The sequence below is a fragment of the Mycobacterium sp. NGS45 genome (assembly GCF_059812645.1).
Map to the genome: position 1 here is coordinate 1 of NZ_JCALDB010000028.1, position 43,602 is coordinate 43,602.

Annotated in this window: 40 protein-coding genes and 2 pseudogenes; 11 read left to right on the plus strand and 31 right to left on the minus strand. The window is 67.7% G+C overall.

Annotation, left to right across the window (positions count from 1 at the left end):
• Complete coding sequence (gene htpG / locus AC5Y3P_RS20220; protein ID WP_500047724.1) at nucleotides 1-1,932, minus strand: molecular chaperone HtpG; 1,932 nt, start codon at nucleotides 1,930-1,932, stop codon at nucleotides 1-3.
• Between the two features lie 305 nt (nucleotides 1,933-2,237).
• Between htpG and pks2 the strand changes: the two genes are divergently transcribed.
• Nucleotides 2,238-8,567, plus strand: coding sequence for a sulfolipid-1 biosynthesis phthioceranic/hydroxyphthioceranic acid synthase (pks2, locus tag AC5Y3P_RS20225; protein WP_500047725.1), 6,330 nt, complete (start codon nucleotides 2,238-2,240; stop codon nucleotides 8,565-8,567).
• A gap of 68 nt (nucleotides 8,568-8,635) precedes the next feature.
• Nucleotides 8,636-9,193, plus strand: coding sequence for a hypothetical protein (locus tag AC5Y3P_RS20230; RefSeq protein ID WP_500047726.1), 558 nt, complete (start codon nucleotides 8,636-8,638; stop codon nucleotides 9,191-9,193).
• A 10-nt stretch (nucleotides 9,194-9,203) separates the two neighbouring features.
• Here AC5Y3P_RS20230 and hisS read toward each other — a convergent pair whose 3' ends face one another.
• Nucleotides 9,204-10,463, minus strand: coding sequence for a histidine--tRNA ligase (hisS, locus tag AC5Y3P_RS20235; RefSeq protein ID WP_500047727.1), 1,260 nt, complete (start codon nucleotides 10,461-10,463; stop codon nucleotides 9,204-9,206).
• The gene (locus AC5Y3P_RS20240; protein WP_500047728.1) at nucleotides 10,456-11,070 is read right to left on the minus strand and encodes an MBL fold metallo-hydrolase; all 615 of its coding nucleotides are present in this window, start codon (nucleotides 11,068-11,070) and stop codon (nucleotides 10,456-10,458) included. Before AC5Y3P_RS20240 ends, hisS begins: the two co-directional genes overlap by 8 nt.
• A gap of 124 nt (nucleotides 11,071-11,194) precedes the next feature.
• Here AC5Y3P_RS20240 and AC5Y3P_RS20245 point away from each other — a divergent pair, with 124 nt between their 5' ends.
• The 3 genes from AC5Y3P_RS20245 (at nucleotide 11,195) to AC5Y3P_RS20255 (ending at nucleotide 14,629) form a co-directional block, all read left to right on the plus strand.
• Nucleotides 11,195-12,130 carry a peptidylprolyl isomerase gene (locus AC5Y3P_RS20245; protein ID WP_500047729.1) on the plus strand — a complete coding sequence of 312 codons (936 nt, stop codon included), beginning with the start codon at nucleotides 11,195-11,197 and terminating at the stop codon, nucleotides 12,128-12,130.
• Between the two features lie 438 nt (nucleotides 12,131-12,568).
• Nucleotides 12,569-13,570, plus strand: coding sequence for a SecDF P1 head subdomain-containing protein (locus tag AC5Y3P_RS20250; protein WP_500047730.1), 1,002 nt, complete (start codon nucleotides 12,569-12,571; stop codon nucleotides 13,568-13,570).
• Between the two features lie 114 nt (nucleotides 13,571-13,684).
• A complete protein-coding gene (locus AC5Y3P_RS20255) occupies nucleotides 13,685-14,629 on the plus strand; it encodes a hypothetical protein (protein WP_500047731.1) in 945 nt (314 codons plus the stop codon).
• A gap of 136 nt (nucleotides 14,630-14,765) precedes the next feature.
• Here the strand turns inward: AC5Y3P_RS20255 and AC5Y3P_RS20260 are convergent, their stop codons facing one another.
• The 6 genes from AC5Y3P_RS20260 to yajC all read right to left on the minus strand — a co-directional run bounded on the left by AC5Y3P_RS20260 (nucleotide 14,766) and on the right by yajC (nucleotide 22,906).
• Complete coding sequence (locus tag AC5Y3P_RS20260) at nucleotides 14,766-17,117, minus strand: RelA/SpoT family protein (RefSeq protein WP_500047732.1); 2,352 nt, start codon at nucleotides 17,115-17,117, stop codon at nucleotides 14,766-14,768.
• Nucleotides 17,118-17,180: 63 nt separating this feature from the next.
• Nucleotides 17,181-17,726, minus strand: a complete 546-nt coding sequence (locus AC5Y3P_RS20265) for an adenine phosphoribosyltransferase (protein WP_500047733.1) — start codon at nucleotides 17,724-17,726, stop codon at nucleotides 17,181-17,183.
• Nucleotides 17,723-19,387, minus strand: coding sequence for an ABC transporter substrate-binding protein (locus AC5Y3P_RS20270; protein WP_500047734.1), 1,665 nt, complete (start codon nucleotides 19,385-19,387; stop codon nucleotides 17,723-17,725). Before AC5Y3P_RS20270 ends, AC5Y3P_RS20265 begins: the two co-directional genes overlap by 4 nt.
• 4 nt (nucleotides 19,388-19,391) lie before the next feature.
• On the minus strand, nucleotides 19,392-20,675 hold the full coding sequence (gene secF, locus AC5Y3P_RS20275; protein ID WP_500047735.1) for a protein translocase subunit SecF: 1,284 nt from the start codon (nucleotides 20,673-20,675) through the stop codon (nucleotides 19,392-19,394).
• 3 nt (nucleotides 20,676-20,678) lie between these two features.
• Nucleotides 20,679-22,487: a protein translocase subunit SecD gene (gene secD / locus AC5Y3P_RS20280; RefSeq protein ID WP_500047736.1), complete on the minus strand. Its 1,809-nt coding sequence runs from the start codon at nucleotides 22,485-22,487 to the stop codon at nucleotides 20,679-20,681.
• A gap of 92 nt (nucleotides 22,488-22,579) precedes the next feature.
• On the minus strand, nucleotides 22,580-22,906 hold the full coding sequence (gene yajC / locus AC5Y3P_RS20285; protein ID WP_500047737.1) for a preprotein translocase subunit YajC: 327 nt from the start codon (nucleotides 22,904-22,906) through the stop codon (nucleotides 22,580-22,582).
• A 452-nt stretch (nucleotides 22,907-23,358) separates the two neighbouring features.
• Here yajC and AC5Y3P_RS20290 point away from each other — a divergent pair, with 452 nt between their 5' ends.
• Nucleotides 23,359-23,730, plus strand: a complete 372-nt coding sequence (locus AC5Y3P_RS20290; protein WP_500047738.1) for a hypothetical protein — start codon at nucleotides 23,359-23,361, stop codon at nucleotides 23,728-23,730.
• Between the two features lie 27 nt (nucleotides 23,731-23,757).
• Here AC5Y3P_RS20290 and AC5Y3P_RS20295 read toward each other — a convergent pair.
• Nucleotides 23,758-23,910: pseudogene (locus AC5Y3P_RS20295) on the minus strand (DUF1304 domain-containing protein); the annotation flags it as partial.
• A gap of 112 nt (nucleotides 23,911-24,022) precedes the next feature.
• On the opposite strand from AC5Y3P_RS20295, the gene AC5Y3P_RS20300 reads away from it, so the two are divergent.
• A complete protein-coding gene (locus tag AC5Y3P_RS20300) occupies nucleotides 24,023-24,661 on the plus strand; it encodes an MmpS family transport accessory protein (RefSeq protein WP_500047739.1) in 639 nt (212 codons plus the stop codon).
• Nucleotides 24,662-24,753: 92 nt separating this feature from the next.
• On the opposite strand, the gene ruvB is transcribed toward AC5Y3P_RS20300, so the two are convergent.
• The 8 genes from ruvB to AC5Y3P_RS20340 all read right to left on the minus strand — a co-directional run bounded on the left by ruvB (nucleotide 24,754) and on the right by AC5Y3P_RS20340 (nucleotide 29,390).
• Entirely contained in the window at nucleotides 24,754-25,815 is a 1,062-nt protein-coding gene (ruvB, locus tag AC5Y3P_RS20305) for a Holliday junction branch migration DNA helicase RuvB (RefSeq protein WP_500047740.1), read from the minus strand.
• A complete protein-coding gene (ruvA, locus tag AC5Y3P_RS20310; protein WP_500047741.1) occupies nucleotides 25,812-26,408 on the minus strand; it encodes a Holliday junction branch migration protein RuvA in 597 nt (198 codons plus the stop codon). Before ruvA ends, ruvB begins: the two co-directional genes overlap by 4 nt.
• Nucleotides 26,405-26,971: a crossover junction endodeoxyribonuclease RuvC gene (gene ruvC, locus AC5Y3P_RS20315; protein ID WP_500047742.1), complete on the minus strand. Its 567-nt coding sequence runs from the start codon at nucleotides 26,969-26,971 to the stop codon at nucleotides 26,405-26,407. The genes ruvA and ruvC overlap by 4 nt, the downstream gene beginning before the upstream one ends.
• 89 nt (nucleotides 26,972-27,060) lie before the next feature.
• Complete coding sequence (locus AC5Y3P_RS20320; RefSeq protein WP_500047743.1) at nucleotides 27,061-27,549, minus strand: SRPBCC family protein; 489 nt, start codon at nucleotides 27,547-27,549, stop codon at nucleotides 27,061-27,063.
• 3 nt (nucleotides 27,550-27,552) lie between these two features.
• Nucleotides 27,553-27,897 (minus strand): ArsR/SmtB family transcription factor, encoded by a 345-nt coding sequence (locus AC5Y3P_RS20325; protein WP_500047744.1) that lies wholly within the window; start codon nucleotides 27,895-27,897, stop codon nucleotides 27,553-27,555.
• A gap of 51 nt (nucleotides 27,898-27,948) precedes the next feature.
• Complete coding sequence (locus tag AC5Y3P_RS20330; protein ID WP_500047745.1) at nucleotides 27,949-28,704, minus strand: YebC/PmpR family DNA-binding transcriptional regulator; 756 nt, start codon at nucleotides 28,702-28,704, stop codon at nucleotides 27,949-27,951.
• Nucleotides 28,705-28,779: 75 nt separating this feature from the next.
• Nucleotides 28,780-28,920, minus strand: a complete 141-nt coding sequence (locus AC5Y3P_RS20335; RefSeq protein ID WP_500047746.1) for a hypothetical protein — start codon at nucleotides 28,918-28,920, stop codon at nucleotides 28,780-28,782.
• A gap of 26 nt (nucleotides 28,921-28,946) precedes the next feature.
• Nucleotides 28,947-29,390, minus strand: coding sequence for a hypothetical protein (locus AC5Y3P_RS20340; RefSeq protein WP_500047747.1), 444 nt, complete (start codon nucleotides 29,388-29,390; stop codon nucleotides 28,947-28,949).
• A 160-nt stretch (nucleotides 29,391-29,550) separates the two neighbouring features.
• Between AC5Y3P_RS20340 and AC5Y3P_RS20345 the strand changes: the two genes are divergently transcribed.
• From AC5Y3P_RS20345 to AC5Y3P_RS20355, 3 genes are read left to right on the plus strand one after another with little or no spacing between them, the layout of a single operon-like run.
• The gene (locus AC5Y3P_RS20345; protein ID WP_500047748.1) at nucleotides 29,551-29,952 is read left to right on the plus strand and encodes a carboxymuconolactone decarboxylase family protein; all 402 of its coding nucleotides are present in this window, start codon (nucleotides 29,551-29,553) and stop codon (nucleotides 29,950-29,952) included.
• Nucleotides 29,949-30,860: an NAD(P)-dependent oxidoreductase gene (locus tag AC5Y3P_RS20350; RefSeq protein WP_500047749.1), complete on the plus strand. Its 912-nt coding sequence runs from the start codon at nucleotides 29,949-29,951 to the stop codon at nucleotides 30,858-30,860. The genes AC5Y3P_RS20345 and AC5Y3P_RS20350 overlap by 4 nt, the downstream gene beginning before the upstream one ends.
• Complete coding sequence (locus tag AC5Y3P_RS20355) at nucleotides 30,857-31,756, plus strand: SDR family NAD(P)-dependent oxidoreductase (RefSeq protein ID WP_500047750.1); 900 nt, start codon at nucleotides 30,857-30,859, stop codon at nucleotides 31,754-31,756. The genes AC5Y3P_RS20350 and AC5Y3P_RS20355 overlap by 4 nt, the downstream gene beginning before the upstream one ends.
• A 63-nt stretch (nucleotides 31,757-31,819) precedes the next feature.
• On the opposite strand, the gene AC5Y3P_RS20360 is transcribed toward AC5Y3P_RS20355, so the two are convergent.
• The 13 genes and pseudogenes from AC5Y3P_RS20360 to AC5Y3P_RS20420 all read right to left on the minus strand — a co-directional run bounded on the left by AC5Y3P_RS20360 (nucleotide 31,820) and on the right by AC5Y3P_RS20420 (nucleotide 42,636).
• Nucleotides 31,820-32,239: a PIN domain-containing protein gene (locus AC5Y3P_RS20360; protein WP_500047751.1), complete on the minus strand. Its 420-nt coding sequence runs from the start codon at nucleotides 32,237-32,239 to the stop codon at nucleotides 31,820-31,822.
• A 65-nt stretch (nucleotides 32,240-32,304) separates the two neighbouring features.
• Nucleotides 32,305-32,457, minus strand: a pseudogene (locus AC5Y3P_RS20365) (type II toxin-antitoxin system VapB family antitoxin); the annotation flags it as partial.
• A gap of 94 nt (nucleotides 32,458-32,551) precedes the next feature.
• Complete coding sequence (pdxT, locus tag AC5Y3P_RS20370; protein WP_500047752.1) at nucleotides 32,552-33,136, minus strand: pyridoxal 5'-phosphate synthase glutaminase subunit PdxT; 585 nt, start codon at nucleotides 33,134-33,136, stop codon at nucleotides 32,552-32,554.
• Nucleotides 33,133-33,993 (minus strand): acyl-CoA thioesterase II, encoded by an 861-nt coding sequence (gene tesB, locus AC5Y3P_RS20375; protein WP_500047753.1) that lies wholly within the window; start codon nucleotides 33,991-33,993, stop codon nucleotides 33,133-33,135. The genes pdxT and tesB overlap by 4 nt, the downstream gene beginning before the upstream one ends.
• 22 nt (nucleotides 33,994-34,015) lie before the next feature.
• A complete protein-coding gene (pdxS, locus tag AC5Y3P_RS20380; protein ID WP_500047754.1) occupies nucleotides 34,016-34,948 on the minus strand; it encodes a pyridoxal 5'-phosphate synthase lyase subunit PdxS in 933 nt (310 codons plus the stop codon).
• A 61-nt stretch (nucleotides 34,949-35,009) separates the two neighbouring features.
• Nucleotides 35,010-36,041 carry an NUDIX hydrolase gene (locus tag AC5Y3P_RS20385; RefSeq protein ID WP_500047755.1) on the minus strand — a complete coding sequence of 344 codons (1,032 nt, stop codon included), beginning with the start codon at nucleotides 36,039-36,041 and terminating at the stop codon, nucleotides 35,010-35,012.
• The gene (locus AC5Y3P_RS20390; RefSeq protein WP_500047756.1) at nucleotides 36,041-37,201 is read right to left on the minus strand and encodes a glycosyltransferase family 4 protein; all 1,161 of its coding nucleotides are present in this window, start codon (nucleotides 37,199-37,201) and stop codon (nucleotides 36,041-36,043) included. Before AC5Y3P_RS20390 ends, AC5Y3P_RS20385 begins: the two co-directional genes overlap by 1 nt.
• Before the next feature lie 2 nt (nucleotides 37,202-37,203).
• On the minus strand, nucleotides 37,204-38,109 hold the full coding sequence (locus AC5Y3P_RS20395) for a phosphatidylinositol mannoside acyltransferase (RefSeq protein WP_500047763.1): 906 nt from the start codon (nucleotides 38,107-38,109) through the stop codon (nucleotides 37,204-37,206).
• A gap of 56 nt (nucleotides 38,110-38,165) precedes the next feature.
• Nucleotides 38,166-38,882 carry a phosphatidylinositol phosphate synthase gene (gene pgsA, locus AC5Y3P_RS20400; protein ID WP_500047757.1) on the minus strand — a complete coding sequence of 239 codons (717 nt, stop codon included), beginning with the start codon at nucleotides 38,880-38,882 and terminating at the stop codon, nucleotides 38,166-38,168.
• Nucleotides 38,879-39,460: an ATP adenylyltransferase gene (locus tag AC5Y3P_RS20405; RefSeq protein WP_500047758.1), complete on the minus strand. Its 582-nt coding sequence runs from the start codon at nucleotides 39,458-39,460 to the stop codon at nucleotides 38,879-38,881. The genes pgsA and AC5Y3P_RS20405 overlap by 4 nt, the downstream gene beginning before the upstream one ends.
• Nucleotides 39,457-41,520 carry a threonine--tRNA ligase gene (gene thrS, locus AC5Y3P_RS20410; protein WP_500047759.1) on the minus strand — a complete coding sequence of 688 codons (2,064 nt, stop codon included), beginning with the start codon at nucleotides 41,518-41,520 and terminating at the stop codon, nucleotides 39,457-39,459. Before thrS ends, AC5Y3P_RS20405 begins: the two co-directional genes overlap by 4 nt.
• Before the next feature lie 73 nt (nucleotides 41,521-41,593).
• On the minus strand, nucleotides 41,594-42,010 hold the full coding sequence (locus AC5Y3P_RS20415) for a TIGR02611 family protein (RefSeq protein WP_500047760.1): 417 nt from the start codon (nucleotides 42,008-42,010) through the stop codon (nucleotides 41,594-41,596).
• Nucleotides 42,007-42,636 carry a PaaI family thioesterase gene (locus AC5Y3P_RS20420; RefSeq protein WP_500047761.1) on the minus strand — a complete coding sequence of 210 codons (630 nt, stop codon included), beginning with the start codon at nucleotides 42,634-42,636 and terminating at the stop codon, nucleotides 42,007-42,009. Before AC5Y3P_RS20420 ends, AC5Y3P_RS20415 begins: the two co-directional genes overlap by 4 nt.
• Before the next feature lie 87 nt (nucleotides 42,637-42,723).
• On the opposite strand from AC5Y3P_RS20420, the gene AC5Y3P_RS20425 reads away from it, so the two are divergent.
• On the plus strand, nucleotides 42,724-43,602 hold an 879-nt coding region (locus tag AC5Y3P_RS20425), incomplete at its 3' end, for a hypothetical protein (protein ID WP_500047762.1).

Sequence of the window (43,602 nt, forward strand, 5' to 3'; positions counted from 1 at the left end):
CTAGACCGTCCGAGTCAACCGATCGGCCAGCAGACCGGCGAACCGGGCCGGATCGTCGGGTATGTCACCCTCGGCAAGAAGCGCTGTGCCATAGATCAATTCGGCGGTCTCGTCCAACCCGGCGTCATCCCCCGGCCGGTCGACCCGGGCCTGTTGCAAACCGACGATCAGCGGATGCTTCGGGTTGAGTTCGAGAATGCGCTTGCCCATCGGCACCTGCTGCCCCGACGCGCGGTACATCCGGGCCAAGGCCGGGGTGATTCCGAAGTCGTCGGTGATCAGGCAGGCCGGCGAATCGGTCAGCCGGGTGGACAACCGCACTTCCTTGACCTGGTCGGCCAGGGCCTCCTTCAGCCAGCTCAGTAGGTCGGCGAATTCGCGTTCCTGGTCCTGCCGTTCGGCCTCGTGCGCAGCCTTCTCTTCCTCGGAATCGAGGTCCACTTCGCCCTTGGCCACCGATTGCAGCGGTTTGCCGTCGAATTCGGACACCGATCCGGTCCACACTTCGTCGACCGGGTCGGTCAGCAGCAGCACTTCGTAGCCCTTGGCCTGGAACGCCTCCAGATGCGGCGACTTCAGCAGCTGCTCGCGGGACTGGCCGGTGGCGTAGAAGATCTGTTCCTGGCCCTCCTTCATCCGAGCCACGTAGTCGGCCAAGGTGGTCGACTCGTCGTCGTGGGTGGACCCGAACGACGAGATACCCAGCAGCGCTTCCTGGTTGTCGGCATCGGAGATCAGCCCCTCTTTGAGCACCCCGCCGAAGTGGCTCCACAGCGTGCGGTAGTCGTCGGGCCGCTCGGACTGCAGGGTCTTGATGGTCGACAGCACCTTCTTGGTCAACCGCCGCCGGATCGCGCTGAGTTGTCGATCCTGCTGCAGGATTTCACGAGAGACGTTGAGCGACAGGTCCTCTGCATCCACCACGCCCTTGACGAAACGCAGGTAACGAGGCACCAGTTGGTCGCAGTCGGCCATCACGAAAACCCGTTTGACATACAACTGCACACCGGAGGCGGCGTCCCGGGTGAACAGGTCGAAGGGTGCCAGCGACGGGATGAACAGCAGCGCCTGGTAGGCGAAAGTGCCCTCGGCCTGCATCGTGATGACTTCGAGCGGGTCATCCCAGGCATGCGCGATGTGCTTGTAGAACTCCTTGTACTCCTCGTCGGAGACGTCGGCGCGGGAGCGGGCCCACAGCGCTTTCATCGAGTTCAGCGTCGCGGTCTCGACGACGGTTGCCGGTTCCTCGTCGTCTTCGCCGGCCGGGCCGGGGCGCTCGACCTGCATCCGGATCGGCCAGGCGATGAAGTCGGAGTACTTCTTCACCAGGTCGCGCAACTTCCACTCCGAGGTGTAGTCGTGCAGTTGGTCCTCGGCGTCCTCGGGCTTGAGGTGCAACGTGACCGAGGTGCCCTGCGGCGCGGTCTCGACCTCTTCGACGGTGTAGGTCCCGTCGCCGCTGGAGACCCACTTGGTGGCGCTGCTGTGGCCCGCCTTGCGGGTCAGCAACTGGACTTCGTCGGCCACCATGAAGGTCGAGTAGAACCCGACGCCGAACTGCCCGATCAGCTCCTCGGAGGCGCCGGCCCGTTGGGCTTCGCGCAGCTTCTGGCGCAGTTCGGCGGTGCCCGACTTGGCCAGCGTCCCGATCAGGTTCACCACCTCGTCACGGGTCATGCCGATGCCATTGTCGCGCACGGTCAAGGTGCGGGCGTCCCGGTCCACCTCGAGTTCGATGTGCAGATCCGAGGTGTCGACGTCCAGATCCTTGTCCCGCAACGACTCCAGCCGGAGCTTGTCCAATGCGTCGGAGGCATTCGAGATCAGCTCGCGCAGAAAGGAGTCCTTGTTGGAGTACACCGAATGGACCATCAGGTCCAAGAGCTGGCGAGCTTCGGCCTGGAACTCCAGTCGCTCGGCGGATGCCGTCATGTCTTCCTCCTGTGTCACGCGCTGCCTGTTCGACGAGTCAAGCGATTGCAGCCAGCCCCGAAAATAACACCGCGTGCGCGACCCGGAAACGGCCCCCTGCCAGCGGTCCAGCCGGCCCCGGCCGGGCGTCAATTGGCCCGATCCCGAGACAACCCGGGCACACCCAATTAACGTGGCGAGCAGCCCAACGTCGCTGGCAGATCGGATCCACGACGGATGCATCCGTGCTCGGTATCCGAGGCGAGACCAGTTGGGCACAGCGGGCTGCCGCCGGGGGGTGCAGCATTTTCGCAAGGGGGAGCGCCATGGCATCCGGCACAGTCACGCACAGTTCAGCAGCCGGGCCAGAGCCCGCCCGAACCGGCCTCGAGCACGGCAGCGCGCCGGTCACCGCGGTGGCCGTGATCGGCATGGCCTGTCGACTGCCCGGTGGGATCGATTCCCCGGAGCAACTGTGGGAAGCGCTGCTGCGGGGCGCCAACCTGGTCACCGAGATCCCGCCCGACCGCTGGGACGCCGACGACTACTACGATCCCGAACCCGGTGTGCCCGGGCGGTCGGTCTCCAAGTGGGGCGCCTTCCTCGACGATGTCGCCGGATTCGACGCCGAGTTCTTCGGCATGGGCGAGCGCGAAGCCACGCTGAGCGATCCGCAGCACCGGTTGTTGCTGGAGACCTCCTGGGAGGCCATGGAGCATGCCGGGCTGGACCGCGGCCATCTGACCGACACCCGGACCGGGGTGTTTCTGGGGTTGACGCACAACGACTACCAACTGCTCGCTGCGGATGCCGGTGCGGTGGACAAACCGTACGGCTTCATCGCGAACAACTTCAGCATGGCGTCCGGGCGGATCGCCTACGCACTCGGGCTGCACGGTCCGGCGCTGACGGTGGACACCGCGTGCTCGTCGGGCTTGGTGTCGGTGCACCTGGCCTGCCGCAGCCTGCATGAAGGAGAAAGCGATCTCGCGCTGGCCGGGGGTGTCACCCTGGCCCTGGACCCACGCAAGTGGGCAGCCGGATCGGCCGAGGGCATGCTGTCGCCGACCGGTGCATGCCACGCCTTCGACGCCGCTGCCGACGGGTTCGTGGCCGGCGAAGGCTGTGCGGTCGTGATGCTCAAACGACTCGCCGACGCCCAGCGGGACGGCGACCGGGTGCTGGCCGTCATCCGCGGCACCGCATCCAACCAGGACGGCCGCACCGTAAACATCGCCACGCCATCGCAATCGGCACAGACTGCCGCGTACCGGGATGCGTTGGCGGCGGCCCGCATCGAGCCCGCCACGGTAGGCATGGTGGAAGCCCACGGCACCGGCACGCCGACCGGCGATCCGATCGAATACGCCAGTCTGGCTGCGGTTTACGGCATCGACGGGCCCTGCGCGCTGACCTCCTCGAAGACCAACTTCGGGCATCTGCAGTCGGCTTCCGGTGCACTCGGGTTGGTCAAGGCGGTGCTCTCGGTGCAACGCGGCCTGGTGCCACCGAACCTGCACTTCAATCAGCTGCCGGAGTCGATGGCACAGATCGAGACCAACCTGTTCATCCCCACCGAGACCGCGTCCTGGCCGACCAATGGCAACGCCCCGCGCCGGGCAGCGGTGTCCGCGTACGGAGTGTCCGGCACCAATGTGCACGCCATCTTGGAGCAGGCGCCCGGCGACAGTGCGGACCCGGCTGCCCAGGGTGCCGCTACCGACACCGCGCTGTTGTTCCCGTTGACCTCGACCTCGCCCGATGAATTGCGGCGCACCGCAGGGCGGTTGGCGAACTGGCTGAACCAGCACGAGGACGTCTCGCTACCGGATCTGGCCTACACCCTGGCGCGCCGACGCGCACATCGCCCGGTGCGCACCAGCGTGATCTCGAGCAGCCGCGACGAACTCGTCGACGCGCTGCGGGAGGTCGCCGAGGGTGATACGCCGTATCAGCCCGCCGTCGGCCGTGACGATCGCGGACCAGTCTGGGTGTTCTCCGGTCAGGGCTCCCAGTGGGCCGGAATGGGTAGCGAACTGCTGACCAACGAGCCGGTGTTCGCCGCGACGGTGGCCCGAGTCGAGCCGGTGATCGCGCAGGAATCCGGCTTCTCGGTCACCGAAGCCGTGACGGGCGCCGAAACCGTCACCGGCCAAGCCAGGGTGCAGCCGACGCTGTTCACCATGCAGGTGGCGTTGGCCGCCACCCTGCAGTCCTACGGCGTGCAACCGGCCGCGGTGATCGGGCATTCGCTCGGCGAAGCCGCCGCCGCCGTCGTCGCCGGTGCCTTGTCGCCGGAAGACGGTGCCCGGGTGGTGTGCCGGCGCTCGAGGCTGATGTCGAAGGTGGCCGGCAACGGTGCCACCGCATCGGTCGAACTGCCGGCCCAGCAGGTCCTTTCCGAGTTGATGGCGCGCGGCATCAAAGACGTCGTCGTGGCCGTGGTGGCATCGCCGTCGTCGACCGTGATCGCCGGCACCGCCGACGCGGTGCGCGAGATGGTAGCGCTCTGGGAAGAACGCGATGTGCTGGCCCGCGAGGTACCCACCGACGTCGCCTTCCATTCCCCGCAAGTCGATCCGATTCTCGGCGAATTGGCCGAGGCGCTGCAGGATCTGGAGCCGATGGTTCCGACGATTCCGTTCTACTCGGCAACCTCATTCGACCCGCGCGAGCTGCAGTCGTTCGGCCCGCGCTACTGGGCCGACAACTGCCGCCGGATGGTGCGCTTCGCAACTGCCGTACAGGCCGCCCTGGAGGACGGCCACCGGGTCTTCGCCGAGTTGGCGCCGCATCCGCTGCTGGTGCGGGCACTCGATCAGACCGCCCAGAGCGTCGACGTGCCGATGACCGCACTGGCCGGTATGCGGCGCGGCCAGGAACTGCCGCATGGCCTGCGCCCGTTCGTCGGTGCCATGCACGATGCCGGTGCCGCAGTGGACTTTTCGGTGCTCTATCCGAGCGGAACCCTGCTGGACGCGCCGTTGCCCACCTGGACACACACCCGGCATTGGCTGAGCCGGACCCAGGATTCGCCGACCTACGGCGCCAGCAGTGTCATGGTGCATCCGCTGCTGGGCGAGCACGTACGACTGGCCGAAGAACCGGAACGACACGTCTGGCAAGGCGAAGTCGGCACCGGCGCACTGCCCTGGCTGGCTGATCACCAGGTGCGCAATGTGGCCGTACTGCCCGGCGCGGCATACTGCGAAATGGCTTTGGCTGCCGCACACAAGGTGCTCGGCGAGCACGTCGAGGTGCGTGACATCCGGTTCGAGGCCGCGCTGCTGATGGCCGAGCAGACCACGATCGGCGCTTCCGCGACGCTGGCCGGTCCAACTGCGGCACACTTCGTGGTCGAGACCAGCGCGGCGGGCGAGTCCATTCGGCAGGCGGTGGCGAGTTTGGTCGCCACCGATGCCGAACGACCGATCGACTACGACCTCGCCGAACTGCGTGCGGCGCACCCGGGCAGCGAGGCCGGTGACGACATCCGGGCTCGGATGGATGCCCGCGGAATGCAGTACGGGCCGGCATTCGGCGGGCTCGGTCAGGTGCATCTCGGCGACGCGGCGGCCGACACCGTCCTGGCCGAGGTGGCACTACCTCGCCAGATCCGCTCACAGCAAGACGCCTACCGGATCCACCCGGCGCTGCTCGACGCCTGTTTCCAGGCTGTGGAAGCCCACCCGAGGGTCCGAGCCCTGGGCGACGGGGCGCTCGGCCTGCCGCTGGGGATCTCGCGATTGCGCAGCTTCGGGCTGGCCCGCAACGTGCACTACTGCCTGGCCCGGGTGACGCGGGCCGACTTGTCCGGGGTGGAAGCCGACCTCGAGTTGCTCGACGAGAACGGGACGGTCTCGTTCACCGTGACCGGTCTGCGGTTGGGCGCCGGGGTGTCCGAGGACGGCCGGCAGGAGAAGGTACTCGCCGAACGCTTGTTGACCATTCAGTGGCGACCCCGCGAGTTGGCCGAGGTGGAATACGCCGAGGGTGGCAAGTGGCTGGTGATGAACACCACGCCGAGCGCCGAACCCCTGGCCGCCGACCTGGTGGCTTCGTTGAATGATCGTGGTGCACAGTGCACTTCGATGCCGTGGCCCGAACACGGCGACTTCGTCCGGATCGGTGGCGAACTCGAAGACCAACTGCGCAGCGGAGGTTTCACCGGCCTGGTGGTGTGCATGGGCCCGAAGGACGGCGATGCCACCGACCGCTCCCCGTCACTGGGCCGCGAATATGTCCAGCGGATGGTCCGGATCAGCCGCGGCCTGCCCGAGGTGGCCAACGAGCCGCCCCGGCTGTATCTGCTCACCACGGCCGCCGAGGCGGTGCTGCCCGGTGATCAGCCCAATCTGGAACAGGCCGGACTGCGCGGCCTGATGCGCGTCGTCGGCATCGAGCATCCGCACCTGCGGGCCACCCAGATCGACATCGACCACGCGACCGATACCGACCTGCTGGCCCGGCAATTGCTCAGCGGCTCGGAGGAAGACGAAACCGCGTGGCGCGACGGCCAGTGGTACGTGGCCCGGCTGGCACCCACTCCCCTGCTTCCCGAGGAACGCCGGGTCGTCACCGCCGATTTCGATCAGGCCGGAATGCGTCTGCAGATCCGTACCCCCGGCGATCTGGAGTCGCTGGAACTCGATGCCTGCGACCGGGTTCCGCCGGGGCCGGGTGAAATCGAAGTCAAGGTGAACGCGTCGAGCATCAACTTCGCCGACGTGCTGGTGGCCTTCGGCCGCTACCCCGCCTTCGACGGACGGTTGCCGCAGTTGGGTATCGACTTCGCCGGCGTGGTCACCGCGGTAGGGCCGGGGGTGACCGATCACCGGGTCGGTGACCGCGTCGGTGGCCTGTCGGCGAACGGCTGCTGGGGCAGCTATCTCACGGCCGCGGCCAACCTGGCCGCCCCGCTGCCCGATGGCCTCGACGATGCGGCGGCGGCTGCGCTCACCATCGCGACGGCGACCGCCTGGTACGGACTCACCGACATGGCGCGGATCGGGGCCGGCGACAAGGTACTGATCCACTCCGGAACCGGCGGCGTCGGACAAGCCGCGATCGCCATTGCCCGCGCGGCCGGCGCCGAAATATTCGCCACGGCCGGCAGTGCGGATCGTCGACAGATCCTGCGCGACATGGGAATCGAACATGTCTATGACTCCCGCAGCACCGAGTTCGCCGATCAGATCCGCGCCGACACCGACGGTTACGGTGTCGACATCGTGCTCAACTCGGTGCCCGGAGCGGCACAGCGGGCCGGCCTGGAGTTGCTGACCTTCGGAGGCCGCTTCGTCGAGATCGGCAAGCGCGACATCTACGGCGACACCAAACTCGGACTGTTCCCGTTCCGGCGCAACCTGTCGTTCTACGCGGTGGACCTGGCGCTCATGTCGGTCAGCCATCCGCAGAAGATCCGGGAGTTGTTGAACACGGTGTACCGGCTCACCGCGCAGGGACTACTGCCGATGCCGGACTTCACCCGTTACCCACTATCGGAGGCGGCCACCGCAATTCGGGTGATGAGCGCAGCGCAACACACCGGCAAGTTGGTGCTCGAGATTCCGCACACCGGTGCGGGCCGGGTCGTGGTGCCGCCGGCGCAGGTCCCGGTCTTCCGCGGTGACGGCTCCTACATCATCACCGGCGGTCTCGGCGGACTCGGCTTGTTCCTGGCCGAGAAGATGGCCGCGGCCGGCTGCGGCCGAATCGTGCTGTCGTCGCGGAAGACGCCGACGCCGGCGGCGTTGCAGACCATCGAGCACATCCGGTCGTTCGGTAGCGACGTGGTGGTGGAATCCGGTGACATCGTGGACCCCGCCACAGCCCGCCGGTTGGTGGCCACCGCGACCAGGACCGGCCTGCCGGTGCGCGGAGTGCTGCACGCCGCGGCAGTGATCGAGGATGCCACGCTGGGAAACATCACCGAGGAGCTGCTCGATCACGACTGGGCGCCCAAGGTGGAGGGCGCGTGGAACCTGCACAGTGCAACCCTGGAGCAGCCGCTGGACTGGTTCTGTTCGTTCTCCTCGGCCTCCGCGCTGGTGGGTTCGCCGGGGCAGGGCGCCTACGCGGCGGCCAACAGCTGGCTGGACGCGTTCACACTGTGGCGGCATTCGCAGGGCCTGCCGGCCACCGCGATCGCGTGGGGAGCGTGGGGCCAGATCGGCCGGGGCACCGCGTTGACCGAACACACCGGAGTGCAGATCACGCCCGACGAAGGCGCCTACGCCTTCGAGGCGCTGCTGCGCTACGACCGCGCCTACACCGGTTACGCGCCGATCACCGGCGCTTCCTGGTTGACCGCGTTCGCCGCGCACAGCCCGTTTGCCGAGGCATTCCGCTCCGCCGGCCAAAGCGGTTCGGGCACCAGCAAATTGCGTGCCGAGTTGGATGAGCTGCCCCGCGAAGAATGGCCGGCGCGATTGCGCCGGTTGATCGCCGATCAGGTCAACTTGATCCTGCGGCGCAGCGTCGATCCGGACCGGGCATTGGCCGAATACGGGATGGATTCGCTCGGCGCACTCGAATTGCGCACCCGCATCGAAGCCGAGACCGGAGTCCGGGTCAGCCCGAAGGACATGACCACGACCGTGCGAGATCTGGCCGCCATGGTGTGTGACGAGTTGATGCCGGCGGACGCTGCTTGAGTTGTGCTCGCCACCAGAATCTGGCCGGAACCGCCCGTTGCCGACCGTCGGGATGAAAGGCTGCGGGCATGACAAGCCAACCGCAAGCGTCCGAACAACGGATTCTGGCCGACGGCGGCGGCCTGACGGTCGTCGAGGACGGCGACCGGGTCATCGTGTTCGACCGGGGCACCGGCACACCCACCACGTGTGCGTTCGTGCTGGGAGTACTCGCGGTGCTGCTCGGCGGATTCGGGCTGGTCATGCTGATCACCGGTTCCGCTGCGCTGCCGACCTGGGCGGCCGCGGTGTTCGTCGCGCTCGGACTGGCGCTGGCAGCGCTGGTGGTGCTGCTGGTGCGCACGATCGGGCGCCGACGTCGTCAACCATTGCCGGAGCACCGCTCGGTCGCGGTACTCGATCGCAAACGCGGCCTCTTCAGCGTCGCCGGCGGCGGCCTGATCCAACTCGATCAGGTGCGGTTCGCACGTAAGTTCCAGGCCACCTCGAGCGCCCCGAAACTGGTGGCGATCACTCCGGGCGGCACCAAGGTGCTCAAACGCGGCAACCCGTTCGAGGGCAGTTTCGGTGACGTCGACGAGATCCTGAACGCCGTCGTCCAGCGCAGCGGAGTTCAGCGCAGCTGATCGGCTGCGGTCAGGCCAACCGCGAGATCACGTCGGAGACCACCGAGCCCAGCGCGACGTCCACCTGCTCGCCGGCCGCCAGGTCCTTGACGCCGATCGTGCCGGCTTCGATGTCGCGATCGCCGGCCACCAACGCCAGCGCGGCACCCGAGCGGTCGGCCGCGCGCATCGCGCCCTTGAGGCCACGGTCGCCGTAAGCCATGTCGACCCGCACCCCGGCGGCCCGCAGTTTGGCTGCCAGCGGCACCAACGCGGCCCTGGCCTGCTGACCCAGCGGAACGCAGAACACGTCGACCCGGGAACCGGAACCGGCGGTCTTGCCCTCGGCCTGCAACGCCAACAGCGTGCGATCCACCCCCAACCCAAAGCCGATGCCGGACAGGTCTTGTCCGCCGAGCTGACGCATCAACCCGTCGTAGCGACCACCGCCGCCGATCCCGGATTGAGCGCCGAGCCCGTCGTGCACGAACTCGAACGTGGTCTTGGTGTAGTAATCCAGCCCGCGCACCATCCGCGGGTTGATCACATACGGCACATCCAGCGCGTCCAGATAGCCCAGAACCGCCTCGAAGTGCTCCTTGGCCGCATCCGAGAGATGATCGAGCATCACCGGCGCGTCAGCGGTCATCGCCTTGACCTCGGGCCGCTTGTCGTCGAGCACGCGCAACGGGTTGAGCTCGGCGCGCTGGCGGGTGGGCTCGTCGAGATCGAGTTTGAACAGGAACTCCTGCAACAACTCTCGATACGGGCCACGGCAGGTGTCATCGCCCAGCGAGGTGATCTCCAACCGGAAGCCGGTCAGCCCGAGCGAGCGGAAGCCGGCATCGGCCACCGCGATCACCTCGGCATCCAGCGCCGGATCGTCGACGCCGATCGCTTCGACGCCGACCTGCTGCAGCTGCCGGTAGCGCCCGGCCTGCGGACGCTCGTAGCGGAAGAACGGACCGGCGTAGCAGAGCTTGACCGGCAGCGCGCCGCGGTCCAACCCGTGCTCGATGACCGCGCGCATCGCGCCGGCGGTGCCCTCCGGGCGCAGCGTCACCGAGCGGTCACCCCGGTCGGCGAAGGTGTACATCTCCTTGGACACCACATCGGTGGACTCCCCCACGCCGCGCGCGAACAGCGCGGTGTCCTCGAAGATCGGCAGCTCGATGTCGCCGTATCCGGCGCGCCGCGCGGCCGTCAGCAGACCGTCGCGAACCGCCACGAACTGCGCCGAATCCGGCGGCAGGTAGTCCGGCACGCCCTTGGGCGCCTTGAAGTCACTCACTGGGTCGAATCCTCGGGTTGAAGCGGCGTTCGTCGCCGATCGTGGTCGACGGACCGTGGCCCGGTAATACCACGACGACGTCGTCGAGCACCATTAGTTTGTCTCGCACCGAATGCAGCGCTCGGACCGGGTCGGCGTCGTGCCCGGGCCGGCCCACCGTCCGGGCACCCAGCGCATCGCCGGTGAAGACCACCTCGACGGGCCCTTCGTCGGTGTCGGCACTGACCCGGTAGGCCACCGACCCGGCGGTGTGCCCGGGTACATGGTGCAGGTGCACATCGAGACCGCCGACCTGCAGGACGCCGCCGTCGTCGCCCGGTGCCTCGATGCGTTCCGGCGGATCTGTGAGCAGATCGTGGTCGGCCGGGTGCAGGTAGGCCGGGATCTCCCAGCCCTCGCACACGTCGTAGGCCGACGCCGCATGGCCGGGATGACCGTGCGTGAGCAGCACCGCGGCCGGCGTCAGATCATTGCTCGCAAAGTAGTACTCCAGCGTGGCGACGGCGTCCTCAGCTGGGTCGATGACGATCGCCGGGCCGCCGGCGCGGGCCGCCACCAAATAGCAGTTCACGTCGCGCGGCCCGACGGAAAACCCAGCGATCAGCACACCGGACAGTGTCTCAGGTAGCGGGCGGCCCCCAGGTCAGGGCACCTGTGGCCGAGATCGTCGGGCTGAACTGGCACACTCGATGCCGGAGATTTCACCGGTTCGAACACGGAGGACAGCCCCAGTGCCGACGAACGAACAGCGACGCGCGAACGCCAAGCGCAAACTGGAACGGCAACTGCAGCGCCAGGAGGCCACCGCGCGGCGCAACCGCATCATCGCGATCAGCGCGGCCGCCGTCGTCGCGGTGCTGGTCATCACGGGGGTCCTGATCGGCGTCGTGCTCAAGAGCGGCGATTCCGACGACACCGCCGCTGCGCCGGACCAGACGACGACGTCGGCGCCGGCTGACCCCACCTCGGCGGCTCCGGCTGAGTCCACCTCGAAGGCTCCGGGGCCGACCAGCGCACCGCCACGCAACGGCGAGTTGCCGCCGTTCGTCCCCTCGGCCGACCTGGGGGCGAACTGCCAATACCCCTCCGACGGCTCACCGGCCTCCAAGGAGAACACCCCGCCCCGCACCGGCCGAGTGCCCACCGATCCAGCCCTGGTCAGTGCCAGCATGTCGACCAACATGGGCAACCTGGGTCTGCAACTCGACAACGGCAAATCGCCGTGCACGGTGAACAGCTTCGCCAGCCTGGCCCAACAGGGCTACTTCAACGACACCGTCTGCCACCGGCTGACCAACTCACCGAGTCTGAATGTGCTGCAGTGCGGTGATCCGACTGGGACCGGCACCGGTGGGCCCGGCTACGGGTTCGTCAACGAGTACCCCACCGACCAGTACCCCGAGGGTGATGCCGGTCTGAAGATGCCGGTGCGGTACCCGCGCGGCACGCTGGCGATGGCCAACACCGGCCAGCCCGGCTCCAATGGCAGCCAGTTCTTCCTGGTGTACGCCGACAGTTACTTGCCGCCGAACTACACGGTGTTCGGCACCATCGACGAGCTCGGCTTGGCCACCTTGGACCGGATCGCGGAGACCGGTACCAAGGACGGCCAACCCGACGGCGAGCCCAAGGACGAGGTCCGGATCACTGCGCTCGGACTCGATTAAGCTTGCGCCCGGCCGTTCAGGCTTTTTCGAGTGGGGGTAGGGATGAGCGATGAGTCCACCGGTCCCGTGCGGCCGCCGGACCCAAGCCCGCAGTACGACTTTCCACCGGGTGCATCGACCCGACACGGTGGGCCAGCGGGTGCGCCGCCCCAGTTCGGCGGGCCGGCGGGTGCACCACCCCAGTTCGACGGGGCGGCGGGTACAGCACCGCAGTTCGTCGGGCCGGCCGATGCACCACCGCAGCCCGGCTGGCCAGCGGGTGCACCGCCCCAGTTCGGTTGGCCAGCGGGTGCACCGCCCCAGTTCGGCGGGCCAGCGGGTGCACCACCGCAGTTCGGCGGGCCAGCCGGTGCACCGCCCCAGTTCGGTTGGCAGCCACCGCAACCCGCGCCTTCCGGCGACAAAGGGTTGCGCGTCGCGTTAGCGGTACTGGCAGTCGTGCTGGTCGCCGTCTACGCCGTCATGGGTCTGCTCACCAAAGACTTCTGGGCCGGCGGGCCGCCACGAGACGGCGTCCGGGTCACCTTGTCCGCGCAGACGTCCGACGGCGCCGAACCGACGGCGGACGAGCTGGCCCAGACCCAGCAGATCTTGGCTCACCGGTTACGTGCAGCCGGAGCCGGTGGCGCCGAAATCACCGTGCAGGACACCGATCTGATTGTCGAGGTGCCCGGCGATGCCGATGGCCTGGATGCGCTGATCCAGCCCGGCCAACTGCATTTCCGTCCGGTCGTGCGGGCCATCCCACTGGCCAACCTTCCGTCACCCGAAGACCAAGCCTCGCAGACGGATCCGCCGCGCGATCCCGCCGAACGCCTGAAGCTCGAAAAAACCATGCGGCAGAGCGGCAACGAGATCGGGCAGATCCTCGGCCTGCAGTACATGACCCAACGGTGCGACGAAGAGGACGTGCTGGTCGGTCACGACGACCCGAGCCTGCCGTTGATCACCTGCTCGACCGACGGCGAGACCGTCTACCTGCTGGACAGATCGGTCCTGAGCGGAGAGCAGATCGCCGACGCCACCTCTGGTCTGAACTCACAGACCGGTCAGAACGTCATCGACCTGCAATTCGACGACGAGGGCGCCAAGATCTGGTCGGACTTCACGTCCGCCAACGTCGGCGCCCAGACCGCCTTCACCGTCGATGCCCGCGTGGTCAGCGCACCGGTGATAAACGAACCGATCCCCAGCGGGAACACCCAGATCACCGGTCAGTTCACGGTCGATGAGGCAGAGGACTTGGCGGCCAAGCTGAGCGCCCCGGGTCTGCCGGTCATCTTGACGATCCACGACAGCACACCGGTCCCCGTTGCCGGCACACCACCGTCGACCTCGATGCGGGTGCTGATGCTGGCCCTCGGTGCATCGGTGGCACTGGTCGTGATCGGCGTGCTGACCTACTTTGCTCTGCGCCGAGGCGGGTCGGCCGCTCGCTGACGGCCTCGCGCTCTTCCGTCTACCGGTCTGGACCGGGATTCCGTGTCACGGACCTTCTCTGCACAATCGGAAAGTTTGGTGGAACCGTCGCCAGACCTGGCGCGTCAAAGGGGTATGAACTACTACCCCGCCGACGAGTTCGGCCTCATCCGTAGGAGTACCGCAATCAAGTCTGGATTCACGGACAGCGAGATCACTGCCGCGGTTCGCGCGCGGACACTGCTGCGCGTGTACCCAGGCGTGTACGTCCCAGCCGATCGCTCATTCGATGGGCCTGACGGTGCGCAGCGGCTCCACCGAATGCAGGCGATTGCGGTCGCAACCTCCGAATTACGGCATGCAGAGCATGCACCGTTGAGCCATGCGTCGGCCGCCGCACTGCTCGGCGTACCGCTCCTCAAGCCCAACATTTCGCGCGTACACGTAATAACCGGAAAGCGCTCCGGGGGTTCGATAGATCGCTACCGGCACCGTCATCCCGCCGAAGTGAATGCCAGCGAGATCACCATCGTCGATGGCATCGCAGTTACCACGCTGGAGCGAACCGCGGTTGACGTCGCCGCCACCGGCACCTTCGCCCAGGCGCTTACCGTCTTCGACCAAGCATTGCGCGCCGGGGCGTCGCGTCAGTTGATGGGCGAGATCCTGACCAGCCGACGGCGCCGCGGCGGAGGGCATGCACGACGCGCGCTACCAGTGGCCACCGCGCTCGCTGAAAGCGTTGGCGAATCATGGAGCCGCGCCCAGATGCTCGAAGCAGGACTTCCGGCCCCACGTCTGCAACACGAACTTCAGTGCGCCGCAAATAGTTACCGAACAGATTTCGATTGGTCCGGTGAACTGATCGGTGAGTTCGATGGATTGCACAAGTATGGACGCCTACGCCAGGCCGGAGAGAGCGAAGCCGACGCCGTCATCCGGGAGAAGCTACGGGAAGACGATCTGCGTGCTACCGGCGCGATGGTGCTGCGCTGGACCTGGGCGGAGTTAGAAGCACGACTCCTGGTGGATAAGCTGAAGCCATGGCTGGCCCGATTAGGGTTGCTCAGCACCGGCTAGTGAGACTGAACATATTGCCGCTCAGCGGTTTTGGTGCCGCTAATAGAATTCAATAAGCGCGAACGAAACGGTTGAGCGGGAGCAACTTCGGTCGGCGGGAGCAACTGCGGTCAGCGGGGGCACGGGCGGCAACCAGTCAGGCTGCTGAGGTCACCCGGTACACGTCGTAGACGCCTTCGACGTTGCGCACCACATTGAGCACATGCCCGAGATGTTTCGGGTCGCCCATCTCGAAGGTGAACCGGCTCACCGCAACTCGGTCATCCGACGTGGTCACCTGCGCCGAGAGGATGTTCACTTTTTCATCGGCCAGCACCCGCGTCACGTCGGAGAGCAGTCGATGCCGATCCAGCGCCTCGACCTGGATGGCCACCAGGAACACCGACGACGGCCCGGGCGCCCACTGGACCTCGATGATGCGTTCGGACTGTTCTTGCAGCGAAGCGGCATTGGTGCAGTCGGTGCGGTGCACACTGACCCCGCCGCCGCGGGTGACGAAGCCCATGATCACGTCGCCGGGCACCGGCGTGCAGCACTTGGCCAGCTTGGTCAAGGTACCGGGCGCCCCCGGCACCGCCACGCCGACGTCTTCGTTACTACGTTGGCGCACCGGCACACTGGACGGGGTGAGCCGCTCGGCGATCTCGTCCTCGGCGTCGTCTTCACCGCCGAATTGTGCGATCAGTTGCTGCACCACGTGCCGCGCCGAGATGCGCCCCTCGCCGATCGCGGTATACAGAGCAGACACGTCGGTGTACCGGAGCTCGCGGGCCAGCGCAGCCATCGACTCGCCAGTCATCAAGCGCTGCAACGGGAGTCCTCCGCGACGCACCTCACGGGCGATCGCGTCCTTGCCGGACTCCAGGGCCTCCTCGCGACGTTCTTTGGCGAACCACTGCCGGATCTTGGCCTTCGCCCGCGGCGAACCGACGAAGGTCTGCCAATCCCGCGACGGCCCGGCGTTGAGCGCCTTGGAGGTGAACACCTCGACCACTTCGCCGTTTTCCAGCTTGCGTTCCAGCGCCACCAACCGGCCGTTGACCCGCGCGCCGATACAGCGATGCCCCACCTCGGTGTGCACCGCGTAGGCGAAGTCCACCGGCGTGGAACCGGCCGGCAGCGTGACCACATCCCCCTTCGGGGTGAACACGAAGATCTCCTGCACCGCCAGGTCATAGCGCAGCGACTCCAGGAACTCGCCTGGGTCGGCGGCTTCCCGCTGCCAGTCCAGCAGTTGCCGCATCCAGGCCATGTCGTCGACCTCGGCGGCGGCATGGTTGGCCGGAACACCGTTGCGGCCCTTGGATTCTTTGTACCGCCAGTGCGCAGCGATACCGTACTCGGCGGTGCGGTGCATGTCGCGGGTGCGGATCTGCACCTCGAGCGGCTTGCCCTCCGGGCCGACCACCGTGGTGTGCAAAGACTGGTACACGCCGTAGCGCGGTTGGGCGATGTAGTCCTTGAATCGGCCCGCCATCGGCTGCCACAGCGAGTGCACCACGCCGACGGCGGCATAGCAGTCCCGGATCTCATCGCACAGGATCCGCACCCCGACCAGGTCGTGGATGTCGTCGAAGTCGCGGCCCTTGACGATCATCTTCTGGTAGATGGACCAATAGTGCTTGGGCCGGCCTTCGACCGCGGCGTTGATCCGTGAAGCAGTCAAGGTGGCGATGATCTCCGCGCGCACCTTGGCCAGATAGGTATCCCGTGACGGCGCCCGGTCGGCCACCAGGCGCACGATCTCCTCGTACTTCTTGGGGTGCAGGATCGCGAACGACAGGTCTTCGAGCTCCCACTTGACCGTGGCCATGCCGAGTCGATGCGCCAGCGGGGCAATGACTTCCAGCGTCTCGCGGGCCTTGCGGGCCTGCTTCTCCGGCGGCAGGAAGCGCATGGTGCGCATGTTGTGCAACCGGTCGGCGACCTTGATCACCAGCACCCGCGGATCGCGCGCCATCGCGATGATCATCTTGCGGATGGTCTCGGCTTCGGCGGCGGTACCGAGCACCACCCGATCCAGTTTGGTGACCCCGTCGACCAGGTGACCCACTTCGTCACCGAACTCGGCGGTCAGCGCCTCGAGTGTGTATCCGGTGTCCTCGACGGTGTCGTGCAACAACGCAGCAACCAGCGTCGTGGTGTCCATGCCGAGCTCGGCCAGGATGTTCGCGACGGCCAGTGGATGGGTGATGTACGGGTCGCCGGACTTGCGCAGCTGGGTGGCGTGCCGCTCCTCGGCGATCGCGTAGGCCCGCTGCAGCACCGACAGGTCGGCCTTGGGGTAGATCTCGCGATGGACCGCGACCAGCGGCTCGAGCACCGGGTTGATGCCGGCGCGCTGCGAGGTCATCCGCCGCGCCAGCCGGGCCCGAACCCGCCGCGAGGCGCTGCTGGGCGCCTTGGGGGTCTCCGGCGCAGGGTCGGCCGCGCGCCCTTCGGCACGGCGGTCCGACGCAGCTGGCAGCGTGGTCTGCTCCTCAGCCATGGCCGTCACCTCCCAATCAGCTAACGCGTCACGGTTCCCAGGGTATCGCCGAAACCGTCCAGATCAGACTCGATGCAGGCTGGTCACGTCCAGCGCGCCGAGGTTGGCCCGCCCGCCCAGGTCGGTGAGTTCCAGAACGACGCCGGCGCCGGTGACCAGCGCACCGGAATCGGTCAGCAGCCGACAGGCCGCGACGATCGTTCCGCCGGTGGCCAAAACGTCGTCGACGACGAACACCCGCCGGCCGGAAAGCTCGATGCCCTCGGCCGGAATCTCCAGCGTCGCCGAACCGTACTCCAGGTCGTAGCGTTCGCTGCGCACCGGCGGCGGCAGTTTGCCGCCCTTGCGCACCGCCAGCACACCGGTGCCGAGCCGGGTCGCCACCGCAGCGCCGAGCAGGAACCCGCGCGCATCGATACCGGCGATCAGGTCGGCGCCGCCGGCCAGGGCGGCCAGCCCATCGGTGACCGCGGCCAGCCCGTCCCGATCGGCCAGCAGCGGGGTGAGGTCCTTGAACGCCACCCCAGGTTCGGGGAAATCGGCCACTTCCCGCAGTCTGGCGCCGATCAGCGCCGACAGCGCACCGGCATCCAGCGAGCCCGAGGTCATGACCGGATCACCCAGCGGTCCATGTTCCACCCGGCTCCCCACCGGGTCGGATTGGCACTGACCGCGTACGCCCGCTTGGTGGTGATCAGGGTGCGCTGCTGGCGGAACAGCGGCAGCGTCGGCATGTCGTTCCACAGCACCGGCGCGCCCTCCCCGATCAGCCGGCTCTGTTCCTTGGGATCGACGGTGACCGCCAGCGCCGAGATGACACCGTCGATCTGGCCGTTGCCGTACCCGGACAGGTTGTTGCCGTTGCCGGTGAACAGCGTGTAGGCATCCATCGCCGAGGACCCGGTCGAGCCGGCTCCGGTCGCCCCGCCGGTGCTGGCGATCAGGACGTCGATCTGACCGTCGAGCAGCGCCCGCGGCCCGACGGTTTCCGACGACGCGTCGGTGACGGTGATTCCGGCCGCCGCACACGAGTTGGCGATCGCACCGACGGTCGCGGCCAACCGCGCGTTGGGGGTCTGATAGCCGATCCGCACGGTCAGCGGTTCGCCGTCGAGCTCCGCGCGCGCCGCCTCCGGGTTGGCCACCATGAACTGGCCGGCCTCGGCGCGGGCCTCGGCGGCCGCCAGCGCGTCATCGCGGGCGGTGTTGAGCCGCACGTTGCTGACCGGCAGCTCGACGCTGGCGGCGATCTGGTCGCGCGGCGTGCAGAACGCCAGCGCACGCCGCGCCGGGATCGCCGCCATCGGTCCCTGCCGGGAGAAGATCAGGCTTTCGATACCGGCCGCCGGGGTCTCGGTGCGGTCGTACCCGTCCGGCCCGTCCGGGATGGTCAGTGTGCCCGAGGATCCAGTGGCGATGTCGACGACGTCGAAGCTGCCGTCGTTGATCCGGTCCTGCACCTCGGTGCTGCGCGGCCACACCGTGATCCGCTCGGTGACCGGCTTGGTGGCCCACCACTTGTCGTTGGCGACCAGCACCACGGCGCCGTCGTCGCGCACGGATTCGATCTTGTACGGACCTGAGGATGGGAAGCGTTTCAGGTCGAGGTCGGGCGTGAGTTCCCAGATGGTGTTCCAGGCCTGCGCGACGCGGTCGATCTGCACCGGATCGTTGGACTGCAGCGCGGCGACCACACCGCCGTCACCGAGGCCGAGCTCGTCGGCGATGACGTGCGCGGGCATCATGCTGGTCGCGGTGAACAACTGGTTGTAGTCGGTGATGTTGCGCTGGATCGCGAACGACACCCGGGCCCGCTTCTGACCGGGTTGGCAGTCGATGGTCGCAATGTCGAGGTAGCCGGCCCGGCTGGCGGCGTCGAACTGCGGATACCGCCCGGACTGTGCGACCCAGGCCAGCACCATGTCGTCACAGGTCACTGGTTTGCCGTCGGAATAGACCGCGTTATCGGCGATCTGGTAGTCGAGCACCAGCGGTTCGCGGCCCACCACCGAGATCGTCCCGAAGTCGTGGTCGGCGACCACCTGACCGTCCGGGCCGTGGTAGCCGAACCCGGTCAGCACCCGGCCGAATGCCTGCGGCCCGGCCGACGCCGCGCCTGCCACGGTGTTGGTGTTGTAGGTGCTCAGGGTGCCGTCGACGGCGTAGTCGACGTTGTCCCGCGCGCCGCGCCCACACGACGTCAGCGCCGCGGTCAGCGCGATGACGGCGGCCAGCACGACCGTGCCGCGTACCCAGGACCGCGCACGCATGCGCCTACCCTCGCCGAACGTTCCGCTTGCCGGTGGGCCGGCCGGTCTTGCCGGTCGGGCGGCTGGGGCGCGCCCCCGGAGCCGGCTTGCTGGTCACCGCGGCCGCCTGCACGGTGTCCCGGGCGTCGTCGGCGGCGTCCGCGTCTGGGCTGCCGGCGTCGTCGGCAGCACCGGCCGAGGCCAGCCGCTCCCGGCGCTTGAGCACCCGACGGGTGTGGGTGCGCACCTTCTCGGTGCGCTCGCGCATCGACACCAGCAGCGGGGTGGCGAAGAAGATCGACGAGTAGGTACCGACGATGACGCCGACCAGCTGCACCAGGGCCAGGTCCTTGAGCGTGCCGACCCCGAGCAGCCAGACCGCGACCACGATCAAAGCGATGATCGGCAACACCGAGATGACGCTGGTGTTGATCGACCGCATGAAGGTCTGGTTGACCGCCAGGTTCGCGTGTTCGGCATAGGTGCGCCGGGTGGTGTGTTCGAAGCCGGCGGTGTTCTCCTCGACCTTGTCGAACACGATCACGGTGTCGTACAGCGAGAAGCCCAAGATGGTGAGCAAGCCGATCACGGTGGCCGGGGTGACCTCGAAGCCCACCAGCGAGTAGATCCCGGCGGTCACGATCAGGTCGAAGAACATGGTGGCCAGCGCCGCGATCGCCATGTAGCGCTCGTAGCGCAGCGTGATGTACACGGTCACGATGAGGACGAAGACCACCAGCGCCCAGATCATCTTCTCGGTGATCTGACCGCCCCAGGTTTCCGAGACCGCCGAGTCGCTGATCGCCTGCGGGCTCGGTTGCCCGTCCGCGCCGATCGGCTTGAACTGGTCGAACAGGGCACCGCGCAGCTGGTTGATCTGATCCTCGTCGAGGGCCTGCGAGCGGATCTGCACGGTGGCCGATTCGCCGCTGCCGACCAGCACCACCGACTGGGGTTCGAAGCCCAGCGCGTCGCTGAACGCGGTTTCGACCTCGGTGACCTGTTCGTTGGTGATGCTGCCCTGCGGCATCGATACCTTGGTGCCGCCCTCGAAGTCGATACCGAAGTTGAATCCGAGCAGCACCATGCTGCCCACTGCGATGGCCAGGATCGCAGCGCTGACCCCGTACCAGAGCTTGCGCCGGCCGACCACCTCGAAGGCGCCGGTACCGGTGTAGAGCCGGGTGAAGAAGCCGTGCTGCGGGACCTCGGTGGTCGCGGTGGTCGCGGTGGTCTTGGCCGCCACGTCAGTACCGCTGGACTCGGTCAACTCGGTGGCCGATCCGGTCTCGGTCTTGTTCTCGGTCACGGGCTACTTGCCTCCCGTCGAAAGCAGTGCGGCTTCACGTCGTTCCCGGGCGATCTGCTGCACCGCGCCGAGGCCGTTGAAGGCCGGCTTGGCCATCGTCGGCGACTTGGAGGCCAGGAACACCAGCGGCCAGGTGATCAGGAACACCACGACGACGTCCAGGACGGTGGTCAAGCCCAGCGTGAACGCGAAGCCCTTGACCTGGCCAACTGCCAGGAAGTACAGCACGGCCGCGGCGAGCAGGCTGACCGCGTTACCCGACAGGATGGTCTTGCGGGCGCGCGCCCAACCGCGTGGCACCGCCGAGCGGAACGATCGGCCCTCGCGGATCTCGTCCTTGATGCGTTCGAAGAACACCACGAACGAGTCGGCTGTCATACCGATACCGATGACCAGACCGGCGATACCGGACAGGTCCAGGGTGTAGCCGATGTAGCGGCCCAGCAGCACCAGCAGCGCGTAGACCATCGCACCCGAGGCCACCAGCGACACTGCCACCAGCACCCCGAGCACCCGGTAGTACAACAGCGCATAGAGCAGGGTCAGCGCCAAGCCGACGGCACCGGCGATCAAACCGGCGCGCAGCGAAGACAGGCCCAGGCTGGCCGAAACGGTCTCGGCCTCCGAGGACTCGAACGACAACGGCAGCGAACCGTACTTGAGCACGTTGGCCAGGTCCTTGGCCTCGCCCTGGGTGAACTGGCCGGTGATCTGGGTGTTGCCACCCGGAATCGGCTCGTTGATCACCGGTGCGCTGACCACCCGGGTGTCGAGTACGAACGCGGTCTGGGTCCCGACGTGGCCGGCGGTGAACTCCGACCAGATCTCCGCACCATCGCTCTTGAACTGCAGGTCGACGACGTTCTGGCCGGTCTGCTGATTCATCCCGGAGCTGGCACTGGAGATCTGCTCACCGGAGATGATCGACTTGTCCAGCAGGTACAGCGTCTGACCGTCGGTCGAGCAGGTCACCAACGGCAGGTTGGGGTCGTCGTTGCCGGCGAGCACGTCCTCCTCACCGCAGCGCTGCACCATGTACTGCAGGCCGAGCACCTGGCCGATCTCGTTGGCGTTCTGTCGCATGGTCTTTTCGAACTGGATGCGCGCGGCGCGGTCCTTGACCGGATCCGGCGGCGCGGCGTCCTCACCCGGTGCGCCGGGCGCCGGCGCGGGCGCCTCGGTTTCCGCGGGTGCGGCCGGCTCGGTGCCGTCCGGCTCCGGGGTGGGCGTGGGTGCCGGGTCTTGCGGGAACGGCCGCGGCTGCGGTGCGGGGACGACGGGCGCCTCGGCCGGCGCTTGTTCGGCCGGCGCTTGTTCGGCCGGAGCCGCCGGAGCCTCGCCCTCGGGCGCGGGTGCGGGGGCCTCGGGGGCAGCCGGCGCGGGCGCCTCCGGGGCCGCAGGTGCCCCGGGCTGGGGCTGTTGCAGGTTGGCCAGCGGGATGGCACGCAGCACCGGCCGGATGTAGAGCCGGGCGGTCTGGCCCACGCTGCGCGCGGCGCTGCCGTCGGTGCCGGGCACCGTGATCACCAGGTTGCGACCGTCGATGATCACCTCGGAACCGGACACACCGAGGCCGTCGACGCGGGAGCCGATGATCTCCTGGGCCTGGGCCAGCGCCTCCTGGGTGGGTGCGGAGCCGTCCGGGGTGCGCGCGGTCAGCGTCACGCGCGTTCCGCCCTGCAGGTCGATGCCGAGTTTCGGGCGGGCTTCCTTATCGCCGGTGAAGAACACCAGCAGGTAGGCGCCGATCAGCATGACCAAGAACAGCGTCAGGTAGCGGAACGGCCGCAGCGGGGCCGTAGGCGATGCCACGTTGTCGTGTCTCCTCGAAAATCCATCCCGGGCGTGCTTGTCGCCGCCCGCAACCGCAAACAGTACGTGTCTGACCTGGCGTTAGGTGCCGGTCACCGGTCCGAGTCGGTGGTCGCGTCGGTTCCGGTGCTCTCCACGATCTCCTCGGGCTCGTCCACGGTGGGGTCAATGCGGTCCCGAATGGCCAGTTTCATCCAGGTCGTGACGACGCCCGGGGCGATCTCCAGGTCGACGTAGTCGTCGGTGATCCCGGCGATGGTCGCCCGCAGGCCCGAGGTGGTGTGAACCTGGTCTCCGACGGTCAGCGATTCGTGCAGGTCGATGGTGGCCTGCATCTGCTTGCGCTGCTTCCGGGAGGCGAAGTACATGAAGGCGCCCATGATCAGGATCAGCGGGAGCAAAGTGACGATGGGGTCCATGACGGCCTCTTAGGTATTCGGTGTGGGTCCAGAGGGGTTTGCAATTGACCAGTGTGCCATTGCCGACTGAGTGAACCCTTGCCCGGGCAGCCGTCGGGCTGGTGGCTTCAACCTCCGGCGCGTAGCAGTTCCGCGCCGCACTGCCGGCTGGATCGAGAGCACCTCGGTGTTCGCGGTCGCCTCTGAGCGCTGGGCACACAGACTTCGCGCCGGCGGACAGGCGCAGCAGAAACCCACCTCAGCGCTACGGTTTCAGATGGTGTGCGGTGTGTTCCCACACTTCTCCAGTCAGCGTGCACGCCGCCACCTGGCCACCATGATGCGGATACGCGCAGGTCACACAGCTCACCGCGCCAAACCGAAGATTCGATGCGTTTTCATGTTGCGTCGCTACGGTTGATCTGTCATAGTTGCCGCAGTAGCCCGTAAACCGTAGCACTAAGGAGACTTCGATGAGCTGCCCCCAGATCCCGCCGTTCTGCACCAACCTCGCCGATGATGCCGATACCGATACCAAGCCGAACGAACCGGCCTTCGAGGTAACGGTGGTCAAGCACGTCGGACTGCTGCTGGCCTGGCGCCAGCGCCGCTACACCGTCCAGGGCAGCTACGCGGAGTGCGCGGCCGCCCTCGCCGAGGCACGCCGGCACAACCTGGCCCGCGGCTGGTGGAGCATTCCCTCGGCGCTGCGCTTGAACTGGAAAGCGTTGTCGGAGAACGACGCCGCCCGAAAGAACCTGGCTCGGCAAGCCGCCATCGCCTTCGGCCATCCGTCGATGTACACCGGACCGGCGGCGCTGCGACTGGTGCCGACGGGGTCATGATGGCGACCGCCGAGGACCCCAGCCCGGTCAGCTCGCCAGGCCCCAGACCAGCAAGACGATGGCGATCACCGGGAACAGACCCTGCGTCACTGCGGCGCGGCGCTTGTCCGGCGACGAGATCGCAAGCACCAGTGCCCCCGCCGCCATCGAGCCGACCCCGGCGAACAGCAACGCCGCACCACCGAACACCGACGGTAGGTTGATGGTCGATCCCGGTCCGGGATCCGCCGCTTAGACCTTACGCAACAACCACCCCGACATCCGCTCTCCCAGAAAAGGCTCGAGACCACCCATGTACCCACCCCAGGATCCGTACAACTCACCAGGCAACGGCGCGAACTACCCGGGCGCAGCGGGTGATCCCGGAGCGGCCTACGGCCCGCAGTATGGGCAGCAGCAGTACGGCCAACCGCAATACGGCCAGCAGCCCTACGGCCAGCCGGGCTACGGTGGCGCACCGTACGGCCAGCCGCCGAAGAACAAGCTGCCCTGGATTCTTGGTGGTGTCGCGGTCCTGGTCATCGCATTGGTGGCCGTGTTGGCCATCGTGCTCAGCGGTGGCGGTGACGACGATTCCTCGACCACCGCGCAGGAGACGACGTCAGCGCCGAACAAGAAGTCCACCACCGACGATTCCGGTGACGACAGCTCGTCCGACGACGGTTCCGGTGACGGAATCACTTATGAGGTAGACGGTTCGGCGAGCCGGGCGATCATCTCGTATGCGACCGATGACGACTCGAATCCCATCGAAGTGGTCACCACCGATCTGCCGTGGTCCATCACGGTTTCCCCGGAGCCCCGGATCCCGATGGTCTCGGCAGCCCCGCTGTCCTTCGGCGGCGACAGCTTGGACATCACCATGAAGATCAAGCGCGGCAGCAAGGTGATCAAGACCTGCGATTACACCGAGCCCTGCTTGGCCAGCTAGACGCTGAGCACCCCTACCAGGAAGCCGTGCCGGACCCTGCCGGCGCGGCTTCCTGCGTTTCAGACCGACCGGTGTTCGCGGGCTGGGCCCAACTACTCGAACAGCCCCTGCTGCCCCAACCCGGCCGCTTGCGGCGGCGGCGTCAACCCCAGGTGCGTCCACGCCGCAGCCGTGGCCACCCGGCCGCGCGGGGTGCGCGCCAGCATCCCGGCACGCACCAGGAACGGCTCGCACACCTCCTCGACGGTGGCGGCTTCCTCCCCCACCGCCACCGCCAACGTCGAAACCCCAACCGGGCCACCGCCGAAGCTGCGGATCAACGCCGACAGCACGGCGCGGTCGAGCCGATCGAGCCCGAGTTCGTCGACGTCGTACACCTCGAGCGCAGCCTTGGCGACGTCGCGCGTGATGGTGCCGTCGGCGCGCACCTCGGCGTAGTCACGCACCCGGCGCAGCAACCGGTTGGCGATCCGCGGCGTGCCGCGCGAGCGGCGGGCGATCTCGGCGCCGGCCTCCTTGCCCAACTCGATGCCCAGGATGCCGGCCGACCGGAACAGCACGCGTTCCAGTTCAGCGGGTTCGTAGAAGTCCATGTGTGCGGTGAACCCGAACCGGTCGCGCAGCGGCCCGGTCAGCGCACCGGACCGGGTGGTTGCGCCGACCAGGGTGAACGGCGCCACTTCGAGTGGAATCGACGTCGCCCCAGGACCTTTCCCGACGACGACGTCGACCCGGAAGTCCTCCATCGCCAGATACAGCATCTCCTCAGCGGGTCGGGCGATGCGGTGGATCTCGTCGATGAACAGCACATCGCCTTCGACCAGATTGGACAGCATCGCGGCCAGGTCCCCCGCGCGTTCCAGCGCTGGGCCGGAGGTGACCCGCAGTGACGAACCCAACTCGGCGGCGATGATCATCGCCAGCGAGGTCTTGCCCAACCCGGGCGGTCCGGACAGCAGGATGTGATCCGGTGTGCCACCGCGGTTCTTGGCACCCTCGATCACCAACTGCAACTGCTCGCGCACCCGAGGCTGGCCGATGAACTCGTCCAGTGAACGGGGCCGCAGGCTGGCGTCGACGTCGCCTTCACCGACCGTGAGCGCAGGCGAAACCTCCCGATCCTCGACTTCGTCGTCGTCCTCGAACCGGCTCACTTGGTCTTACCCAACAGATTCAGGGCGGCCCGCAGCGCGGTCGAAGTGTTGGCGTCGGCATCCGCGGCCAACACCTTGTCGGTGGCCTCTTCGGCCTGCTTGGCGCCGAAGCCCAGTCCGACAAGGGCTTCCACCACCGGACCGCGCACCGCATGCCCGTTCGGACTTGCTGATACACCGGAGGCGGCCGGTGTGGCGCCGATCTTGTCGCGCAGTTCCAGCACCAGCCGTTCGGCACTGCGCTTGCCGATGCCCGGCACTCGGGTCAGCGCGGCGATGTCGCCGTCGGCCAAGGCCTGCCGCAACGTCGGCGCGTCGTAGACCGCCAGCGTGGCCAACGCGATCTTGGGTCCCACCCCGGACACCCCGAGCAACGTGTTGAACACATCGCGCGCATCGGGATCGGCGAAGCCGTACAACGTCATCGAGTCCTCGCGCACGATCATCGCGGTGATCAACCGCGCCTCGTCGCCGCGACGCAACGTGGCCAGCGTCGCCGGAGTGGTCAGCACCTTATAGCCGATACCTGCGGCCTCGATCACCGCGTGGTCCAACGCGATGTCGAGCACTTCGCCGCGCACCGAGGAGATCATGTGCGGGCCTTCGCTTTCGCCTTCAGGGTGGCCTGGTACTTGCGCCGCTGTTCGGCGGCCAGGGCTTCGGCGGCGGCCATCCGGGCGATCATCGGCGCGCGCCAGCAGTGACAGATGGCCAACGCCAGTGCGTCGGCGGCGTCGGCGGGCGTGGGCTTCTGCTGCAACTCGAGGATCTTGGTGACCATTGTGGTGACCTGAGCCTTGTCGGCGCGACCGTTGCCGGTGACCGCGGCCTTGACCTCGCTGGGCGTGTGGAAGTGCACGTCGATGTCGCGGCGCGCGGCCGCCAGCGCGATCACGCCGCCGGCCTGTGCGGTGCCCATCGCAGTGTTGGCGTTCTGGTTGGAGAACACCCGCTCGATCGCGATCACGTCCGGGACGTGGGTGTCCAGCCAGTGCTCGACGGTGTCGCTGATCGTCAGCAGGCGCTTGGCCAGCGGCTGGTCGGCCGGGGTACGCACCACGTCGACGTCCAGCGCGATGACCTGCCGGCCGCGGCCGCTTTCGATCATCGAGAGTCCACAGCGGGTCAACCCGGGGTCGACGCCCATCACACGCACAGCCAGCCCTTCCGGTTACGAACAGCTGTTCGATACCTTAGCCGTGGATGACGACAATCCGCGGTAGGGACACGCCTGCACCGGCAGGTTCAGCCGGCCGCCAGCAGTTCGTCGATCTGGTTGATCGCGGCGGTGGACCCCTCCACCACGCCCATGTCGAGGACCTGCTGCAAACCTTCTGCCGAGTCGAAGACCGAGACGTAGGTCGCCAGGGTCTTCCCGCCGGCTTCCACGAAGGAATAGCTGCAGGTCGAAACCGGCATGGCCGCAACGGGATTGAAGTCCTCGTCGGCGAAGCCGTCCCGGAACGAAAAGCCGTGGGGTTCGTCGACTTCGATGAGTTCCCAGTAGCCGGGGAACTTCTGGCCGTCCGGCCCGGTCATGTAGTAGGTGACCCGGCCACCGGGGTTGAAGTCGTGCTCGACGACGGTCGCCGGGTATTCCGGCGGCCCCCAGACCTTCTCGAGTTGGCGCGGGTCGGCGTAGACCTGCCAGATCCGGGTCCGCGGCGCGGCGAATTCCGCAGTGATGGTCAGGGTCAGGGTGTCGATGTCGTGGGTGACGCTGGTGACGGGCATGGCTCAGGCCTCCGGGGTGGTTTTCTCGGTTTCCAGCAGTTCGTCGATCCGTGCGATCCGCCCCCGCCACACCGACTCGAACTCGGTCAGCATCGACGAGACCGCACGTACCGCTTCGACGTCACCGCTTGCCAATTGCTCACGGCCACTGCGCCTCTTGACGATCAGGCCAGCCCGTTCAAGCACGGTGACGTGCTTTTGCACCGCGGCGAAACTCATGTCGTAGTTCGCCGCCAGCGCCGAGACCGAATGCTCGCCGGCCAACACCCGGCGCAGAATGTCCCGTCGGGTGCGATCCGACAGCGCGTGGAACAGGGCGTCGGCCCGGTCCTCGGCTGCATCGGCCACACCTACAACATACAACCAATCGGTTGTATGTTGTCAGGACCCTGCGCCGGATTACTCCTCGTCGAGTTGCGCGGCGACGTCGTCGGGGATGTCGATGTTGGTGTAGACGTCCTGCACGTCGTCGCTGTCCTCGAGCGCGTCGATCAGCTTGAGCACCTTGCGGGCGCCTTCGAGGTCCACCGGAACGGTCACCGACGGCTGGAAGCTGGCCTCGGCCGAGTCGTAGTCGATGCCGGCCTCCTGCAGCGCGGTGCGCACCGCCACCAGGTCAGTGGGCTCGGAGATGATCTCGAAGGAATCACCGAGGTCGTTGACCTCTTCGGCGCCAGCGTCGAGCACCGCGGTCAGCACGTCGTCCTCGCTCAACTCGCCCTTGTCCAGGGTCACCACACCCTTGCGGGTGAACAGGTAGGCCACCGAGCCCGGGTCGGCCATGTTGCCGCCGTTGCGGGTCATCGCCACCCGCACCTCACCGGCGGCCCGGTTGCGGTTGTCGGTCAGGCACTCGATCAGCACCGCCACCCCGTTGGGGCCGTAGCCCTCGTAGGTGATGTTCTGCCAGTCGGCACCGCCGGCCTCTTCGCCGCCGCCGCGCTTGCGGGCCCGCTCGATGTTGTCGTTGGGCACCGAGGACTTCTTGGCCTTCTGGATGGCGTCGTACAGCGTCGGGTTGCCGGCCGGGTCACCGCCACCGACACGCGCTGCGACCTCGATGTTCTTGATCAGCTTGGCGAACATCTTGCCGCGCTTGGCATCGATGACGGCCTTCTTGTGCTTGGTGGTGGCCCACTTGGAATGGCCGCTCATGCAGGTATGCCCCTTTTCCGGTTAACTCCGGCCCATCAGTTTACGTTGCCGGCCCGACCGCGCTCGATACGACGTCTACAACGCCCGCAGCAAGACGAACCTCGTGCCCACCGAGGCGGCGCACAGCACCGGCCATTCCCAGATGTGCCATTGCCGCCAGCGTCCGATCGCCATGCCGATCGGGGCCACGACCACGATCGCCAGCGTCAGCAGCACCCAAACGACCAAGGTGCGGCCCGCCGCTATCCGGTGAGAACCGCCGGCACCGGCGTCAGCGCCACCACGCGATAGCTGATCCCAGCCGGCCAGGACACATAGCCCTGCAGATGCAGTTGGATCCAGGTCGGACGTCCCGACGGGTCGTCGGCGAAGACGGCCGAGGCATTGATGATGGCGCCCGCAGCGTCACCACCGCCTTGCAGCGCGGTTGAGACGGACAGGATCGGCTCCCCCAACGCCGAGCGCTCGTAGGGCAGGCTGTCCGGCAGGAAGTACGACACGTCAAACCCGGGCATCACGATGCCGCGCGGCGCACTGGCCGATCGGCCCATCGTCAGACCTCGGATCTCGGGCTTGCCGTTCAGCCACACCGTCCCGCTGTACTCGGTGCGCCGACGTTGCTCACCGTCTGGTGTCGCCACGAGGGTGTCGATCCGCGGCTGCGGTTGCACCTCGAGCGTCGTCATGGGATGTCTCTACCACCGGATCGCCCTGCTGTCTCGGCGATCACCCCTGCTTCCGGGCGGGCACCCAGATGCATCTACAAATAGTGAGGATGCAGCTGCACGCTCGCGAGGATGGAGAGTGCAGAGGATTTACCTGCACGCGACGTCTGAAAGGGGCGCCATGGATCAGGACACCTACGACAAGGGCATGGCGATCCGTACCGCCGTGTTGGGCGAAAACTACGTCGCCCAGGCCGCCGGCAACGCCGACGCCTTCTCCAAGCCGCTGCAGGATCTGGTCACCGAGTACTGCTGGGGCGCCGTGTGGGGTCGAGACGGCCTGGAACTCAAGACCCGCAGCATGCTGAACCTGGCGATGATCGCGGTCTTGAACCGGCCACACGAGCTGAGCACCCACATTCGCGGAGCACTCAACAACGGCGTCACCCGCGACGAGATCTGCGAGGTGTTCCTGCAGGTCGGCATCTACGCCGGCATCCCGGCCGCGGTCGACAGCTTCCGGTTGGCCCGCGCGGTGTTCGCCGAACTCGACGCCGACGACTCGAGCGAGGCCAGCTCGTGAAACCCGAGATCGGCTTCATCGGCCTGGGCAACATGGGCCGGCCGATCATGAACCGGCTGCTGGCCGCCGGCTTCCCGGTGATCACGTTCGACGTGCGCGACGAGGTCTTGGCCCAGGCGGTGGCGCTGGGCGCCCAGGCCGCGGAGTCGGTGCGCGACGTCGCCGACCGGGCCGAGACCGTGCTGGCCAGCCTGCCTACCCCGCAGGTCTCCGAGGCCGTGGTCGCCGAGGTGGCGACCGGGTCCAAGGTGCAGCGTTTCGTGGATCTCTCGACGGTGGGCGGCCAAGCCGCCCAACGCAATCACGCCGTGCTGGCAGCCGGTGGCATTGCTGCCCTGGACAGCCCGGTCAGCGGTGGCGTGCACGGCGCCGAGGCCGGCACCCTGGCCGTGATGGTGTCCGGCCCGCGCAGCGAGTTCGATTCGCTGGCACCGGTTTTCGATGTGATCGGCCGCGCGATCTTCGTCTCCGAGCAGCCCGGTGCCGGCCAGACCATGAAGCTGATCAACAACTTGATGGCCGCCACCACCTTGGCAGCCACCTCCGAGGTGATGGTGATGGGCGTCAAAGCCGGATTGGACGCCGACGTGATGATCGACGTGCTCAACGCCGGTTCTGGTGGCACACACGCCAGTCGGGACAAATTTCCCCGTGCGGTGCTCCCCCGCAGCTTCGACTACGGCTTCGCCACCGGGCTGATGGCCAAGGACGTCCGGCTGTACCTCGACGAGGCGAAAACCCTTGGCCTGCCGAGCGACATGGCCGAGACCGTGCATCAGATCTGGGCGCACACACTCGAAGCCGAAGGCCCGGAATCCGACTTCACCTCGGTGATCAAGCCAATGGAGCAGGCCGCCGGCGTGATCGTCGAAGGCCGACCGACCGCAACCGCAGGAGACACCCCGTGACCAATCCGACCGCCGCACAGCTCGTCGCTGAAACCGACTTGACCGGGCAGACCCATGTGATCACCGGGGCCTCGTCTGGTTTGGGCCGCGAATCGGCACGCGCCCTGGCCTCGGCCGGGGCGCACGTCGTGCTGACCGCGCGCAACGCCGACGCGCTCGCGCGGACCCGGGCGGCCATCGAGGCCGAAACACCGGGTGCCCGGTTGTCTTCGGTGCTCCTCGACCTCACGGCACTGGGCAGCATCAGCACCGCTGCAGCCCAGATCGCCGAGGTCGCCCCGACCATCAACGTCCTGATGAACAACGCCGGGGTGATGTTCACGCCGTTCGGCCGCACCGCCGACGGCTTCGAAATGCAGTTCGGCACCAATCATCTCGGCCACTTCGCGCTGACCGAGCTGCTCCGGGCCCAGCTGGCCGAGGGCGCCCGGATCATCAACCTGTCCTCTGAGGGCCATCGGATCGCCGACGTCGATCTGGACGACCCGAACTGGCAGCGCCGCGACTACGACAAGTTCGCCGCCTACGGCGCCGCCAAGACCGCGAACATCCTGCATGCCGTCGAGCTCAACCGACAGCTGGGCGGCCGCGGCATCCGGACGTTCGCGGTGCACCCGGGCGTGGTGGGCACCAACCTGGCTCGGCACATGACCCGCGAGGACTTCGCCGACCTCGGCGCGCGGGCCGCCGGCGCGTCCTTCGAGGTGCTGACCCCCGAGCAGGGTGCGGCCACCCAGGTGTGGGCAGCGATCAGCACCGAGCTCGCCGACACCGCCGGGGTGTATCTGTCCGACTGCGCGGTGCGTACCGATGTCGAGTCCTACGCCGTCGATCCGGAGCGGGCCGAAAGGCTGTGGCAGATATCGGAATCCCTGTGCGGCATCTCGTCGTCATGACCCGAGCTTGAAAGGGCAGGACCCGCAGGCGAAGTGGCTTCCGGGCAGCTACCCGTCGGCGTCTCAGGCTGACGCGTGGTCGGTCACGCGCCGCGCCGTGACATCGGGCAGATGCCGCTGGGCCAGCTCGTAATCGCCGTCGTCGTGCAATACCGTCAGCCCCGCTGCGGCAGCCGTGCCACAGACCATCAGATCGACCACCGACAGGGCCCGCGCCGCGCCGACCCCGGCGAGCCGATGCTGTGCTGATTCGATCCACCGCCAGATCGACTTCGGCACTGCCACCTCGGGGTAGAGACCGGTGAACATCTGGTTCATCTGGTCGATCTCATCGACATTGCGGGCAGACCGGCGGAACTCGGCGCGCTGCGGTTCGCACGATCCGACAGCACCACTGGCGATGACCGGGTCCCACTGCCCGGTGAGCTCTGGATGCCGTTGGAGCCGCCAAACCGCAGAGGAATCGACCAGGAAGTGGATCACTTGCCGACGGCCTTCTCGTCTTCCCGTGCTGCGATCCAACCCTGATGGTCCCAGTTCCGCGCCTGCTCACGGCTACGAGCGAGTGCCTCCACCCGGCGAAAGCGGGCCACGTAATCGCGCATCGCGAGGTTCACCGCCTCCTTCTTGGTGTGCACGCCGGCAAGACGCATGACCTCAGCAAGCGTCTCGTCATCGAGATCGATTTGAGTAACGGTCACGTGCCCTCCAGTATTGGCTATGTACATAGATACTGTATGTCATCAACATCGTGGTGCTCCCGCATTCCGGCGGGGACAGCGGCTACCGATCGAACTACAGCGAGTCGACGAACAATTGGTGGATGCGTCGGTCCCCGGTCACCTCGGGGTGAAACGCCGTGGCGATGACTCGGCCCTGCCGGACCGCCACCGGATGTCCGGCCGCACTCGCCAGCACTTCGACGTCCGGGCCGACCCGCTCCACCCACGGCGCCCGGATGAACACCGCGTGCACCGGTGAATCCAGCCCAACGAAGTCGAGGTCGCCTTCGAAGGAGTCCACCTGGCGGCCGAACGCGTTGCGCCGCACGGTCATGTCGATGGCCGCAAGCGGTTCGGCACGCCGTCCCTCGGCACCGGCATCGAGGATCTCGGTGGCCAGCAGGATCATCCCGGCGCACGAGCCGTAGGCCGGCATGCCGTCGGCCAACCGGGCGCGCAGCGGTTCGAGCAGGTCGAAAACCCGCAGCAGGTGGCTGATCGCGGTCGATTCACCGCCCGGGATCACCAGACCGTCGACGGATTCGAGTTCGCTGGCTCGGCGTACCGTGATCGCGTCGGCGCCGGCCGCGCGCAGCGCCGCGAGATGCTCCCGGGTATCGCCTTGCAGCGCGAGCACCCCGATCCGGGGCGCGCTCACCGACTGGACTCGGGTCGGTCCGCCTCGCGGTAACCGCGTTGGTAGCGGGTCAGGCCTTCCTGCATGACCGCGGCGACCATCTCGCCGTACCGGTTGAAGATCTTGCCCTGGGTGAGCGCTCGGCCGCCGCACGCCGACGGCGAGGACTGGTCGTACAGCAGCCACTCGTCGGCCCGGAACGCCCGCATGAACCACATCGCGTGGTCCAGCGAGGCCACCATCAGGTGCTTGCGCTCCTCGATGTGATTGACCTGCGCCGAACCCAGCAGCGTGAGATCGCTCATGTAGGCCAGCGCGCAGATGTGCAGCACCGGGTCGTCGGGCAGCGGATCCCGGTGCCGGAACCAAACCTGTTGCTGGGACGCCTTACCCGGGGTGCGTTCCAGCCGGTCCCGCGGCACGATCCGCACGTCCCACTCGTCGAACTGGGCGAACCCGGCGTCGTCGAAGGCCCCGCCGGAGCGGAACCCGGGCAGGTCATCGGGCGGCGGGGCCATCGGCACCGCGTCTTGATGCTCGATGCCGGTCTGGTCGGTCTGGAACGACGCCGACATGCTGAAGATCGTCTGTCCGTGCTGGATCGCGCTGACCCGACGGGTGCAGAACGAGCCGCCGTCGCGGATCCGCTCGACGAAGTACACCGACGGCGCGCGCGCGTCACCGGGCCGCAGGAAGTAGCCGTGCAGCGAATGCACGGCGAAGCCCGGGTCGACCGTGCGCACCGCGGAGACCAGCGACTGGCCGGCCACATGCCCACCGAAGGTGCGCTGCAAAAAACCGGAATCGGGGCTGAACACGCCGCCGCGGTAGATGTTCACCTCGAGTTGTTCGAGGTCGAGGATCTCTTCGATTGCCACTTGTCGGGACGGTCCTGCGGGTCTACCAGCCGCGCTCGGCCAGGCGGTGCGGCTGCGCGATGTCCTCGACGTTGATACCGACCATGGGCTCGCCCAGACCGCGCGACACCTTGGCCAGCACGTCGGGGTCGTCGTAGAAGGTGGTGGCCTTCACGATCGCTGCGGCCCGGGCGGCCGGGTCACCGGACTTGAAGATGCCGGAGCCGACGAAGACCCCCTCGGCGCCGAGCTGCATCATCATCGCCGCATCGGCCGGGGTGGCGATACCGCCCGCGGTGAACAGCGTCACCGGCAGCTTGCCGGCCCGGGCCACCTCGGCGACCAGCTCGTAAGGCGCCTGCAATTCCTTTGCCGCAACATACAATTCGTCCGTCGACAGCGAAGACAGTCGACGGATCTCGCCGCCGATCTGACGCATATGGGTGGTGGCGTTGGACACATCACCGGTGCCGGCTTCCCCCTTGGAACGAATCATGGCCGCGCCCTCGGTGATCCGGCGCAGCGCCTCACCAAGGTTGGTTGCACCGCAGACGAACGGCACCGTGAAGCGCCACTTGTCGATGTGGTGGGTGTAGTCGGCCGGGGTGAGTACCTCGGATTCGTCGATGTAGTCGACGCCGAGACTTTGCAGGATCTGCGCCTCGACGAAGTGCCCGATCCGCACCTTGGCCATCACCGGGATGGTGACCGCGGCAATGATGCCCTCGATCATGTCGGGATCGCTCATCCGCGACACCCCGCCCTGGGCCCGGATGTCGGCCGGCACCCGCTCCAGCGCCATCACGGCGACCGCGCCGGCGGCTTCGGCGATCCGGGCCTGCTCGGGGGTGACGACGTCCATGATGACGCCGCCCTTGAGCATCTCGGCCATGCCTCGCTTGACGCGGGCGGTGCCGGTCTGACCGCTGGGGGCCGTCCCATTGTTGCCAGCGGTCTGACCTTCTCGCCTGTCCACGGCTACCTCTCCTTTGGCTGTTCTGGCCACCAGTCTAAGGGGGGCCGACAAATCGGATTCCTCACCGGATGACCTGCGGGGCTGCAACGGGTCCGACAGCGTGGGCTGCACTTTCCAGCAACTCGCCAAGCTGTAACGGGTACACCGTCTCACCCGCGGCCGCCAGGGCCGCGATTTGAGCCGCATCACACCATCGGTGACCGTGAATGTAGCGACGCTCCAATTCGGTGCGGCCGACATCGGTGGGCTCGAATCGGTGGGTGCGCACCACGAAGAAGAACTCCTGGCTGTTGAGCACCGAGCCGTTGAAGTCGATCACCGCATCGCGGCGCCAGATCGGTCCGACCACCTGCTCCGGCGGCACCCGCAGGCCGGTCTCCTCGGCCAGTTCCCGCACCGCGGCCTGGACCAGCGGCTCCCCGTCGAGCAGCTGCCCGCCGACGGTGAACCAGAAACGACCCGCGCTGCCGTCGGTAATCGCCGGGTCGGAGCCGCAGAACAGCAGCACCGCGCCGGTCTCGTCGAGCAAAACCACCCGAGCCGAGGTGCGCACCTCGGGTTCGGCGCCCGAGGGCGCCGCCGTCGACGGCGCGTCGGGGACCCGCTCGGCGATCTCGAAGTAGGTCGGCATCGGCGCATGCCCACCGAGCCGCAGCAACCGAACCAGCGGGCGTTCCCGCAGCGCCAGGGTGTCGCGGACGGCGTCGTTGTGGAAGCGGCGGGCCAACAGCACGCGGGCCTCGGCGTCGGCGAGTTCGGCAACCAGCGCGGCCGGCAGCGTGCTGACCTCGACCACGGCCAATCCGGCCGACAACTCGTTCTCCCGGGTTTCGCGGGCAGCACGCGGCGCCCGTTCGGCCGCACCGGCCAACGCGATCAGGCGTTTGCCCTCGGCACCGTCACCGTAGGCGTCGAGAGCCACCGCGCGCGCCACCACGGCCCGGCGGGCCAGCGCCCCGTCGAGCGCCTGCCAGGACAGGTCGTAGCGGACGTGCAGGCGGTCCAGACGGTTCGCGGTCTGGAATGCCCACATCACGGTCAGGGCGAACGCCAACACCAACACCGCGGCAACGGTGATCAGCACCCAGGTCATCAGCGGCTACCCCGAGGCGCCGCACCGCGCTCGGCGGCACCCGCCACCGTCACCTTGCTGCCGGCGCCGGCCACGGTTTCGTAGACCCGCAAGATCTGCTCGGCCACCACCGACCAGTCGTACCGGCCGACGACCTGGTCGGCGGCATCGAGCAACGCGGCACGCACCGCGTCATCGTCGAGCACCTCGATCAACGCGGCCGCCAGCGCGGCCGAGTCCCCGATCGGGACCAACCGACCGGCCCGGCCGTCGTCCAGCACCCGGCGGAAGGCGTGCAGTTCACTGGCCACCACCGCGGTGCCGGCCGCCATCGCCTCCACCAGCACGATGCCGAAGCTCTCGCCGCCGGTGTGCGGTGCGCAGTACACGTCGGCGCTGCGAAATGCCGAGGCCTTCTCGACGTCGTCGACCTGTCCCAGAAATCGCAGATGAGAAGCCAATTCCCCAGCCGTTTCCCGCAATTCGGCCTCATCGCCGCGACCGACGATCAGGATTTCGACCTCGGGGAAACGGTCCACCAGAGCGGGCAACGCCCCCAGCAGCACCGACATGCCCTTACGGGGTTCGTCGTAGCGGCCGAGGAACAGCACCGACTTGCCGGGCCGCGGGTAGCCGGGTAGCAGTGGCGCCTTCGCGATCGCGGAAACGTCCACCCCGTTGGGGATTTCGACGGCATCGGAGCCCAGCGCCTCCATCTGCCAGCGGCGGGCCAGGTCAGACACCGCGATCCGGCCGATGATCTTCTCGTGGAACGGCCGCAGGATGCCCTGAAAGACGCTGAGCGTCAACGACTTCGTCGTCGAGGTGTGAAAGGTCGCCACGATCGGACCCTCGGCGGCCTGCAGCGCAAGCATGGACAGGCTCGGCGCGTTCGGCTCATGCAGGTGCAGCACGTCGAAATCGCCTTCGGCGAGCCACTTCTTGACCTTGCGGTGGGTGGCGGGGCCGAACCGCAGCCGCGCCACCGAGCCGTTGTACGGGATCGGGACGGCCCTACCGCCGGACACCACGTAGTCGGGCAGCTCGACATCCGGCGAAGCCGGCGCCAGCACGCTGACCTCATGGCCCAGTCCGCGCATCACCTCGGCGAGTTGCAGCACGTGCGATTGCACGCCACCGGGGACGTCGAACGAATACGGGCAGACCATGCCGATGCGCATGTCTACCCCTCGGCCAGCCTCGCGCGGCGCCCCTCGGACAAATCGGCCAGCCACTGCGGCTGCAGCATGTGCCAGTCGGCGGGGTGGGCCGCGATTCCGAGGGCGAAGACGTCGGCCAGGTCCTGGATGATCGCGGTGACGTCACCGGAGCTGGTGTCCACGGCCGGGTAGACATGCACGACGCAGTCGTCGCCGTCGTAGTAGATGTGTGCCGGGTGCAGCGGCGAACCGGTGGCGATGGCCAACTTGGCCGGACCGGACGGCATCCGGGTCGGTTCACCGAAGAAATCTACCTGCACCCCGCTGCGGGTCAGGTCCCGGTCGGCCATCAAGCAGACGAACCGATTCTGCTCCAGACGTTCGGCGAGCACTTCGAACGGTGGGCGCGGCCCACCCGACAACGGCAACACCTCGAAGCCGAGGCTTTCCCGGTACTCCAGGAAACGGCGGTACAGCGATTCTGGTTTGAGTCGCTCCGCGACGGTGGTGAAGGTGCCGTAGGTCTGCGCCAGCCACACCCCGGCCAAATCCCAGTTCCCGCTGTGCGGCAGCGCCAGCACGGCGCCGCGACCGGCGGCCTGCGCGGCGGCGAAGTGCTCGGCACCGATGAACCGTTCGTCCATCCGCCGGGCCACCGCAGCCAGGTCCATCGACGGCAGCCGGAAGGCCTCCCGCCAGTACCGCGCATATGACGACAGCGAGTCACGAATCAGCGCATCGGGGACCTGCTTGGGCGGCACACCCAGCACCCGGGCCAGGTTGCGGCGCAGCTGATCCGGTCCACCACCGCGCGCGGCGTACAACGCGCCGGCCTCGAAGGCGTTGCGCGCGGCGAATTCCGGCAGCGCGCGCACCATCCGCCAACCGGTGGCGTAACCCCAGTCCGAGAGGTGCCCGGCGAACGGCATCTGCACACCGCGGACCTTGGGCAGACCGGGCAGACCGGTGGAGGGCGTGGACAAAATCAGGCCTCGCTCGAGTCAGGGCTGGAATCGGAGTCGTCCGGCGCGGTTTCGGCAGTGGGTGTTCCAGGATTGGGCGCACCGTCTTGGCGCAGTTCCTCGATGGCGCCCTCGGAGGTACGCACCGAATGCAGGCGCTGGGCCAGGGTGATCAGGCTGGCGACCGCCAGTACCCACATCGCCACCACCAGCACCCAGGGCAGCGGGAAGCCGGGTAGATCGGACAGGCCGGCGCCGACCAGCACGATGATCAGTCGCTCGGGCCGTTCGATGAACCCGCCGTCACCGCGCAGCCCGTTGGCCTCGGCGCGCGCCTTGACGTACGAAATCACCTGCGAGGTAACCAAACAGATCATGGTCGCCACGGCCAGTGAGGTGTCCTGCAGACCGAACGCGGCCCACCACAGCAGTCCGCAGAACACCGCACCGTCGCTGATCCGGTCACACGTGGCGTCGAGCACCCCGCCGAATCGGGTGCCGTAGCCGCGTTCTCGGGCCATCGCGCCGTCGAGCATGTCGGCCAGCACGAAGAACCACACCGCCAGCCAGCCCCAGAACAGCTGGCCGATCGGGAACAGCGTCAACGCGGCCAGCACCGACCCGGCGGTGCCGATGATGGTGATGCCGTCCGGGGTGAACCCGGCGCGCAGCGCGGTCCGGGCCACCGGCCTGCTGAGTTTGGTGTAGGCCGCGCGGGTCATCAGGTAGAAATCGCTCACGGTTGGCGGTTCCACTCCGAGGCCAGCAGGACGCGGGTGTCCCGTAGCAGTTGCGGCACCACCTTGGCACCGCCGATCACGGTGATGAAGTTCGCGTCACCGCTCCAGCGCGGAACGATGTGCATGTGCAGGTGCTCGGCCAGCGAACCACCGGCCGAGCGGCCCAGGTTCAGTCCGACGTTGAAGCCGTCCGGGCGCGACACACTCTTCATCACCCGGATCGCCTTCTGCGTGAACGCCATCAACTCGGCGCCCTCGTCGCTGGTGAGGTCCTCGAGTTCGGCGACCCGGCGATACGGCACCACCATCAGGTGGCCGGGGTTGTACGGGTAGAGGTTGAGCACGGCGTAGACCAGTTCACCGCGGGCCACCACCAAGCCGTCCTCGTCGGACATCTGCGGGATGTCGGTGAACGGCTGCTTGCTACCGGCGGAGCTTTTCGGCTCGCCGAGTTCGCCGGCGTCCTGGCCCTTGACCGCGCCGATGATGTAGCTCATCCGGTGCGGCGTCCACAGCCGCTGCAGGTGATCCGGTGCGCCGACGCCGGTGTCCACCAACTCCTCCGGATCCTGGCTCACGACGCGCTCCCCGCCTCGGGTACGTCGAGCAACTCGGCGGTCGGCACCTCGTTGCGGCGCGCCTCGATCCAGCCGCGGATCGCGGCCACCGCGAGATCGCGGGGCACACCGTTGATCTGAGTGCGGTCCCCGAACCGGAAGGAGACGGCGCCTTCTTCCATGTCCCGGTCGCCGGCGAGCAGCATGAACGGCACGCGCATGTTGGTCTGGTTGACGATCTTCTTGGCCATCCGGTCGTCGCTGGAATCCACCTCGGCCCGGATGCCATGCGAACCCAGCTGGGCCACAACGTCGTCCAGGTAGGCCACGTGCGCCTCGGCGACCGGGATGCCGACCACCTGCACCGGAGCCAACCAGGCCGGGAACGCGCCGCCGTAGTGCTCGGTCAGCACGCCGAAGAACCGCTCGATCGACCCGAACAGCGCTCGGTGGATCAGCACCGGCCGCTGCCGGGTGCCGTCGGCCGCGGTGTATTCCAGTTCGAACCGGTCCGGCATGTTGAAGTCCAGCTGGATGGTCGACATCTGCCAGCTGCGGCCCAGCGCGTCCTTGACCTGCACCGAGATCTTCGGTCCGTAGAACGCCGCGCCGCCGGGATCGGGCACCAACTCCAGCCCGGACGCTTCGGCCACCTCGCGCAGCGTCGCGGTGGCTTCGTCCCACACCTCGTCGGCGCCGACGTACTTGTCCGGGTCCTTGGTGGACAACTCGAGGAAGAAGTCGTCGAGCCCGTAGTCGGAGAGCAGGTCGAGCACGAACTGCAGCAGCGAGGCCAACTCGTCGCGCATCTGCTCGCGCGTGGTGTAGATGTGCGCGTCGTCTTGGGTCATGCCGCGCACCCGGGTCAAACCGTGCACCACACCGGACTTCTCGTAGCGGTACACCGAGCCGAATTCGAAGAGCCGCAACGGCAATTCGCGGTAGGACCGGCCGCGGGCCCGGTAGATCAGGTGGTGCATCGGGCAGTTCATCGGCTTGAGGTAGTAGTTCTGCCCGGGCTTGCGCAGCGTGCCGTCGGCGTCGTACTCGGCGTCGATGTGCATCGGCGGGTACATGCCGTCGGCGTACCACTCCAGGTGCCCCGAGGTGACGTAGAGATGTTCCTTGGTGATGTGCGGGGTGTTGACGAACTCGTAGCCGGCCTCTTGGTGCTTACGGCGCGAATAGTCCTCGAGTTCCTTGCGCACGATGCCACCGCGGGGGTGAAACACCGGCAACCCGGAGCCGAGCTCGTCGGGGAAGCTGAACAGGTCCAACTCGACACCCAGCTTGCGGTGATCCCGGCGCTGGGCCTCCTCGATCAGTTCGAGGTGGCGGTCCAGGGCCTCCTGCGACTCCCAGGCGGTGCCGTAGACGCGCTGCAGGCTGGCGTTGTTCTGGTCGCCGCGCCAGTAGGCCGCCGAGGATCGGGTGAGCCGGAACGCCGGGATGTGGCGGGTGGTCGGGATGTGCGGGCCGCGGCACAGGTCACCCCAAACCCGTTCCTGGGTACGGGGATTGAGGTTGTCGTAGGCGGTCAGCTCGTCGCCGCCCACCTCCATCACATCCGGGTCACCGGACTTGTCATCGACCAGTTCGAGCTTGTAGGGCTCGCTCGCCAATTCGGCGCGGGCTTGGTCTTTGGATTCGTAGACCCGCCGGGAGAACAGCTGGCCGTCCTTGATGATCTTGCGCATCCGCTTTTCCAGCGCGGCCAGATCGTCGGGGGTGAACGGCTCGGCGACGTCGAAGTCGTAGTAGAAGCCGTCGGTGATCGGTGGGCCGATGCCCAGTTTGGCTTCCGGGAACATGTCCTGCACCGCCTGCGCCAGCACGTGCGCCGCCGAGTGCCGGATGACGCTGCGGCCGGCCTCGGAGTTGGCCGGCACCGGCGTCACCTCGACGTCGGTGTCGGGTACCCAGCTCAGATCGCGGAGGTTGCCGTCCGCGTCGGCGACGACGACGACGGCGTCCGGTTCGCCCCGGCCAGGCAGTCCGGCTTCGCGCACGGCCGCGCCCGCGGTGGTGCCGGCCGGAACCCGGATCGGGGTTGCCGGGGCGTGGGGTGCGGGCGCGCTCATCGGGGAATCTCCACTCGTCAGTCGGTCTGGCTGGCCGCGACCATGTTATCGGGACGCGCTGGACGACCTGCAGTCATGACCCGATGCCCAGCGGGCTGCGCAACCACGGCCAATCGAGTCCGATCAGGGCGGCGCCCCAGCCGATGGCGCCCAGCAACCACATGGTCGCGACCACCACGGCCGTGGTGAACAGCGCGCCGAGGATCTTGATCCAGAGTCCCTGCAGCCAAAACCAGGACATGAAGGCGTCGTAGCGCTGCCGGACGAAGCCCAGCAGCCGACGGGCCCAGTCGAACTCCGAGGCCAGGATGCCCAGACCGACGAACACGATGGCCCAGCCCGGGCCCGGGTACGGGATGGTGATGATCCCGACGGTCAGCACCAGGATGCCGACCACGCCGACCACACTGCGGTACACCAGGTTGGCGGTGGGACGCTCGCGCAGACCGTCGCGCCAGCGCGCCCAGCGGCGCAGTGCCTTCGACTTCACGGCTGTCCCGGTTTGAGCCGGACGAACAGGGCGTTCGCCTCGGCCAGCAGCGCGTCGCCGTCGTCCGGGTCGGTCAGTCGACCCTCGACGAAGATCTTGCGGCCTTCGTCGCTGCGCAGCCAGGCCTGCACCTGCAGGTCCTTGTTTATCGGGACGATCTTGCGGTAGTCGATGTGCAGATACGCGGTGCGCTGATGCATGCCGCCGGTGAGCACCGCGGCCGAGAAGCCCAGCAGCGAATCGAACAGCAACCCGAGGGTGCCGCCGTGCGCAGCGCCGTTGCGGCCCAGGTAGAAGGTGGTGAAGCGAACCGTGCCGGCCACCCGGTCGTCACCGACCCGGTGCAGGTCGGCCGGCACGCCCAGCACGCTGCCCCGGTTGGGCAGGTCGAACCGGCGCCCGGTCGGCGTGGTCCATTCGTCGCCGTCGTGCGGGGCCAGCAGCGCCGACAGCTTCTCGAGCAGGTCGGCGGCTTCGGTGATCACCTCATCGGGCGCATCCAGCGTGCGGGCGCGGTTCTGCAGGTCCCGCACCCCGGCGATGAACCGGCCGTAGTCCGGACCGCCCTTGGTGGTCGGCTCGGGAATGTTGAAGCCGCCGCCGGAATGCAGTGTCTGCTCGCCCACACCGCACACCGTATATCGTGCGGTTTCGGTGCCGACACGGGCGCTTCAGCACCCCCGGGCGCACCGAAATCACATAGATTGCCCGATGTGGGCGGCAAACCGTCTTTTCGCCGGGCACGGTCGGTGTTCTCGGCCGAGATCGCGGCGATCCGCAAACACGACCCCGAAGTCGACGCCGCCGAGATCGCCGGCTTCACCTTGCCGCTGCTGATCCGGGCCATCGCCGTCGTCGCGGTGGGGGTGGTGCCGCTGCTGGTGGTGCGCAACGGGGCCGCGCAGAACGCCGAGCTGATCCCGGTGCTCGCCTCGTTCGCGTTGGTGCTGATCTGCGCGGCCGTGGTGTCCTGGTTGCTGTCGGTGATCCTGTCCGGTTTCGTGGTGATGATCCTCTACCAAACCCGGCCGTCGGCGTCCTCGAAGCTGGTCATGCGCACCCTGACCAACTCGTTCCTGCGGATCGACGACGTCACCTCGGCCGTGATGCTGCTCGCCCTGCTGGCCGGGTTGGTGTCGCTGGCGTTCGGGCTGCCCACCCGCGCCGGTGACGAAGAGGCGAACTCGGTGCTCGATGATCTGTTGGCCGCTCAGATCGGCGTGTTCGTGGTGGCTCTCGGGTTCATCTTCATCGCCGAATCGATCCGCAGCGCCGCCGATGTGGTCGATGACCAGTCGCTGCTGCTGGCCTGGCCGTGGGCGCTGCTGATCGCGTCGGCGAGTTGGGTGCTGGCCACCGCCGCCGGCCCGTTCGAGGCGACCCGGATGCTGACCATCCTGCTGCACGAATGGCTACCGGCCCAGGTCAACGGGGTGCCAAGCAGCCAGGTGATCGCCGAGTTGGTGCCGCCCGCGGCGCGCTGGTGGGTGGCGTTCGGACCGCTGCCGGTGATCGCCGGGATCTGGGCGTATCAGGCCTGGCGGTTGGACGGGTTCACCCATGTGCGGGCGTTCCTCGAGGACGACGCGAGT

What these genes read in the sequence shown, in the direction of transcription:
- htpG (WP_500047724.1), bottom strand. Translation starts at nt 1,932, where the DNA reads ATGACGGCATCCGCCGAGCGACTGGAGTTCCAGGCCGAAGCTCGCCAG.
- pks2 (WP_500047725.1), top strand. Translation starts at nt 2,238, where the DNA reads ATGGCATCCGGCACAGTCACGCACAGTTCAGCAGCCGGGCCAGAGCCC.
- AC5Y3P_RS20230 (WP_500047726.1), top strand. Translation starts at nt 8,636, where the DNA reads ATGACAAGCCAACCGCAAGCGTCCGAACAACGGATTCTGGCCGACGGC.
- AC5Y3P_RS20255 (WP_500047731.1), top strand. Translation starts at nt 13,685, where the DNA reads ATGAACTACTACCCCGCCGACGAGTTCGGCCTCATCCGTAGGAGTACC.
- AC5Y3P_RS20260 (WP_500047732.1), bottom strand. Translation starts at nt 17,117, where the DNA reads ATGGCTGAGGAGCAGACCACGCTGCCAGCTGCGTCGGACCGCCGTGCC.
- AC5Y3P_RS20265 (WP_500047733.1), bottom strand. Translation starts at nt 17,726, where the DNA reads ATGACCTCGGGCTCGCTGGATGCCGGTGCGCTGTCGGCGCTGATCGGC.
- AC5Y3P_RS20270 (WP_500047734.1), bottom strand. Translation starts at nt 19,387, where the DNA reads ATGCGTGCGCGGTCCTGGGTACGCGGCACGGTCGTGCTGGCCGCCGTC.
- yajC (WP_500047737.1), bottom strand. Translation starts at nt 22,906, where the DNA reads ATGGACCCCATCGTCACTTTGCTCCCGCTGATCCTGATCATGGGCGCC.
- AC5Y3P_RS20290 (WP_500047738.1), top strand. Translation starts at nt 23,359, where the DNA reads ATGAGCTGCCCCCAGATCCCGCCGTTCTGCACCAACCTCGCCGATGAT.
- AC5Y3P_RS20300 (WP_500047739.1), top strand. Translation starts at nt 24,023, where the DNA reads ATGTACCCACCCCAGGATCCGTACAACTCACCAGGCAACGGCGCGAAC.
- ruvA (WP_500047741.1), bottom strand. Translation starts at nt 26,408, where the DNA reads ATGATCTCCTCGGTGCGCGGCGAAGTGCTCGACATCGCGTTGGACCAC.
- AC5Y3P_RS20320 (WP_500047743.1), bottom strand. Translation starts at nt 27,549, where the DNA reads ATGCCCGTCACCAGCGTCACCCACGACATCGACACCCTGACCCTGACC.
- AC5Y3P_RS20330 (WP_500047745.1), bottom strand. Translation starts at nt 28,704, where the DNA reads ATGAGCGGCCATTCCAAGTGGGCCACCACCAAGCACAAGAAGGCCGTC.
- AC5Y3P_RS20340 (WP_500047747.1), bottom strand. Translation starts at nt 29,390, where the DNA reads ATGACGACGCTCGAGGTGCAACCGCAGCCGCGGATCGACACCCTCGTG.
- AC5Y3P_RS20345 (WP_500047748.1), top strand. Translation starts at nt 29,551, where the DNA reads ATGGATCAGGACACCTACGACAAGGGCATGGCGATCCGTACCGCCGTG.
- AC5Y3P_RS20385 (WP_500047755.1), bottom strand. Translation starts at nt 36,041, where the DNA reads ATGACCTGGGTGCTGATCACCGTTGCCGCGGTGTTGGTGTTGGCGTTC.
- AC5Y3P_RS20390 (WP_500047756.1), bottom strand. Translation starts at nt 37,201, where the DNA reads ATGCGCATCGGCATGGTCTGCCCGTATTCGTTCGACGTCCCCGGTGGC.
- AC5Y3P_RS20395 (WP_500047763.1), bottom strand. Translation starts at nt 38,109, where the DNA reads ATGCCGTTCGCCGGGCACCTCTCGGACTGGGGTTACGCCACCGGTTGG.
- thrS (WP_500047759.1), bottom strand. Translation starts at nt 41,520, where the DNA reads ATGAGCGCGCCCGCACCCCACGCCCCGGCAACCCCGATCCGGGTTCCG.